Origin of the sequence: Epilithonimonas tenax DSM 16811 (genome assembly GCF_000428485.1) — a bacterium.
GTDB classification, from domain to species: Bacteria; Bacteroidota; Bacteroidia; order Flavobacteriales; family Weeksellaceae; genus Epilithonimonas; species Epilithonimonas tenax.
Genome location: NZ_AUAA01000017.1, coordinates 1 through 57671, shown reverse-complemented (window position 1 = coordinate 57671; position 57671 = coordinate 1). Strand labels below are relative to the sequence as shown.

Genomic DNA, 57671 nt, shown 5'->3' with positions numbered 1-57671 from the left:
AAAACATATTGTCTTCTTGTGTTTAAAGTCGCCAGTGATTTGCGTGTTACAAACATTAGGATCATCAAAATCTTTGTGCCATTGCGTTAAAAATTTTTATTTAACGAGAAGGATACTCGCGATTTGATTCGCCAGTTCAGTTCCAATTCTGTCCTGCGCTTCCTCAGTAGCAGCACCTGTGTGGGGCGTTAGGGAGATTTTCGGATGCGTCAGTATTTTTTCAGAAGGCGTTGGCTCGTTTTCGAAAACATCCAGACCTGCGAAAGCTAATTTTCCGCTGTCAAGAGCTTCTAACAGAGCATCTTCGTCTATCACTCCACCTCTAGCACAGTTCACGATGGCTGCACCAGTTTTCATTTTATCCAGCTCCGCTTTTCCAATAATGGGTCCATTCTGAGCAGGAACGTGAAGTGTGATGAAGTCCGAATGCTGGATCAATTGCTCCAAAGGTTCAGTTTCAATTTCGACGTTGATATATTGTTGGTTGTAGAAGTCTACTCTTACGCTGGCTTTTCCAATTCTTGTATCAGAAGCAATGACTTTCATTCCCAGTCCCAGAGCTATTCTCGCCACTTCCTGTCCTATTCTTCCGATACCTACGATCCCGATGGTTTTCCCTCTCAGCTCGATTCCGGCTTCGTATTTTTTCTTCAGTTTTGCAAACTCGGTGTTTCCGTTCACTGGCATTTGTCTGTTGGCATCCTGCAAGAATCTGCATCCTGAGAAAAGGTGTGCAAAAACCAATTCTGCCACAGATTCTGATGATGCGGCAGGCGTGTTGATCACGTGTTTGCCTTTCTCTCTAGCGTAAGCCACCTCGATGTTGTCCATCCCGACGCCACCTCTACCGATGATCTGCATCGTTGGACAGTGGTCCACCATTTCTTTGGTGACTTTCGTCGCACTTCTGACCAGCAGCACCGTTACTTGATTTTCATTGATATAAGTAATCAGATTTTCCTGAGCCACTTTATCAGTGATCACCTCGAATCCGTTTTCTTTTAGAGCATCTATTCCAGACTGTGTCAATCCGTCATTTGCAAGTACTTTCATTCTGTATAATTGATAGTTGATAAATGATGAATGATAAAAGAATAGTAATAAAAAAATTGATTTACAATCCTTTATCACTCATCAATTATCATTTATATAATTAGTCACGGAAAACTTCTATGGTCACTTGTTTCTCAACCATATCAGTGAATTTCCCTTTGTATCTTGTTGCTTTTACAAGGTGGTTATCTATCCAGTGATAGTTTCCGCCTCTTGGTTTCCCCAGCAATACACTGTGGTATTTGAAACCGTGTTTGTCTAGCCAAGTTTCTGTTACTTCTCTCAAATCCTCTGTTCTGGAAGTGAAAAAACAAATCTGATGACCTTCATCATACCATTTGTTGATTGTTTCCAAAGCATCGGGAAAAGGCTCGCAAGTCACCATTCTTTCCGGCTCTTCATTGGGAACATCTTCTGTGATTGTTCCATCGATATCAATCAGATAATTCTTGATATCGCCTTTCAGCATTGGGCTCAGATGTTCTATGTATTCTAGTTCCATATTGTGTGCAAAATTGAAGTTGCAAAATTAGGCTTTTCTCTGTAAACTAACAAACTATTATCAAATGCTTAATAAAATCTTAATTTTATAGAATATTTTTAAGAAAATTTTCCTTTTGGTTTTATCCAAAACAAAGCATAGGATCATATTTTTCGCAATCTCTTTAAAAAAAAAGAAAAAATTTGGATTGTATTTGGTCTCATTGGACAAATAAAAGATTCAGTTACGATCCGAGCTTCATCCTGGCAAGCTGCTTGTAAAAATCAGATAACGCTAGATATTCTTGATTCGTAAGGATCACCTTTTTGAGGGAAGATGCATCATTTTGCTTACAAATCAATAAGTTACAAGCGTGGCGAATTGTACGTGTTTTAAGGAATCTGATAAAAAATAGATCATTGAAACAAAGTTGAGTTTGAAATGCCGAAATCTCAATCTTTGCAACGCTGCAGCCCGACTTGAGTGGAGCTCTTTTTTGTGATTGCGATTGTGGAAAGCTGAACTGATTGTCTTACGCCATTCGCAATGACAAAAAAAGCGGGAACGGAAGGCGGATAAAGCTGCCCAAATTATTTCAATCACTTTTTAATTCGTTCACGGTCATCAAAATACCAAAGATGTTTTTATATTTGGTGAAGAATAAACAACTATGGAAAAGAAACTCAAACTTTGGGATGCTGTGATGATCGTAATGGGATCTATGATCGGAAGCGGCATTTTTATTGTGAGCGCAGACATTATGCGGAATCTCGGTTCCGGCTATTGGCTGATTGTGGTTTGGTTGATCACAACTGTGATGACCGTTGCAGCGGCGATAAGCTACGGCGAACTCTCGGCAATGTTTCCAAAAGCGGGCGGACAATACACTTACATCACAGAAATCTTTGGGAAACCAATGGGATTTCTCTATGGTTGGGGCATGTTTACAGTGATCCAAACCGGAACGATTGCCGCGGTGGCAGTGGCTTTCGGGAAGTTTACGGCGTATCTTGTTCCTTCGTTAAATGACGCAGCACCGATTTTCCAAAGTGGCGAATTTAAAATCACGTGGATCCAGATTCTGGCGATTGTCGTGATCGTTTTCCTAACCTATGTGAATACGAAAGGCGTTCAGTTCGGGAAAATCTTGCAGAATGTTTTCACGTCGTCTAAAATTATCGCGCTCCTTGGATTGATTATTTTAGGTTTTATTTTGATTGATAAATCCCATTGGAGTTCTAATATGAGTTTCGGTTGGGATGCTTTCCAAAACCTGAAACAAACGGAATGGACGGGGATTTCCGGCGCAACAATCCTTGGCGGCATTGCGGCGGCGATGGTTGGATCGGTGTTCAGTTCTGTGGCTTGGGAGAATGTGACCTTCATTTCCGGCGAGATCGAGAATCCGAAAAAGAATGTGGTGAAAGCAATGATCCTGGGAACTTCCGCAGTGATGATCCTTTATCTTCTGGTGAATTTCGTTTACCTGAATGCGCTTGACAGAGATTCTATCGCTTTTGCAGCGAATGACCGAGTGGCGGTTTCTGCAGCTGAGAAAATGTTCGGAAATGCAGGAACAATCATCATCGCGATTCTTGTGATGATCTCGACATTTGGTTGCGTGAACGGCATTGTTTTGGCTGGTGCAAGGGTTTTTCAGACGATGGCAAAAGATGGTTTGTTCCTGAAATCTGCCGTTGAAAATAATAAAAATGGCGTTCCCGAAAAATCTCTTTGGATGCAGGGAATCTGGGCAAGTTTGCTTTGCCTGAGCGGACAATACGGGAATCTTCTGGATATGGTTTCCTTCGTGATTGTTCTGTTTTATATGCTGACCGTTTTTGGTGTGATCTACCTGCGAATCAAAAAGCCGGAAATGGAAAGAGGTTATAAAACCTTTCTTTATCCGTTCACACCAGTGCTTTACCTTTTGATTGGAACGGCGTTTTGTATTCTGCTTTTGATCTACAAACCAGATTATACTTTGCCAGGTTTGGGATTGATCTTGCTTGGGTTGCCTGTTTACTTTTTTATTAATAAGAAAAATAAAGTGGAAAATGAAATTTACAAATAAAATAGTATCGAGTTTTATCGCGACAGTTTGGCTATTAAATGGAATGTTTTGTAAAGTTTTAAATTTTGTTCCAAGGCACGAAGAAATTGTTTCTAGAATATTAGGTAATGAGTATTCACGTCTAATAACGATTCTAATTGGAGTTTCAGAAATTGTTATAGCAATTTGGTTTTTGACAAAATTCAAATCAAAGTTAAATGCCATCGTCCAAATGATAGTTGTCGCAATGATGAACATTATCGAGTTTATTATAACCCCAGATTTATTACTTTGGGGCAGACTGAATATTATTTTTGCTTTTATCTTTATCGGAATTATTTACCATAATGAATTTGTATTAAATAAAAAATCAAATCAGCAAACCATAATATGAATTTTCTTAAAAACCATCCTTTTGAAGTCGAAGCTTTTTTTGAGAGTTCACTGGTACTGACATTTGCTGTTCCAAAAGAACAACTTCAAAATTTGATTCCGGAATGTTTAGAACTAGATATTTTTCAAGATAAATGGGCTTTTATTGCTATCGCAATGGTTCAGACCTCGGGACTTCGTCCTAAAGGCTTTCCGAAGTTTTTGGGCAACAATTTTTTTCTAATCGGTTATCGGATTTTTGTCCGTTACAAAAATAATGCAGGAAAAAGATTAAGAGGTTTGTATATCATCAAATCAGAAACAGACAAAAAGAAAATGGAATTTTTTGGTAATATTTTCACTCATTATAATTATACAACAACCGATATTCAACAAACAACTAACGGAAATTCTAGGATAATCGAATCACAACGGTCAAAATTTAATGTTATAATCGAGAAAACTGATAACGAGATACAAATTCCTGAACACTCACCATTTTCTGATTGGAAAGATGCACGGAAATTTGCAGGACCATTACCATTTACTTTCACATTCGATAATATTGAAAAAACTGTTCTTATTATTGAAGGTATCCGCCAAAATTGGAAACCTGAACCTTTAAAAATCACGCATTACAATTTTGAATTTTTGAACAGCCTCAAACTTCAAAATATAGTTTTAGCAAATGCTTTTGAAATTAGAAATATTCCATACCATTGGAAAAAAGGAAAGATTGAAAAATGGAATTAAAAAGAAAATCAACACAAGGTGTGTTAAACATCATCCGTTTTAACTGGCACTTTTACCTTATTGCATTTATAATTTTAGTTATTCTGTTTCTATTCAAAAATCAGTTTTCTTTACAAATTCAAACATCATTTAATATTGTAGTTTTAGTCGCCATTTATATAATATCAACATCATTGTTAGTGTCATTTTACATATATGATCTATCTGATTTATATCAACTTAAATGGATCGAAAACGCAGATAATAAAAAAATACTTAACATCAACGCAGGATTTGATGAAACTAGCGAAATTATCATCAATAAGTTTCCAAAAGCAGATTTAACAATTTGCGATTTTTACAATCCCGAAAAACACACTGAAGTTTCTATAAAAAGAGCAAGGCGAGCGTATCCTCCAAATCCAAACACAATATCGGTTGTAACCGGAAGACTTCCTTTTTTGGATAATACTTTTGATCAAACATTTGCAATTTTATCGGCTCACGAAATTAGAAATCAAGCCGAAAGAGTACAATTTTTTAAAGAATTGAATAGAATAACAAAATCATCAGGGCAAATTTTTGTAACAGAACATTTGCGGGATTTTAATAATTTTTGGGCTTATAGCATTGGTTTTTTTCATTTTCATTCACATCACATCTGGACGAAAACTTTTATACAGGCGAATCTGACTGTAGCAAATGAAATAAAAACAACACCTTTCATTACAACTTTTGTATTAGAAAAAAATGGAATTACAAATTAAGATAATCGGGCTTTTATTGACAATTTTAGCAATAATACACGCTATTTTTCCAAAATATTTTAACTGGAAAGAAGAATTAAAACAATTGAGTCTGATAAACAGACAACTCATTATGGTTCATACATTTTTCATTGCATTGGTTGTTTTGCTCATCGGTTTGCTTTGTATGACGTCAGCGACAGAACTTATTCAGACAAAACTTGGCAAAACAATATCTCTTGGTCTGGGCATATTTTGGACGATCCGTTTATTTTTTCAATTTTTCATTTATTCATCTTTACTATGGAAAGGAAAAATATTTGAAACAGCTGTCCATATTTTATTTTCATTGTTTTGGATCTATATGAGTACTGTGTTTTTATGGAATGCTTTAGGTTAAACCCACTTTATCCTTCCAACAAAAACTCCTTATAATTCCCCAAAAACTTCACATCTGCGCCAATCGCTTTGAGTTCGTCCACAGAATTGATATAAAGCACATCATCCCAACCGCCAACTACGGTGACGAAGAAGAAATAATTTCCCAATTTGGTTTTCAGCGTTCGGGATTCTATCTTGCTAAGGTTCATATTTCGCCACGCAAAAACAGATAAAACCTGATGCAATCCTCCGGCGTGATCTTGTGGCAACGTGATGAGCATTGCCGTTTTCTTGCCGATATTTTCCATCTGATTCTCGTAAGAATTCTCCGTTTTGGAAATGATGATGAATCTGGTGTGATTCTCCTCAACATCGTGGATGTTTTCATTAAGGATTTTCAAACCGTATAACTCGGCCGCAAATTTATTCGCAACAGCCGCAATTTTCCGGTCTGGATTTTCGGAAACCCGTTTTGCAGCAGCCGCTGTGGAAGCAAATTCCTGCTTTAGGACGTCGGGGTAATTTTTATTCAATGAATGAAAACTCTGGGCTAAAGCCTGCGGATGAGAATATATTTTTTCAATTGAATCTTCATTCTCCTGACTTGGATGAATCATCAAATGATGTGCAATGGGCATCACAGCTTCTGCTTCAATTTTGATCTCTGGTGTTTGATAAAGGTAATCCAAAGTCATAGAAACCGTGCCTTCTATCGAGTTTTCCAATGGGACAACCGCTTTATCCACCTCGTTATTCTGAACTGCTAAAAAGCAATCCAAAATATTAGTTTTCGCAATCAGCTCGTCATTTGGGAATAACTGCGTTGCGGTCAACTGCGTAAAAGAAGCTTCTGGTCCTAGGAATGCTATTTTCATTTTGCGAAATTAAATTATTCTTTTGATTTTTTGGAAAGATCGAAAGTAAAATTGGCGCTGACGATAAATCCATTGTTGTACTGGAACACATTTTTGCCTTCCATTTCCCTTCCCAACTGCACAATTTGATTCAGATAACCGCCTTCTACCCTTACCAAATTATTGAATTTGTAACCTACCAAAACTCCAATTCGGTTTTGGTCAAAGATATTTTCCCCGACATTCTTCCCAAAGCCGATCATCAATTCATCATAAACTGCAACATACGGCGTTTTGTCCGCAATCGAATTTCCTTTCAACGGCATTTGCAGACGGATCATATACCGCGCTCGGTTCAGAAATGGATATTGGTCTTCGGAAGTCAGATCGGCATTAGAATATCGCCCAACCCAACGCTGTTCCAGCATAAAACGATGAGACAAATCTATCTTTCCAATCTTGTCAGTCACGGTTGCCATCTCGTAAATCCTGTGTTCTGTGAAATCTTTCCCCATCCCGTTGATCGGGATTTCGCCATAAGGAAAAGTCTCTGCCCAAGCGTAACCAAGCCTCAATTGCAAATTCGGATTTGCCTGATAATTGATTCCCAAACGCAGAAGACTTTGTTGCCAGGTTTCGATGTAATCATTTCTTCGCCACTGATATTCTGTATGAATGGAAAATTTGGAATCAAGTTTGAAAGTTCCGTTGTAAGCGTACCAGCCGATATTGTTGTGATTGCTGATTCGGTTTTGACAGAAAACTGATTGGGAAATCAAAACCAGGAAAATTGAACTGAAAAGTAATTTCGTTTTGCTAAAAAACATATTTTTAAAATATCGATTTCAGCAAAAATAGAGATTCAGAAAAGGAAAAACAACTCTAATCCGTTTTTATATTTAAAACAGGCGCTGTAAAATTGTTAGATTTTTTATCGGGATTGATGACGCTGGAAGTTTTCAGAAGATCTTCAGCAATCAGAATATTTTCATCATGAACCTGAATATCATTCAGAAAAACCAAAGCATTAGAAGGTAACTTAAATCTCTTTTTAGCTTCGGAAATGGTCACACTTTCTATCGCCATATTTTCTTTGAGCGTAATATTGATCAAACCATTTTTTATCAGATCATCAAATTTCGCAGTTTCTGTTGAAGGTGTTTTGTAAACATGTACCTGTTCGATTTTATTCGGATCCAAACTATTTAGGGTCAGATTTCCCATTACCACATTTTGAACGATCACGATTGGTTTCGGAGCTTTCGTCTGTGCAGAATTGAAGATAAAACTAAGGGAAAATATGAAGCTAAAAATGATATTTTTCATAATTAATAAATTTAATTTTCAAGATACAACATTTAATTCGCATCGCCTTTTTCGATTCCTTCTTCTATTTTTTCTATAACTTCCTGCTTTTCTTCGCGTGTGATTTCCAGTTGATCTTGTGTATCTTCATTCCTGATCACAAGAGAGATCCAGATCGGAAAATGGTCAGAATCAACAGACTTTGTCACTTTCATATCAACCAATCTGAAATGCGAACTCACGAAAAAATGATCCAAAGGCCAACGCAGAAACCAATATTTGGCATGAAAAGTATTGAACATTCCTCTTCCTCGTCGAGGATCCAACATTCCGCTGGATTTCAGGAACAATTTGGTAGTCTTTGACCATGCCACGTCATTCAGATCACCGAAAACGATCGCGGGTTTTCCATATTCTTCGGCTTTTTTTCCGACCAAAAGAATCTCCGCATCGCGTTGTGTACTTTCCGGATTTTCCTGAGGAACGGGCGGCGTTGGATGAATGCCATACAAACGGACGACATGATCATTGTATTCCAGATCTGCCACAATAGACGGGATCTCTTCATCAATCAGATAATTGACTTCGTAATTTTTAACCGGAAAATGACTGTAAAATAAAAGGCCATAAGTGTTCGCAAGTGGAACCTCTATTTTATACTGGTAATTTTTCGTAACGACTTCCAGAGCGTTTTTCCATTCTTCATCGGTTTCCAGAAAGAATAAAACGGAAGGATCATTTTCCTGGATGAGATTAATTAATTTCTGGTAATTCCGGTTGTGCTGATAAACATTACAAACCAAAATATCCAGCGTCTGTTCGCCATCATCAGGCTTGATCTTATCAATCATCGCCTTGCCCAATCTGGTATAAGGAATGATGATATAGAAAAGATACAGGGCGAGAAAGGCTTCACCAACCACCAGAATCTTGTCGTAAATTGTAGGCTCATCCACAGCAAAATTCCATAAAACAATAAGGATGATCAGGATTACAAATTTCTGAAAACGAGGATAATCAAACACCCTGAAAGTCCAGAATGTATTTTTTATAGAAGGAATCAGAACCGACAAAACCGCTACTACGGAAATGAGCCAATACAAACAATACGTGTAGTTTTCCATAGGTAAATCTAGTCTTTGATGGTCTTTCCTAAGATAATAAGGCTTTGTTTTTCGCCGTCCAGGTCAGCAATATTTTTGAGATTGGCCCAAAGTTCGAAACCGAATTTTTCAAATAAGGTCAAACTCGCAAGGTTATGAGCAAAGATAAATGCCAGAAGATTCTCAATCCCCAACGCGGGACATTTCCCCAGAGATAATTGTAAAATCTGCCTTCCAAAACCTTGACCTCGGTATTTTTCATCAATGTAAATACTGATCTCCGCCGTTTGCTGATAAGCCGGACGACCATAGAAATCCTGAAAACTAACCCAGCCAATTGTATTTTTCTGAACATCCTCTACCATCCAAAGCGGACGTGTTTCAGAATTATGATCGTGAAACCAATCGATTTTACTTTCGACAGAAACGGGCTCCAGATCAGCTGTAACCAATCGTGACGCCACCGTAGAATTATAAATTTCTACAATCTTTGGAAGATCATCTAAAGTAGCGTCTCGAAAAGTCATATTTATTAATTTTTAAATTGAGAGATTCAGAGATTGAGAAATTACTAAATCTCTCAATTTTTAATTTCTTAATTCAATGTATTAAACGCTTGTTCCAGATCAGCAATCAGATCTTCTGCATCTTCGATTCCGACGCTTAATCTTACCAAATCGTCCGTAATTCCAAGTTCTGCTCTTTTGTGCTCTGGAATTGATGCGTGCGTCATCAACGCAGGAAGGTTTGCCAACGATTCTACGCCACCCAAAGATTCTGCCAAAGTGAAAACTTTGATATTTTCTAAGAATTTAACAGCATCTTCTTTTTTCCCGGATTTGAAAGTGAAAGAAACCATCCCTCCGAATTCCGTCATTTGTCTCGTTGCCAAATCATATTGCGGATGAGAAGATAATCCCGGATAAAAGATTTTATCTACCAAAGAATGTGTTTCCAGATATTTCGCTACTTCAAAACCATTGTCCGAATGTCTTTGCATTCTGAGTGCCAAAGTTTTGATTCCTCTCAGGACCAAATAAGAATCGTGAGGACCTAAAATTCCACCGCTTGCAAACTGGATGAAATGTAATTTTTCTCCCAATTCTGCATCTTTTGCAATCAAAGCTCCAGCGATAACATCAGAATGTCCGCCCAGATATTTGGTTGCAGAATGCATCACGATATCCGCGCCAAGATCCAACGGTTTTTGAATATAAGGCGTTGCAAATGTGTTATCTACGGCAACAAGGATATCTTTCCCTTTCACAACATCAGCAACCATTTTGATGTCTACCAATTTCATTAATGGATTGGTTGGTGTTTCCAGCCAGATCAGTCTTGTTTTATCGGTGATGACATTTTCCAATTGTTCCACATTATCAAAACCGATGAAAGTGAATTTGAGCTGGTACTTTTCGAATAATCTGGTGAACATTCTGTAAGAGCCACCATAAAGATCATCAACTGCAATGACTTCATCACCAGGATTCAGCAGTTTCAAAACACAATCGATTGCTGCCAGACCGGAACCGAAGGCCAAACCTCTTGCGCCATTTTCTATGCTTGCTAAAGAATCTTCCAAAGCCTGTCTTGTTGGGTTTGCACCTCTGGAGTATTCGTAGCCGGAGATCAGTTGTCCCGGACTTTTCTGTGCGAATGTTGAGGTTAAAAATACAGGAACGTTGACTGCGCCGGTTGCTGGCTCGTGCTGTTGTCCTCCGTGAATTACTTTTGTATTGAATTTCATAAAATTAAATTTACCAATCTAAAAATTTAACAATGTAACAATTGAATCTATTGATAAACTGTTACACTGGTATATTGTTACATTATTTTTTACATTTTGATAGCCGACTTCACTGCAAATTCTTCTGCCACTTCTTCCAGCCATCCTGCAACATCCTCTTCGCCAGTTGCACGCAGGTAAGTCTGTCCCAAAGAAACGATAATCTGGTGATAAAAACGTTTCATATGATCTACAGGCATTTCTTTCGTCCAAAGATCGATTCTGAGCGCTTCGGAGGTCTTTTCGTCCCAAACGGAGATCATTACCGCCTTAGTTTCTTGGTTCTGCACGCCGCCATCTTCCGCATTCCAGGTCATTTTTTCCGGAATATGATTCTCGTCCAGTTCGATATCTATTGTAATTTTTGTTTTACGCATTGTTTATATTAATTAAAAAATTTAAAGTTAAGAAACAGATTCAATTCTACTCTATTGTGTTTTTCTATTTTTAAATATGATTGAATTGATATTTATTATACAAAATAAAGCCAATCCTAAACTTACTAAGTTGTATCTATCTACTTCGAAAATTAAAACCTTAGTCATCCAATAAATAGAATAAGCGGAGGCTAATAAACAAAGTGAAAATAAAGTGTTATTTGTTTTAATTGATTTAAAATATACAATAATATGATAAATTAAAATGAATACTATCGTTAAGATTAACGGAATTAAATAATTGAATGTAGTGAGTTTTACGTCACTATTAGGATTTTGATTTCCATATCCAAAAGCTAAATATGCAAAAAGAATGTAGCAAATTGAAAAGATTGAAAATAATACAATTATCAATCTGAAAAGTATCTTTTTAAGTAAAGCCTCATTCATCCCACTTACACTCAAATTCTCCCACTTTACTTAGGTCTGTAATCTGAGCCGTTGAAAATTTCCGTTGCATTTCTCTTCAAAAACACAGGTAATTTTTCTTCTGGATGAGCTTTCAGATAATGTTTGCAGATTTGCCAACCTGTCCAGATCGCAATCTGAGGCGAACTTTCACGATCGACCTCGGTGTAGAATTTTGAGAACGGACCAGGCGTGATAAAACGTTCGGAAAGATCCGGATCTGCACTGAAAAGCAAATCGTTTTCTACAAAATAATTCCAGATATTAGCTTCATTGGCAACAGCCCAATCGTATTGCGGCTGAGAGTAATTCATTTTCAGATGATCGGCAACAGTTGGCAAAAAAGCGTCCTGAAGAATCTGAATTTTCCCTTGATAGACAATCTGATCTAGAAACTTCTGCTGTTCCAATTGGGCAGGAACCAACCTTGCCGCAAAAAAAGCAGAGATCTTTGGAACTAGATTTTCGGGATTCATGGATTTTTGAAAATACAGATCAAGGCCTTTGTAATTCTTGTTTCCATCTCCCATAAAGCCTGTAATATCCACGAAAAGCATATTTTCATCTTCTCTTAGAAAGATAGGATCTGTCACATTTCGAGGATCCACAACCGATGAGTATAGATAAATATGAGGCGGCTGAAATTTCGGGAAATAATTTTTGATATGCGAGAAAAGACCTACCAACTCTTTATCAAGTTTGGCTTTATCAACTTTAGAAATCGCTTCTTTGTAAACACGAATTTCCATTGTGTCTTTTCTACGGTTGCCGTAATCGGCATCGGGCACAGAGCCCTGAAACCATGGATATTTCTTTTTAAAATCTACCAAACTGACCGATGGATGGTAAAATTCTCCGGAGAGATCTGTGACGTTTACTTTTTTGACAGGATTCTTGATCTCGACATCCCATTTGCTTTCGTTTTCCTTTTTGCAAGCCGATAAACTAAAAACAATTATGGCCGAAAAAGAGATATATCGGAAAAACTTCATTATTTTTACATTAAGATTTTCGAAAAGCAAAAATAAGAATTTTAAAGGATGAAGCTTCCAATTATTACCGAAAGATTGATTTTAAGAAAAGTAACGCCCGATGATGTGGACGATTTATTTCTGTTAGACAGCAATCCCGATGTTATGAAGTATGTTGGAATGAAACCTTTAACAAAGAAAGAAGAAACATTGAAAATGATTGAAAACCTTATCAATCAGTACAAAAATAATAAAACAGCCAGACTTGCGGTTATTGAAAAAAACTCTAATAGATTAATTGGCTGGAGCGGTATCAAACTTTTGACTGATGAAGTCAACGGTTATAAAAACGTACACGAACTGGGTTACAGATTTCTCCCCGAATTCTGGGGAAAAGGTTATGCAACAGAATCTGCGCGGGCCTCTTTGGATTTTGGTTTTAATCAACTGAATGCCAATACCATCTACGCTTACGCTGATGTAGAAAACCATTCTTCCAACTATATTCTGACACAATTAGGTTTTGAAAACAAAGGCACTTTCCACGACAAAGATGATCTTTGCAACTGGTACGAATTAGAAAAAATTAACACAAAATAAAGATTATGCAGACAATAAAAGTGATTGATCACATCGTCAACTGGCTAAAAGATTATGCGACCAATGCGAACTCAAAAGGTTTTGTAGTGGGCGTTTCTGGAGGTATTGACTCTGCCGTAGTTTCAGTTTTGGCGGCAAAAACCGGACTGAAAACTTTGGTTTTGGAAATGCCAATCCGTCAAAAAGCAGATCAGGTAGACAGAGCTCAGGATCACATCGATTTTTTGAAAGCCAATTTTCCAAATGTTGAAGGTTTTCGCGTTGACCTCACGCCGACTTTTGAAAGTTTTGAAAAAACAACGGACGGTTACAAAGATGACTCACCCAACAAAAATCTTGCAGAAGCCAATACAAGATCCAGATTCCGCATGATAACGCTTTATTATTACGGACAGATCAATGGGCTTCTGATAACAGGAACAGGAAACAAAGTAGAAGATTTTGGCGTTGGATTTTTTACAAAATACGGCGATGGCGGCGTGGACATATCTCCTATTGCGGATCTTTATAAAACTCAGGTTTATGACATCGCAAAAGAATTGGGAATCCTTGAAAGCATCCAAGTTGCAAAACCAACAGATGGACTTTGGGAAGTGGAAAGAACAGATGAAGACCAGATTGGTGCCACTTATCCTGAATTGGAATGGGCGATGGAACAGCAACAAAATGGAAAAACCGAAACTGATTTTGAAGGCAGAGATAAAGAAGTTATGGAAATCTTTTTGAGATTCAACAGAGCGACGCAGCACAAGATGAATCCAATTCCTGTATGCGAGATTCCGCAGGAGTTCATGTAAAAACCAGACACCAATTAAGAAACAGAAACATATGAAAATCACAAATCTACTTGCTATTTCGCTCGGTTTAGCTTTTACATCCACGTTGTATTCACAAGATATAAAAACTGCAGAAGCCGTTACAGCTCCCGTTGAAGTCATTGACCGGCTGAACATCCCCGGACCATTAACTTTCAATGAAAATGAATTTTTGCTGGCAATGAGCAAACAAAACTCAGCAACGTGGGCGCAACAACAATATATAATGAGGGATGATGTCCTTACAAATTATAAGGAATTGATCAACATTTCATATTTTGATAAGGAAATTGAAATGGAAACCGCCATCAAACAAAAAGTAGAATTTGTTGAAAAAAGAAGATCCAAAGACAAATATTCTTTCGTCAATGTAACAGAAAGTCCGGACGGGAAAGAGATCATCGTGGATTATCTTACGACTGAAACTCCTGCCGAAGGAGAACCTTATGCTGAGTACAACTTGGACAGATTCAAAAATATGGATATTGGCGGCAAGAAATCATTCATCATTTTTTCTTATTCCAAAAGAATAGCAGGCGATCTGAAATACGCTGCCAAATCTCTATCAAAAGAAAGAAACAGACTCATGGAAGCCGCAATTACCACTGCAATCCCGCCAGTGACTTACAAACCAACAGAGGTTGAGAAAAAGAAAAAATAATTTTAAAGGTCAGAAATCCAATCAATGAATGACGAAGTTTACATCAGACGGTGTATAGAATTAGCCCAAAAGGCTCTTGGCAAAACATATCCGAATCCTTTGGTAGGATCTGTCATTGTTCACCATGGTAAAATCATTGGGGAAGGATTTCATCAAAAAGCGGGTGAACCGCACGCAGAAATCAATGCCATCAATTCTGTAAAAAAAGACGATAAAAACCTGATTCCAGAATCAACAATCTATGTTTCTTTGGAGCCTTGCGCTCATTTTGGAAAAACGCCACCCTGTGCTTTGAAAGTTGTAGAGCTTGGTTTCAAAAAAGTCGTGATTGGTGCAATGGACAGCCACGACAAAGTGAATGGAAAAGGTAAAAAAATCATTACCGAGGCAGGAATTGAAGTAGTCTCCAGCGTTCTGGAAAACGAATCCAGACAACTCAACAAACGTTTTTTTACGTTTCATGAGAAAAAACGGCCTTTTATCATTCTAAAATGGGCGCAATCTGCAGACGGTTTTATGGATAAGGATCATCAACCTACGCAAATCAGCAATTCACTTTCCAAACAACTGGTTCATCAGATGAGAAGTGAAGAGCACTCGATTTTGGTTGGAAAAAACACGGCACTCCACGACAACCCAAGTTTGACAGTACGGGAAATAGAAGGCCGTAATCCTGTCAGAATTTTGATTGATTTTAATCTGGAAGTTCCTGATACTTTTAACATTTATAATGATGAAGCGGAAACGATCATCTTCAATTCGGTAAAAGATTCTGAAGCTAAACATTTGCAATTCATCAAAATAGAAAAAGAAAATCCAGTTCAGCAGATCTTAGACAAATTATACGAATTGCAAATCCAGTCTGTGATTATCGAAGGCGGCAGATTTACCTTGCAGCAATTTATCGACCAGAATCTCTGGGATGAAACACTGATCTTCAAAAATCCAAATTTGAATCTGAAAAGCGGAACCAAAGCACCAGATTTCCATCGGAATCCAGAAAAAAGCGAACAGTTGAAGGAATGCGAAGTTTTATATTTTACCAATCAAAGTGTTGATTAATATCAGAATTATAAAAATCAGCGCTCGGAAAAAAATCCGTAAATTCGCATCCATCATAATAATTTTCATTCAATAAAATGATTATTATAATTTAACTAAAAAGGCTGGCGTTTGCGAGGCCTTTTTAAAAACAATAAAATCGACGTATGAAAAATCTGAGCGCCTCTACAAAAGGTTTGATTTTTTCTTTGCTGGCAATGGGATTTGCATTTGCTATTTACTTTTTGCTTTTGGCGAAAAAGAATTATTATTTGGTTGATAATCCTACGCCGGAGACTTTTTATTTCAAGATCAACAATGGTGCAGAAAATATCCTGTCTGCCGGTCAGTATCTGAAAGTTGACCTTAACAAAGGCAGTAATAAAATCCAGGTTTTTGATAAAAACAAGAGACTGATCTACGATTCTGCTTTCACAGTCAACAAAGTCAGAGGATTACTAAACATTACGAATAAAGACTATTACGTCAACAATCAGTACTATGGATATGGTCTCAACAAAGACTCATTGATCACTGCAAAACCGGGAATAGAAATCGATAAAAAGCATTATCTTGGTGATGTCAAAAAGATCAATCAACTTTATACCGAGGATTTCTATTATAATCTGGACGAAGAATATGACCGCGTTGTAAAGAATGTAGCGAAAGTAGAAAGCAGAACCAAAATCTTCAGAAAGCAGGATTTTATTAATTATTACAACAACTATTACCAGCTAAAGTAGATTTAAAAATTAAAGCAATCATTGATTAAAAAATTAATTAATCATCGATTATCATTTATCACTCATCAATTATAAAAATGGAACACAACAACGTCACACCATACAACTCAGAATACAGCAAAAAAAGTCAGGTAGAAGATATGTTTGACAATATCGCACCAAAATATGATCTTCTGAATCACGTTTTATCTATGAAAATAGATGTACTTTGGCGAAACAAATTGGTGAATATGCTGAAAAAAGACGATCCAAAATTGGTTTTGGACGTTGCTACTGGCACCGGTGATCTGGCAATTACGGTACAAAAAGGAACCAATGCAGATGTGGTGGGTCTGGATCTATCGCAGCAAATGTTGAACGTTGGGATCGATAAAATCAGGAAGCAAAATCTGGATGGAAAAATCTCTATGCAGAAAGGCGATGCGGAACAACTTCCTTTCGAGGACAATAAATTCGATGGCGTTACCGTTGCATTTGGAGTGAGAAATTTTGAAAATCTGGAAAAAGGATTGGCAGAATTACGAAGAGTGGTAAAAGAGAACAAAAGTATTTATATCTTAGAATTCTCAAAAGTCGAAGGATTTCTGGGACCATTTTATATGTTTTATTTTAAAAACATTTTGCCTGCAATTGGGCGTCTGGTTTCCAAAGATAACCGTGCTTACACCTATCTTCCGGATTCTGTAAACGCTTTTCCTTTTGGAGAAAAAATGAAAACCATTCTTCTGAACACAGGTTTCAAAAAAGTAGAATACACCAAATTGAGTTTTGGAATAGCCACCATTTATAAAGCTACGAAATAGCATGAAGCAGCGATTTATCAAGATTTTATCATTTGCAGTACTGTTGAGCAGTAATTTTCACGCTCAGACTTTCAATAATCTTTTCAGAACCAAGGACAGACCAGACAATCTGGAAGACTTTGATTTGAAGAAATTCAGCTACGGATTTTATCTTGCTGCTAACAATTTTGATTATAAGATGGTTTTAAGCCCTGTTTTTGGAATGGATGGCAATCAGAATCTGGTAGAATCAAAAACGGCCTATAGTTTCGGCGCAGGCTTGATTGGAAAAATGAGACTCAACGAGTATCTTGATCTAAGGATAGAACCAGGCTTGCATTTCGTACAAAGAGACTTGACCTTCAATACCTTTGACCACAACAGCCAATATGCTGGCGGAACCACCTACAATCTTCCCTTCACCCCGATTTTAGAACCAGGTGAAGAGCAAATCAAGAAAATCGTAAAATCTACTTACGTTGACATTCCGGTGATGCTGGAAGTACACGGTGAGCGCTGGTACAACTCGCGCCCATACGCCGCAGCAGGAATTAATTATTTGGTGAATCTCCAGTCAAACCAAACATCAACGGATGATAATCAGCAGAATATTTTCCGTACAACGACCCATAACTTCGGATGGAGTGCAGAGATTGGAATTCAGTTTTACTTCAGTCGTTTTAAGTTCACACCAGGTATTCGCGGTACATTCTTTACGAACAACGAGTTGGTACAGGACAATGCCACAACCCCGCCCTATTGGACACCCGCCATTTCTACAATGCAGACCCGCGCATTTATGCTGGTCCTGAAATTTGAATAAAACATAAAACTGAGCTTTTTTAAAGCTCTTTTTTTTGGACCACCGAGACAGCGATAAGTTACAGTTCTACTACCTTTTGAATGATTTTGCTAAAGTTAATTCGTTATAAATCAAACAGAAGCAACTCATATCTCACAAAAGACAAATATCGTGTTAAATCATCATTAATTTTTCCTATTTTTGTAAAAGTTAGAATTTAATTCTGGTTATGTTAAGCGAATTAGAAAGCAACTTTTCTGTTTTAGAAAAAAAGATCCTCAATCTGTATAAAAAGTTTAAGAATCTTTCGGACAAACATGCAGAAACGTCTGAGGAGCTACAAAAGGTGAAGGAGGAATACATGGAAGAGAAACGAAGAAACCAGATCTTAGCAGAAGAAAACAAGGAATTAAAACTTTATTCAGCAATATCCGGAAACGCAGAACACAACCGACTGATGAAAAATCACATCAACAGATTGGTAAAAGAAATAGATATGTGCGTTTCTGAATTACAAAACACCGGCTTATAACTATGGATTTCAGAAGAATAACTATAAATATTGCCGGGCGGAATTATCCGCTGAACGTACCAGCAGCCGAAGAAGAAACCCTTCGGAAAGTGGGTAAGCAGATAGAAAGTATGATAAAGGACTTCGAAGCTAGTTTCGATGTGAGAGACAAACAGGATGCACTCGCCATGTGTGTTTTAAAACTCGGGACCAACGCAGAAGTTTATTCTTTAAACAATGAGAAAAATATTAAAAATACAAACGAGCGCGTGATGAAAATCAATGCACTCCTAGAGCAATTGGAAAAATAAAATTTTTCAAATTACAAGCTGCCTACAATAGTTCTAACACAAAGAAGTAAACTCAACAATTAAAAATTACCGGACGAAAGTTCATTTGATGGCGTGCTGCCTTGCGCAGATTACAGAGAATGAAAATCAGTTCAAATCGTGTTTTTATGGAGTTTACTCTATAACTGAACTGTTGTAGGTTTTTTTCATGGACTTAGCACAACGTAAGATGTAAAAAGTGTGTGAGTAAAAATTATAATTATTAAAATTAAAAAGACCTGAGAAGTCTTTGTACACTGTACTGTTTACATTGTACTGTAAAACAAATAAACTCAACATATATATAAATTTATGGACACAATTACCATTATTATCGGTGTCGTTGCACTTATCGTAGGAGCGGTTTCTGGACTTTTATTCGGAAAAAGTTCCCTCAATACAAAAGCACAGTTCGTCATAGAAGATGCAAAAAAAACAGCCGAAAACATTATAGAAAAAGCCAATGTACAATCAGAAGCTGTAAGAAAAGAAAAGCACCTCCAGGCAAAAGAAAAGTTTATGGAGCTGAAATCACAGCACGATGCAGACATCCAATCGCGTGAGAGAAAAATGCAGGAATCTGAGAAACGTACCAAAGACAAAGAAAACAAACTGAATGACGAGCTTAGTAAAGCTGGAAAATTGGAAAAAGACCTGGAAAGACAAATTGCAGATTATCAAAAAAAATTAGAAGTTGTTCAGAAAAAACAACAGGATCTGGAAGTTGCAACGGCTCAAAAAGTAGAAATGCTGGAAAAAATATCCAATTATTCTGCAGAAGAAGCGAAAAACGAATTGGTAGAATCTTTGAAAGCAGAAGCTAAAACCAAAGCATCTGCACACGTTCAAAGTATTATGGAGGAAGCGCAACTCAATGCGAAAAGTGAAGCCAGAAAGATCGTGATCCAGACCATCCAGAGAATTGGAACAGAGCAGGCAGTAGAAAACTCGGTTTCTGTATTTAATATAGAATCTGATGAGATCAAAGGTAGAATCATCGGCCGTGAAGGTAGAAACATCCGTGCTTTGGAAGCTGCAACAGGTGTAGAAATCATTGTAGATGATACACCAGAAGCCATTCTTCTTTCCTGTTTCGATCCTGTGAGAAGAGAAATCGCCAGGTTGTCCCTACACAGATTGGTAACAGATGGTAGAATACATCCTGCGAGAATCGAAGAAGTGGTGGAGAAAACCAGAAAACAAATCGAGGAAGAAATCATCGAAGTTGGTAAAAGAACCATCATTGATCTTGGAATCCACGGTCTGCACCCAGAATTGGTAAAAGTGGTAGGTAGAATGAAATTCCGTTCTTCTTACGGACAAAATTTACTCCAGCACTCCAGAGAAGTAGCCAACATCGCAGCAACAATGGCAGCGGAACTGGGACTGAATGTAAAACTAGCGAAACGAGCCGGTTTACTACACGATATCGGAAAAGTACCAGAGCAGGAATCCGAATTGCCACACGCACTTCTGGGAATGCAGTGGGCAGAGAAATATGGTGAGAATGCCGAAGTGATCAACGCTATTGGTGCTCACCACGACGAAATTGAAATGACCTCTCTCCTATCACCGATCATCCAGGTGGCCGATGCCATCTCAGGCGCAAGACCAGGTGCAAGAAGACAAGTTTTGGAATCTTACATCCAAAGACTGAAAGATCTTGAAGCAGCCGCGCTAAGTTTTGACGGTGTTTCCAGCGCTTATGCTATCCAGGCGGGAAGAGAACTAAGAGTAATGGTAGAAAGCGGAAAAGTGAATGACGAAAATGCGCACCAACTATCTTACGACATCTCTGAGAAGATTCAGAACGAATTGACTTATCCAGGACAAGTAAGAGTGACTGTGATCAGAGAAACAAGATCTGTGAATATCGCAAGATAAGATTGATTTTAATATAAATAATGAAAGGCTTCCAGATTTTGGAAGCCTTTTGTTTTTCACTTCGACTACGCTCAGGGACCGGAACGGTTGTCAATTTAATTTATTAATTGTCCTTATTTGGATATATGCCTGGCAATCACAAAATAAAAGGAGGAAGCCTTAACTTTTTAGTGGGTATTTTTTATTTTGTTTTCGGTTTTTACAGGAAACACTAGCAGAACGCTGGCGCTAGCGAGATTTATTAATTTCTAAAATCTCAGCATCATCAAAAAAAATGATGTGAATAGATGATACAAAATTTTCATAATTAAGGAGTCCGTCTAAAAACAATTAAAAAATAAAATTTTCAAGACATTTTTCTGTTTCCCAAGTCGAAAGGGCCAAAAAATGCCTTGAAAATTTCGTCAAATCAAGTCCTTTCGGATTGCGGAAAATCATTTTGACCAAATTGATACATTCTCATCAATTCTATTTCCTTCTTTTTTTACTCCACTCCCACAGAATCATCACCTCTCCCGTCCGCAACAGCGTGAACCGTTTTATTATCATCTATCACAATCATTTCTGTTCTTCCGATTTGCTTGATCTTTTCGAATTTGTAATTCTTCTGCTCCAGCGCTTTGATTGTTGTTTCAGGGAAATTACTTTCCACTTTTATAGTTTCCGGCAACCACTGATGGTGGAATTTTGGAGCATTGACAGAGAAGTTCGCATTTTGTTTAAAATCAATAACACCAACAATTGCCTGAAAAACGGAGGTCGGAATCGTGGTTCCACCTGGCGTGCCAACAACGATTTTAATTTTGTTATCTTTCAAAACCAAAGTGGGCGTCATAGAAGACAACATTCTTTTGCCAGGTTCTATCTTGTTCGCTTCTCCTCCTACTGCACCAAACATATTGGGAACGCCTGGTTTTATGGAAAAATCGTCCATTTCGTTATTAAGGAAAAATCCTGCGCCAGAAACGACGGTCTTGCTTCCGTAATAGCCGTTGAGCGTGGTGGTTACAGAAATGGCATTTCCAAATTTGTCCAAAATTGAAATCTGTGTTGTTTGCATACTTTCTTTTGGATTGGGATTGATGATATTGCCGACATCTTTACTTGGTGTTGCTTGTTTTGGGTTGAAGGATTTCCAACGGCTTTTCAGATATTCGTCTGAGATTAGCAGCTGTGTTTTATCCTGGATAAACTCCGGATCACCCATATATTCTGCTCTGTCAGCAAAAGCTCTCCGCTCCGCTTCTACCATAATCTGGACGGCTTCGGCTGAGTTTTGCTGGTATTTGGAAAGATCTTCGAAGGCTGACATTTTCAGCATTTGAGCGAGCAATGTTCCGCCACTTGACGGCAAAGGCATTGCGACGATCTGATGACCTTTGTAATCAAAAACCAATGGGCTTCTTTCTTTTGTTTTATAGTTTTTAAGATCCTGGGATTGAACGATTCCATTGCCCAGTTTCATTTCAGCAAGAATTAAATCGGCGGTTTTACCTTGGTAGAACTCTTTTTCGCCACCCTTCTGGATTCTTCTCAAAGTCTCTGCCAGTTCTTTCTGGATGAGCAGATCTCCTATTTTCCAATCCTGATCTTTGACAAAAACAGTTTTGTTCTTGTTGTTCTTCAAGAAATCTGCTTTGTGAGCATTAAGCAGCGCGGCTTCTTGTTCCGTAATCGCAAAACCTTTTTCTGCCAGATCTATTGCCGGTTCTATCAATTTTGCAAAAGGCAGTTTGGCATATTTCAAAGTCACGAACATGCCAGAGATACTGCCCGGAACACCAACTGCCAACCGACCGTATTGGGAAAGATCTGTGTTGGCATTTCCCTGTTTGTCCCAATACATATCGAAAGAAGCTTTTGACGGTGCGGTTTCGCGGTAATCCAAGGCTAGTTTTTTCCCTTCTGCGGTCGTTGCGACCAGAAATCCGCCGCCGCCGATGTTCCCGGCCTGAGGGTAAACGACAGCCAAAGCCAACTGCGTTGCAATGACCGCATCGAAAGCGTTTCCGCCTTGTTTCAGCATTTTTGCTCCCGCTTCACTTGCCAAAGGATGCGCAGAAATCACCACACCTTTATCTTTTACTTTCACTTCTTTAACGATATTGATATCTGTGTATTGTGCTCTAACCGTTATGGATAAAAGCAAAGCTACGTATAGAACTTTTTTCATATGGATGTTTTTTATTTTGTTGTTTTTTTAATTGTCCTTCTTTTGTCAACCAACCTATCTTTGTACTCATTCAATAATATTGTTATGTTGGTGTTATTTTGATGTTGTAACTGCAGCCCGACTTGAGCAAAAATCCTTTTTGGCCAAAAAAAGATGGGGCGCGGAAGACGGATCAAGCTGCCAAAATCTGGACTAGGTCAATCGATAATAATTTGTAACGTGTCCAATAATCCTACGAGATTATCTTTTGCAAATTTGGTTTTTTTGAGTTGATTTTTTGCTGGATTAATGGAAAAATTGATGGCTTTTTTGAGATTAGCGTTGTCCAGGATGGTTCTGTCAAAAACAGCGTCCGCCAAATTGGACTGATCGAAAAATGAATTTGAAAGGTTGGCTTCTGTAAAATCCGTTGCTTTCATACTGCAATTTTTGAAGTTTGTTTTCCTGATATCCAATTGATAAAATGAGGAATGATCCAGAATACAGTCTTCAAAACTGAAAGCGATATTGAAGGAATGCGCCTCATCAAAACTGAGTCCTATCATTTTGCAATTTTTGAAAACAACATCCCGAAAAGCCGTCTGATGGATCTTTGCATTACTGAGATCACAATCTTTGAAATCGCAGTCTGAGAATTTGAAACCTGACAGATCCTGGCCGGAAAAATTGATAGCTGTAAATACACAATGTTCATAATCAGCTTTTTCCAGTTTTTCGGAATCGGTTTTTGTAAAATTTTGTTCTGAAAAATAATTCATTTAGTCTATAAAATAAGATTTTGAAACGACAAGTTTTGGCTGAGGAATCTCCGCTTGTTCAAAGATCGAGAACTGGATTGTTCTGCAAAGCGTATTGAGCGCGAGGTCATTTTCCTCTTCACCAAAAGGCTCGCCTATCTCCTGAATGATCGCATCCAAAGCGATAAAGGTATAGCTGATAAACAGAACGATGATTGGCATCATAAACCCTACTACATCTACCAGACCGAACGGAAGCCAGAAGCAGTAAAGATAAACAGTACGATGCAGCAAAATGCTGTATGCAAAAGGCAAAGGCGTCCCTGCAATCCTCTCACAACCGCCAACGATACTCGATAATTGATTGAGCTGGTGATCCAGAGAAGTCAATACAATAGTGTCTATATTCTGCTGCTGGTTCTGAGTATTGATCCATTCTCCCATAAAGTCCAGTAAGATAATCGGTTTGAACTGTTTGTCTTTTATCCTTTCAAAATTCTCTGTTGAAAGCAAGTCGTGAAGCTTGCTGTGATCGTCTTTTTTTCTCAATTGAAAATTGAGCGTCCAGCAAAAAGCAGCAATCATTTTCACAAACTCTTCCTTCTTGATTTTGGCGTCCGGCGCATCACCATTGATCAAAGTTAGAACCTGCCTTGTCAAAGATCTGGTTTCTATGATCAGCAACCCCCAAAGCTTGCGCCCTTCCCAATAACGATCGTAGCTGGCAGAGTTGCAAAAGCCCATAAAGATAGCCAGAGACAACCCCAGCAAAGTGAAGATCGCGGGATTCAGGTGCACCTTGTAATCATAAATAGTACCTTTGAGATACAGGACGACCACAGAAAAAAGCGTGATGATCAATAGTTGTGGGATGATCTTGAGCAGCACAGAACCCCTCCAGATAAAAAGCATTTTCAACCAGTTGGTTCTTTCTCTTATGATCATGATAAAATAAATTATAAAAAGTCCTATTTTAGACCTTTCAAAAAAGCAGATAAATTTACTGAATAGTTTGATGAAGCCGAAATTCTTACATGGAAAATTCTAAAAAAGTTTTAATTCTTACCTATTACTGGCCACCAGCTGGCGGACCTGGCGTACAGCGATGGCTGAAGTTTGCAAAATACCTTCCGGAATTTGGTTGGGAACCCATCATTTACACGCCAGAAAACCCAAGTTATCCTTTGGTGGATGAGACCTTGCTCAAAGAAGTCCCAAAAAACCTGAAGATCATAAAAACCCCTATTTGGGAGCCTTATCAGATTGCAGAAAAATTCAGTAAGAGTAACAAGAAATTCAAAGGTGGACAGTTTGATGTGGGGAAGAATCAGTCTTTTGTTTCTAAGCTTTCGATTTTCATCCGAGGTAATTTTTTTATTCCGGATGCAAGGAAATTCTGGGTGAAACCATCGATCAAATTTTTGAAGCAATATTTGAAAGAAAATGAGATTGATACCATTGTCACCACTGGTCCTCCACATAGTTTGCATTTGATAGGTCTTGGGTTGAAAAAGGAATTACCAAACTTAAAGTGGGTCGCAGATTTCCGTGATCCTTGGACAGAAATTTCCTATTATAAACATTTGAAACTGACGTCTGGTTCTGATAAAAAACACAGACAACAGGAAAAATCTGTTTTCACAAATGCAGATTTGACGTTAGCAACCAGTTACACGGATGCTGAAAATTTCAGGAAAAATGGAGCGAATGCTTTCTGTGTAACGAATGGGTTTGATCAAAATGTTGAATCGTTAAATGATGAAATTGTAAAAACTGATACTGACCATTCAACGATTTTACAAATGAACGATTCTGCAAAATTCATTTTGAGTTATGTGGGCGTTTTGGAGCAGTTGAGAAATCCGGAGCATCTTTGGAAGGCGTTGATTACACTTTGTGAGAAACATCAGAATTTTGCTAAGGATTTTGAACTGAAATTTGTTGGACGCGTGGATGATAAAATCCTGACCGCCATCGAGAATTCTGTTCTGAAAAACAACATGGCGAATCTTGGTTATCTGGCGCACGATGCATCTGTCAAAGAGATGGAAACTTCTGATCTTCTGTTGATCACCAATTTCCCGAACGATAGTTCAATAGGCATCATCCCAGGTAAGCTGTTTGAATATCTAGCAACTGGGAAGAAAATCATTTCTTTTGGACCGAAAGCTGCGGATGTAGAAAAGATTCTTGAAAAAACCAAAGCTGGGAGACATTTTGATTATTCGGAGAGTTTGGAGATTCAGAAATTTGTTTTTTCGCTTTATGAGGAATGGAAAAGTGGGAAAGCGATTGGGAATCCTGCCAATATTAATGAATTCAGTCGAAGAGAATTGACTAAAAAATTGGCTGAACTTTTTTCGGATTTGAAATGATGTAATGATGTCTAAAGGTGCAACTCTGCGAAGCGCGTGAGCGATGGTAGTGGTTATCCTTTTTATTTTTTTTGCGGAAACGAACCTCATGGATAACCCAAGCCTCTGAAAAAATAAAAAGATAGGAACGGACAGCGCGGTCCCAGCCCTGGCCAAAGCTCTGGCAAGGACACGCCAAAAAATATCTGAAAATTAAATTGTTGGCACAAATTTTTCTTGTAACTTGAGTAATTAATATTAACAATAAAAAAATCATATCATGGGAAATAAAACAAACGGCCTGTTGGCGTTGTTAGGTGTAGGAGCTTTGGCTTGGTGGAAATACAAAAAATCTTCTCCGGAAGATCAGCAAAAAGTAAAAGACACCATCAATACAGCGAAAGATAATCTTACGAAATTCGGAAACGACCTGAAAGATAAGGCAAGCCAGACCGCAGAACAGTTGAAAGACAAAGCCAATGACACGGCAGAACAGTTCAAGAATAAAGCTGAAGAAGTGAAGACAGATGTGCAGAACGCTGCACAATAATATATATAAAAAAAAAAAACGTCTCCGAAATGAGACGTTTTTTTATGCCAATATGTCAAATCAATGATAAGATTTGGTTGGCTGATTGTCATTTTTGGATGGCAAATTCATCAAGACGATTGCGAATAGTATTAGTACAATTCCAAGCCATTGGATCATAATGACTTCTTCTTTTAACAATACAAAAGCCATCGTTACAGAAACCGGAAGTTCCAAAGATGAGATGATACTTCCCAATCCCAAACCTGCTTTCGGGAATCCTACATTAAATAAAATCGGTGGAATGATGGTTCCAAACAATGCCAGAACAAATCCGTAAGTCCAAAAAATAGAATAATCGAATGGGCGAATGTGCTGTGTGTTTTCTGTGAAATTAAGATAAAAAGATCTCAGTCCTTCGAAATGCAAAGGTCCAATTTGAGCGAAGAATAAAAATATAAGTACCACAATCAAACCGCCAGTCAGCATCGTCATACTTTTTCTCAAAACTGGAAGATGCGTTGCTAAAGTATTGGATGTGAACATCGTCATCGTGAAAGATGCGGCCGCCAAAACGCCCCAGAAGATGCCGTGCCAGTCGATCTCGACTTTCATATTGATCAGGTTGGTGGCTAGAACGGTTCCTGTCAAAACGATGATGACAGCAATGACTTTTCTGGCATTCGGGAATTTTTTGGCGATGAAACTTTCTACAACTACGCTAAACCAAACAGATTGCATCAACAAAACGATAGCGATTGAAACATTGATATATTGAACAGCGATGTAATAGAACAAACTGGTGAAACCCATAGAAGTTCCTGCCAGCATCAGCATTCTGATTTCTTTTGAATTGGGCCTTGATAATTCTTTTTTTGAGGTTTTGGTTTGTATGACATTCAATATAAAAAGGCCTAAGAATCCCAAGACAAACTGCGCTGTAGTGACCTCGGATGTTGTGAAACCATCCTTGTAAGATAACTTCACAAATGTTGCCAACATCCCGTAAATACTGGCACCAATGCCGACAAACAAGACGCCTTTTAATATATCTTTCTTCTCCATAACTATTTTTTTTGAGCCGGCGAATTTACGACATAATATTTAAAGCAGAATATGTAGACAATCTATCTAAAAAGGAAAATCCATAATTGATCTGTATCGAAATATCGATTTTAAAATTTAAAACAAAATACTATCTGTAAATCATTGATATTAAAACATTTTTCGGTAGTCAAGTATGATTTAAAGACAAAATAAAACCGCCTCGTTAAAAACAAGGCGGTTTCTCTTATTTGAAAAAGAATTTTGGATTAGTTTCCTTCTTCCATTTTTCTTTTCAATTCTGCTAATACATCGATATCACCAAGTGTTGATTTTTCTTCGTTGTTAGAAGAAGATGATGTATTGTTATTATTGTTAGATCTGTTGTTGTTAGATTCTCTCACATTCTTTTTCTCCTCGTCTCTGAAGATACCTGTGTGAGAAACAACTACTCTTTTGAATTCTTTGTTGAATTCGATCACTTTGAATTGCGCATCATCACCTTTTTTGATTTTAGATCCGTCTTCCTTCTCTAATAATCTAGATGGGCAAAATGCTTCAACTTCTACATCTTCGAACTGGATAGATGCACCTTTGTCGTGTACTTCCGTTGCTTTTCCAGCGTGTACAGTTCCTTCAGCGTATTTAGTTTCGAATTTATCCCAAGGATTCTCAGTCAATTGTTTGTGACCTAGAGACAATCTTCTTGCTTGCGTATCAAGTTCTAATACGATCACGTCTAATTTATCTCCAACTGCACAGAACTCAGATGGGTGTTTGATTTTCTTGGTCCAAGAAAGGTCTGAGATATAGATCAATCCATCAATTCCTTCTTCCAATTCTACGAATACTCCGAAGTTGGTAAAGTTTCTTACAGTTCCAACGTGAGTTGAACCTACTGGATATTTAGCTTCGATATTTTCCCAAGGATCTTTGTTCAATTGCTTGATACCTAGAGAGATTTTTCTGTCTTCTCTATCCAAAGTTAATACTTCTGCTTCTACCTCATCACCTACTTTTACGAAATCTCCTGCGCTTCTCAAGTGAGTAGACCAAGACATTTCAGAAACGTGGATCAATCCTTCTACACCTGGAGCGATCTCTACGAATGCACCATAGTCAGCAAGAACAACCACTTTTCCTTTTACTTTGTCACCAACTTTCATGTCAGCAGAAAGAGCATCCCAAGGATGAGCTTCTAATTGCTTCATACCCAATTGGATTCTTGTTTTCTCGTCATCAAAATCAAGGATAACCACTTTCACAGTTTGTCCGTCTTCTAAGATTTCAGATGGATGGTTCACTCTAGACCAAGAAAGGTCTGTAATGTGGATCAATCCGTCAACACCTCCAAGATCTACGAATACACCGTAAGAAGTAATATTTTTAACAGTTCCTTCAAGAACCTGTCCTTTTTCTAATTGACCGATGATCTCTCTCTTCTGTCCTTCAAGATCCGCTTCGATCAACGCTTTGTGAGATACCACTACGTTTTTGAACTCAGGGTTGATTTTCACCACTTTGAACTCCATAGTTTTACCTACGAACTGATCGTAATCTTTAATTGGCTTAACGTCGATTTGAGAACCTGGTAAGAATGCTTCGATACCGTGAACGTCAACGATCATACCTCCTTTAGTTCTAGATTTTACAAAACCGTTTACGATCTCTCCAGTTTCGTGAAGTTCGTTTACTCTATCCCAAGCTTTAAGCGTTCTTGCTTTTCTGTGAGACAACTGTAATTGTCCTGTTTTGTCCTCTCTTCTGTCCACCATTACTTCAACTTCATCGCCTACTTTAAGACCTTGGTTGTAACGGAATTCGTTTAGAGAGATCACACCTTCAGATTTGAAGTTGATGTCTACGATGGCTTCTTTATCTGTCAATCTTACCACTTTCCCGATGATTACATCGTTGTCTGCAAGATTGTTAAGAGAACCGTTGTAGATTTCTTCCAATTCTTTTTTTTCGCTTCTGTCTTCTGCGTTAAGACCAGACTCGAAAGAATCCCAATCAAATTGTTCTGGTGCTACGTTTTGGTTTAATAAAACCTCTGCTGAATTTGTCTCTTTTGACATTTTCTAATAAAATTTGTATTCCTATTCTTACAGACCTCGGCTTTGCTGTGAATCCTGAAAAATATGGAAGTTGTTAATTGCTAATGTTTTACTTCGCCGAAAGTACGTTCACAAAAGTGAGTGCAAAAGTACAAAAATTTTTAATATTGAGAACAATAATATTAATTTTCGAATGTGTTTTCTAAAACACAATTTTCACATCTTCTTTATAATGTTGTAAAGTGGTATTAATTCCTGCAGACCAGCCATCAACAAACACTTTTCCATTTTTTATAGCATTGGTAATATCTTCATTTTTTGCATCAGCAGAATTGGTAATATAATAATTGTTGCCAATTTTGTAGATGCAATTTTCCACCACACATTCTAATCTAGAAACTGGAGAATCTATCCCAACCGAAAAAATCATATTATAAATGCGAGACAAAGCATCTTCTTCCAGACTCGGAAAAATAATTTGTCCACCTTCTTTTAATTCTAATTCTGGTGCTTCTGTGGTGTCAAAAACTTTGTAGCCAATATCGGGAATTTGTTTTTTGTTTTCATCAAACATTCCGGTTTTGGTATTTTCGGTTTCTAATTCGGTTTTTATTTTTTCTCCTGCTCGGTTGAGACGTTCTATGGTAACGCTTGAAATAACGGGTGGTAAATTATGATCAATACAAAATTGATTCGCCGGTTTGTCTTTTTTAATAGGTTCATCTATCTGACAAAGAATAAATTTTCGATTGCCACCATCTTCTGCATTAAGTTGCATTACGGCTTGACCTGTTGTTCCGGAACCGGCGAAGAAGTCTAGGACGATGTCGTTAGAATTTGTGGAAATTTCAAAAAAATCTTTGATTAAATTAAGAGGTTTAGGATTAGTGAATAATTTATCTCCAAATAAATCTTTAATTTGTTGTGTTCCATTTCCACTACTATATTCGGGCTTGTAAAAAATAGTTTTAGGCTTTTTCGAAGGAATATCTCCTAGATTAGGTCTTTGTTTCTTATATATAGAAAAGCTATTACCATCATTAATTACAATAATATTATGCTTTTCATTAATAAACTTATTCTTACTCCAACGCCAAGACATTTCTTCGTTATTTGTAATTGGAAAAACCTCTAAATCATTTTCATCAGTTCTGTATGTAAAACAATCATTATCTGATGTCAAATAAATTGGAAAGTACAAATTTGGTCTTTTATTTCTAGGTGCATTAGTTCCAGTCGCCTTTAAATTAGCTCCTTTTTTATAATAACCTAATTCATCAGTTTTCCATTCTTCAATTTCATCTTCATTAATTCTAAACTCACTAAATTTAGATTTATCTTTATTTTTACTATAAACTACAGTGAACTCGTGTGTACCAGCAAAAGCAAACTCGTCATTGTTCCCTTTTAAATTCATAATTGTTGGCAAAATTGCAACAAAATTCTCCTCCCCAAAAATCTCATCACAAAGCAATTTCAAATTCGCCTGCTCATTATCATCAATCGAAATAAAAATAACACCATCTTTCGCCAACAAATCTCTCGCAAGAAGCAAACGCGGATACATAAAAGATAACCAACCATTGTGAGATTGCTTGGTTTTAAAACTAAATTCCATCCGCTCCATATCATTTTCACTTAGATTTGCCAAGCCCAAAACTTCTGCTTCTTCTTTGTCAAATTTATCGGGATACACAAACTCGTCGTTTTTGGTATTGTAAGGCGGGTCGATATAAATACACTTTATTGCTCCGCTATAATGTGATTTCAAAATTTTCAAGCTTTCAAGATTATCACCTTTTAGAACAAGATTTTGGGTGGTGTCAAAATTTTTAGATTGGTTATAATTTACCTTGACTTCTTTTGTAGTTTTGGTGGCATATTTTGCTCGTGCCACGTTTCTGCCGATGAAATTAAGACCATAACCATTTACTTTTTCGTCAACAGGTAAACCCGATAAAGCCTTTAATTCGTTTACATTGATTTCGTTATCACGTATGATAGACGGATAATTTTCTTTTAAAAAATCAAGCAATTTATTATCTTGATTTTCGGTTTCCAAAATTTGAAATCCTGAATGCATCAATTGTTCTTTTTGATTCATTTTTACTATTTTTTGTTTAAATCTTGAAGGCTTTTAGAAACTAGAAAGATTTAGTTTGGAGTTTTAATTATTAATTAAACTTGCTAATTGTGTGGAACTGATTCTTTCTTTAAATGAAATTTTCACGTTTTCATTTCTGTAAAAATCATTGAGAGCTTGGAAGTATTTTTCTGCAAAAGCCATTTTTCCTTTTTCATTTTCTGGGATTGCTGTAGAAGTTTCGTAGCCTTTTGATTCTACAATTAGGAAAATTTTATTTCCGTTGTTGCCTTTTATTGCGTAACAAAAATCTGGGTTATATTCTCCCAAAGGCGTTTTTATTTTTAGTTTGGGGAGTTTTCCGAATATTTCTATTTCATCCATTTCAGCATCTTTTTCGATGATTTCTATTTCAAAATTGCTGTCGTATTCTATTACGTTTTCAAAAACCCATTTCGTTTTCAAAGAAAAATCTTGTTCTATATCTTTTTGAAATTTCCCTACACTTCCTGTATCGAGGTACGTTTCTCCATTCTCAGTTTTGAAAACATTGGGCAAAACAGAATTTTCTATGCCGTCGTATCGTACTTTGGATTTCAATAGATTGACCAAATTTTTACGAATAATTTCCTTTATTTCTTTAAGGGTTTGAGCTGGATTTTTAGCCAGTGTATTTTCTTTAAAATCGTTTGATAAAGCATTGAAAATTTTCACACTAAACAAAAGTGGAATCTTGGTACTGATAGAAAGACTTCTCACAAATTCCAGATAATCAACTTTGCTTTTATACGATTCTATATTTACTATTTTTCCGTAAACAGCATCGCTTTCTCCAATTTTATCGACTTTAATTTCTTCTCGCGTTGTTTGCAATACAATTGCATCAATATTCAACTTTTCGACTTCGTTTTTTATATTGATGATTAATTGTTCTTCATTTTCTTTATTCAAATTCTCAATCAAAAAATCTGCATTTTTGCTGATGGTTTCCCACAGTTTTTTAAATTCTGGTAAATGAGAAGCCTTAATAATCAATTTCTTCTTCGGACGAATTTTGCTTTTTTCCTGTATGAAATTTTTATAATCGGTTGCAAAAAGACTTTCCAATGCGCTGAAATGTTCTTGAGGTAAATCTTGGTTTTTTAGAATCGCAGAAAATTCCGCCGATTTTTCATAAATATCTTGTCCGTCAACGGTTTGTTTAAAGACAATCATTTCTTTACTATCAAGCAGTTTAAAAAGACTACGAACCATGATGTCATCAAAATTGTTTTTCTCTTTTAATACTTTTTTCAATTCCTGCTCGGTAAAAGTATCGGCGATAAAAAATGAGTTATTTAAAATTTCATTCTGAATGGCTTCTACAAAACCCTGTTCTTTATTGGAAACCACAACATCCAGATTATTAATTTTCCAAAATTCTTCTTGGTTTGCGTCTAATTCCTGAATAGTTTGACGTTTCAAATCCTGATTCACACAAATACGTAAACCACGACCGATTTGTTGCAATTTTGAAATTTCGCTTCCTTGATTAGAAAGTTTACAGATGGTAAAAACATTCGGATTATCCCACCCTTCCTGCAAAGCCCAGATTGAAAAAATAAATCGTGTTGGGCTCTCAAAAGACAATAGTTTCTTTTTGTCCTTTAAGATTTCATCAACCCCGGTTTTTATTTTTTCGTCGGCATTCCCTTTATCGCCAGAAAAATAGCCTTTGTGTACAACCAAATCCCCTTCGGTATCAAAAGCGTTTTGCAGATAATTCAAATATTCTGAATCATTTACTTTATCAAGATTTTGAATAATTTCTTTTTGTTGGATTAAAAACTCTTCTTCAAAAAAGTTTTTGATTTTAGGATTTTCGCCCCGAAATAAAGAAGTATCGCTTTCTATAAAAAACAAAGTCAAGGCTTTTATTCTTTTTTCAAATAAAGATTTTTCCTTTTCAAAATGAATTTTCACAGTTTCCCGAATCATTGACTTCAAAGCATCGTCCGACAAGGAATAATCTACTTTTATAATATTGTCATCATTTAAAACGAGGCTGTCTTTATTTATTTTTTTGATATTTTTACCATTGAAAATTCCGCCAACACCGAGTATTTTTTTAGTAATCACTCCATTGGTTAAAGTATTTACAATTGCTTTTTTGTTATCAATTGCCATCAATGTATCCATATTCTCAGCAACGTCTTGTGTATAAACCACAATTTTTTTTACAAGATTTTGACGGAAAGACGAAATTGAATCCAGCACATAAGCAACATTAGAAAGCTCAATACTATCTTTTTTCTTAGGAAAAGTAGCTCCAAAACGCAGATAATAATTATTAAAACCGTCAAAATATTTTTTGAAAGCATCACCATCAAAACGGTGCGGTTCATCCATAATTACAATCGGATTCAGCCTTTTCAAACATTCCAAATAACTTTTTGGTGGTTCTGTTTTTTCAGAAAATAAATTGGGAGCGTACAATTCTCTTTCCAGCGGACGGTTCAAGATATTGTCTTTATTACTAAAAGAGCTCGGCGTAAGAATTAAAGCCGACAAGTGTTCTGTTCCGATAAAGCTTTTTACACTAGAAATATTTCCACCTTCATAAACAAAAGTTTCTATTTCTTTTTCCTTTTCGTTGGCATAAAGTGTTTTGAAATAGTTTTTTGTGTCTTCCAGATTGGTTTTCGTTCCTTCACGAATCGGAACTGTAGGAATAAGAACGATGAATTTTTTGTAACCGAAATTTTTATTGAGTTCAAAAATGGTTTGGATGAAAGTGAATGTTTTTCCTGTTCCTGTTTCCATCATCACATCAATATTCTTGTTATGATTTACAGAAAATGGATATTTATTTTTTTGATGATGAGCCGAAAGTGTTTCACTTAGTAGTTCGCCTTGATTAATCTTATCAAAAATCTGAATGATGTTATTGACACAATCTTCTTGATGTTGCTGTATTTCGTATTGGAATTGTTTGGTCATTTTATCTGCAACGAAAAAAACGTGTCACTCTGCAACATTTTATTCTTTTCAGGAAAGGTACTTCGACGAACCCACGCAGAATTGAAAAAACAGCAGAGGACACGCCTTTGCAGACGCATCCCTAAACTGTTTCTCTCTGTGTAATAAAATTGTCGAAGTTTTATCCCAAAAGAAACTTTTAGTAACGCTAAAGTTTATATGTCTTTTTCTTTTTTTAGATCATTAAAATTTTGTTTGGTCAAATATATAAAAAGAAGTCGTTTAAAGTAAATTAAAATTTAAAATTCACTTTGTTGCAAACTCCTTTGAAGTTTTATCTGTGTAGAAATAATGTCCAAAACCAATCTGCGTTCCATAGGAACGCTATCTGTAGTATTGAATCTAGGTGGTTTTATTGCAATCCTAAGGATTGCGCTTAGCTTAATTTCTATTATCTCTACACAGATTCTGCTCCTAAAGGAGCATTTATGATTTTTTGTGATAATTATTTTTACTTTAAACAAGTTCAAAGAAAAACAACCAATAATTGAATTCCAAAAAATTATCTTTGCAAAATGGAATTACAACCAATATTCGAAAAACTGCAGATTCAGGATATGAATCAAATGCAGAAATCGACATACACCGCTTCCGAAAACGAAACCGACATCGTTCTCCTATCGCCGACTGGTTCCGGGAAAACTTTGGCTTTTCTGTTTCCAGTTCTTAGAAATTTAAAATCTGATGTGAAAGGCATTCAGGCTCTGATATTAGTACCCGCAAGAGAATTGGCTTTGCAGATCGAGCAGGTTTTTAAATCGATGGGAACAGATTTCAAAGTTTCTATTGCTTACGGTGGTCACGACAAAAAAATCGAGGTCAATAATTTGATTGAAGCGCCTGCCGTTTTAATAGGAACGCCTGGAAGGATCGCTTACCATTTGAAAAACGAAAACTTTGATCCGGAAACGATCCAGACTTTGGTTTTAGACGAGTTCGACAAAGCTTTGGAACTCGGCTTCCAAGAAGATATGGAGTACATCATCGGGGCTCTCACGGGGCTTTCTCAGCGCATCCTGACGTCTGCAACCGTGATGGACAATATCCCACGCTTTGTAGAACTTAATCAAGAAAAGAAAATCAATTTCCTCAAAGAAAGCGAGTCAAAACCAAACATTCAGCTTCGAAAAGTGATGACCACTTCCGAAGATAAGTTGAATACATTATTCCAATTGATCTGTAAAATCGGAAACAAAAGAACATTGATCTTCTGCAACCACAGAGATGCGGTTGACAGGATCTCAGAACTGCTGAGAGAAAAAGGAATCCAGCGAGAAACCTTCCACGGCGGTATGGAACAGGACGAGCGTGAACGTGCTTTGCTTAAATTCCGAAATGACTCGGCAAGAATCCTTATCACAACAGATCTGGCTTCCAGAGGTTTGGATGTTCCGGAAGTGGAATCTATCGTTCATTACCAATTGCCTCCGAAAGAAGATGCCTTCATCCACAGAAACGGGCGAACTGCGAGAATGAATGCCAAAGGTTTTGCTTATCTCATCATGACGGAGGATGAGATTTTCCCATTCATCAAAAGCAACACGCCGGAAGAAAACGTTTCGGAAAGCAACCGGGTTCCGGAAAGAACGCCGAACCAGACGATTTATATTAGCGCAGGGAAAAAAGATAAAGTTAACAAGGTTGACATTGTTGGTTATCTCATCAAAAAAGGAGAACTCGAAAAAGACGACATTGGTCTGATCGAAGTCAAAGATACGACTTCTTACGTCGCTGTCAACCGAAAGAAAACCATCGAACTTCTGAAAAAATTAGCCAACGAAAAACTGAAAGGCAAAAAGATAAAAATAGAAATCGCTTATTAATAAGCGATTTTTTTATTTGATTCCGGAGACACGCATTTCCACAGTATAGACCGATTGAGAAGCGGTAATAAACAAAGTGGAATGATTCTTTCCTCCAAAAGTGACGTTGGAAGTCCACGCTTCTTCGATTGAAATATGGCTGATCTTCTCTCCTTTGTTATTGAAAACCGTCACACCTTTTCCTGTTAGATAAAGATTTCCCTCGCTATCAAGCGTCATTCCGTCTGATCCCATTTCGCAGAACAATTTTTTAGCGGAAAGCTTGCCTTCTCCTAAAATCTGATAGACATAAGTTTTTCCGGCATTGATATCAGAAACATATAGTTTTTTTAGTTTCTCGCTGCCGATGATACCATTGGGCTGGACAAAGGTTTCCAGTTTTGTGATCGTTCCGTTTTGACTTCTGTAATACAGGTTTTTCTCCGGAATTTCTACTGTGAAATCTTTCCAATACGCTCTTTCGTACAAAGGATCTGTGAAATAGATACCGCCAGATTTATCGGCCCATAAGTCATTGGGACCATTCAGTCTTTTACCTTCAAAACCTTTTGATAAAACCTGGATCTCTCTATTTTTATTGATCTTCCAAATCTCACCATTGTCATCAGAGCAGGTTATCAGGTTATCATTTTTATCGAAGTAAGTGCCGTTGGCTCTTCCGGTCTTATAGAGGAATAATTCGACAGTATTGGTTTTCCAATTCCAGAAATAGATTTTATCATTCGGTTGATCTGTGAAATAGACATTGCCCGCTTTATCAGCAGCCGGACCTTCTGTAAAAGTAAATTGACTGGAAACCAACGTCGGTGGAACTTCAAATAGTCTTACAGTGGTATTCTGAACTTTACAGTTAAGCAACGTCAGCAACATTGCTACATAACCAAAGTTATAAAAAATTTTCATGAGGTAAATTCTAAAGTTGCAAGGTACAATTTGTGTGAAAGAATTAAAAATAATTATCTTTGAAAATTCGATTCAAACAATGAAACTCAATCTTCCGGACAAACTCTATTATTCTATTGGCGAAGTCGCGAAAGCCTTCGATGTGAATACTTCCCTGATCCGCTACTGGGAGCAGGAATTCCCTATCATCAAACCTAAGAAAAACAAAAAAGGAAACCGCTACTTCACCCCTTCTGATATAGAGAATCTAAAGATCATCTATCACCTTGTCAAAGAGAAAGGTTATACCTTGGACGGCGCCAGAGTTGCCTTGACGACCAATACAAAAATCTCCGAAACCATCACGATTATCGACAGATTAGAATTCATAAAAGCAGAACTTCTGAAGCTTAAAAATTCACTAAACGAATAGTCATAAGTTTTTTTTATTCATTTAACAAGTATTTGATTCATTTTATTTAACTTTGGGTTAAAACACAAAAGATGAATCAGAAATTACCTTTCCAGATCCGGAGAAGGCAGCTTCTCGGCCTTGCCATATTCGGCATTCTCATTATCCTGGCACAAGTTGGGTTTTCATTTTACAAGAAGAATCAACATTACGAAAAGCCTGTCATCAATTTCATTTCGGAAAGCAAGCCAGAAATCATCCTAACAGATTTTAACCCAAACGAATTGGATGAAAGTCAATGGAAAAATCTCGGTTTCACGGAAAAACAGATCAAAACTATTTTAAAATATAAAGAAATGGTTGGTGGAAATTTTGGTTCCAAAGCGCAATTTGAAAAATGTTACGCAGTTTCTCCAGAAAAATATGAACAGCTGAAACACTACATTCTGCTTCCGGAAACAACATCTGAGGCTAAAAAAGAGAAGTTTACTTATCAAGCTTTTGAAAAGAAAAAGCTCCATCTCGGAGCGAAATTCAATCCTGATGTGTATGCTCAGAAAGACTGGGAAAATCTTGGTTTTTCTGAGCGACAGGCGGCGGCTATTTTAAAATACAAAAACTATCTCGGCGGAAGTTTTATCAGCAAAGAAAAACTGAAAGAATGCTTTATTATTAATGATGAACAATTCTCACAAATGTCGCCCTATCTGATTCTACCCAACAAAACGCCCGAATACCTGGTGACCAAATTCGGAAAAAAGAAAGAAAAAGAAGTGGTGAAAATCAATCATTACTTTGATCCAAACGATATGACTGTCGAACAATGGAAAGCTTTGGGCTTTTCTGAAAAGCAAGCTAATGTCATCGCCAACTACAGAGATCGAAACCTGAAGGGTGCTTTCAAATCTTTGGAAGACATCCAGAAATGTTTTGTTATTTCAGAAGAAAAGTTCCAGGAAATGAAACCGTGGATCAGATTAACCATTCCAGACAAAGGGAAACCTATGGATGAGAAACAGCTCATCACGGAGAAGACAGATTTCGGTAAAGTCAATCTTAACGACATCAGCTTCAAACAATTGCGAGAATTCGGTTTTACAGAAAAAGACGCAGCAGGCATCTTGGCTTTCAGGAAAAAACTGGGCGGATTTATTCATAAAAACCAATTATTAGAGACTTATGAGATTGACAGAGCTTTGGGCGAAAGATTAATTTATGCTGTTCAACTTGACCATTCTAAAGTTGCAAAATATACCTTAGCGAATGCGCCAGAAGATTGGCTGAAAAAACATCCTTACTTCCGGTACTCCGCAGACAGAATCATCTTCTACAGAATCACCAGCCCAGAAGATAAGAAAATATGGAAATTTCTAAAACTGAAACCAGAGATAGAGGAAAAAATGAAGTTATACCTTAATCCGTAGTTTGAATAACATCCCGCAATAATTTTGTAACTATTTTTTTTTCATTTTTCATGAATATGGCAAAACATTTGATAGTGTATTTATATACTAATATTATCTTATTGGTATATTATTGTACTAAAATAAACTTTTAAAATTTGTTACTTATGAAAAATTATTTAAGATTAATCTTCGGATTATTTGCATTATCATTCGCTACAATGTCTTGCAATGACAATGATGATGAGGAAATGTCTGCGGACAACAGCAAAACTATTGCGACCCTTGTCATAGAAAATCCTAATCTGTCTCTGCTGAAAACAGCTGTAGTAAGGGCAGGATTAGTAGAAACACTTTCCGGAAATGGAACCTTTACGGTTTTTGCACCAACGAATGAAGCGTTCCAAGCTGCAGGCTTATCTACTGAAGCTGTCATAAACGCCGTTCCTGTGGAAACATTGAAAAACATTTTACTCTTCCATGTTTTCTCACAAAAATATCCTGCGGCCAGTATCCCCAATGGTACAACAGAACTTACGACTGCCAGTAGCCAAAAGTCTTACGTTACAAAAAACAGTGCTGGTGTTTTTGTAAACGGTGCAAAAGTAACGGCGGCAGATGTAAATGCCAGCAACGGCGTAGTTCATGTGATAGGAAAAGTCCTAATGCCTCCAACGGGAAATATTGTACAAGTGGCACAGGGCAATTCTAACCTTACTTATCTGGTGGCAGCTGTTCTACGGGCAAGTGAAGGAAGTACAAACGTAGCATCAGTCCTGTCTACAACCAACGGACTGACGGTATTTGCACCCAGCAATCAAGCGTTCATTAATGCAGGTTTCCCAACGATTGCATCTATCCAAGCCGCTAATCCCAATACGTTGGCAAATATTCTGACATATCACGTTATTGCTGCGAGAGTTTTTTCTTCTGACCTTACAGAAGGCGCCATGCCAACTACAGTGAATGGGGGAAAAGTGACCGTGACACTTTCTGGAGGTGCTAAGGTAAAGGGCAATTCCAATACAACTGCTTCCAATATTACAGCTACAGACATTTTAGCAACAAATGGCATAGTCCATCTCATTGATCAAGTTTTATTACCATAATCATAGTTTGTTTATATTTTAAAAAAAAGAAGCCTTATCATATTTTGAAAAGGCTTCTTTTATGTTTTAAAATTGAGTTTCGCTACTCCAAAGTTTTGCTTGAATCTTCCAGCAGATCATTAAGCTCTCTCATTTCGTTTGCCGTAAGATCACGCCACTTTCCAACAGGAAGATCGAGTTTGATATTCATGATACGAACTCTTCTCAGTTTTTTCACCTCATAATCCAGATGCTCACACATTCTCCGAATTTGACGGTTGAGACCTTGCGTGAGAACGATTCGGAAATTCATCGTATCAATTTTTTCTACTTCACACTTCTTGGTAACAGTATCCAGAATAGGAACGCCATTTCTCATTTTTTCAAGAAATTTTTCTGTGATCGGCTTATTAACTCGCACAAGATATTCTTTCTCGTGATTGTTACGCGCTCGCAGGATTTTGTTGACAATATCACCGTCTGAGGTCAAAAGAATAAGACCTTCACTCGGTTTATCCAACCTACCAATGGGAAAAATCCGTTTTGGATGATTGATATACTCAATAATATTATCATTTTCCCGTTTTGTATCCGTGGTGCAAACAATCCCAACTGGCTTGTTGAAAGCAATGTAAACAAATTCTTCCTGCTCTTTTTTGATCGTTTTTCCGTCGACCAAAATTTTGTCGTCATCAGAAACTTTTGTTCCCATTTCTGGGACAACACCATTGACGGTGATTTTGCCTTCTTCCAGCAGTTTGTCCGCTGCCCTTCTGGAACAAAATCCTACTTCTGACAAATATTTATTGATTCTTATTTTTTCCACGATTACATATTTTTGTTTTATGACTTTCCGTTTTGTCACCTAAAATTAGTTAACATACAGCGGATCGCAAAGATTTTTTAGTTACTAAATGTTTTGACGGTTCGCAAATGTGCGAGACTTAACACAGGGTACAAAGCTTTTCAATACTAAATTGGCTTAGGTTGAAAACCAGATATTCAATTTTTGTTTGGTCCAAATTTAAAATCATCATTGATGAAGTCAGTCGTTGCATCATCCACAGAATACGCACCAATCTTCGTTCTTCTCAATTGCGTAAGATAAGCACCAACAGCTAGTTCTTGTCCAATATCGTGGGCCAGACTTCTAATGTAAGTTCCTTTGCTACAACCAACCGTAAAAGAAACAAAAGGCAACTTAACTTCTATATTATTGAGGTAATGAATCGTTGTTTTTCTTGATTTCATTTCTACTTCTGTGCCAGCTCTAGCAAGATCATAAGCACGTTTTCCATCGATTTTAAGCGCAGAAAAAACGGGTGGTTTCTGATCTATTTCGCCAATGAATTTTACTAAAGTTTCGTGAATCCGTTCTTCCGTAATGTGAGAAAAATCGGTGTGTAGAATTTCAGGTTTCTCGGTGTCGTAAGAGTCTGTCTGGACTCCGATTTTAATTTCTGTCCAGTATTCTTTTGCCGCATCTTGGATTTCGGGAATTCTCTTTGTGAATTTTCCGGTGCAGACAATCAATAATCCTGTTGCTCTTGGATCTAAAGTGCCGGCGTGACCTATTTTGAATTGCTTTGGTAATTCCTGAAACTCTCTTTTGAGTTTGTATTTCAATTTATTAACAGCCTGAAATGAGGTCCAATCCAAAGGCTTGTCCAATAAAAATATGTATCCAGATTGTAATTCTTCTGCTGTCATGATGCTAAAAGGGTATTTTGAGTTGAAGACTGTGAACGTTTTAGAAAGGCGTTTTATTTAAAATAGAATAATAAACCGCCCGGGCTTGATTGCAAATCCTTTATTTTGCAACTGCACAAACTAGGGCAAAAAAAAGATTGACTTTGTAGAACCAATTCATTAGGTTTGGAAATAGAACGCTGCTAAGCTCACCCGATTGCCCTATTTATTTAAAATAATAAAAATACACCAACAAGGCAATGCCAACCACAATCCTGTACCAACCCCAAGGTTTGAAACCGTATTTATTTAATAGATTGATAAATGATTTGATCGCAATCCAAGCGACTACAAAAGCCACTATATTTCCAACTATGAAAATCAAAATATGATCTTGAGACTGTAAGATCATCTCGTAACCTTTCTGCGGATTTGGCGTTTCTTTGCCCCAGGTTTTTACAAAAACAGAATATAGCGTGACAGCCAACATCGTAGGAACTGCAAGGAAAAATGAAAATTCTGCTGCTGCTTTTCTGGACAAACCCTGTGTCATACCTCCAATAATGGATGCAGCACTCCTACTCGTCCCGGGCATCATCGCCAGACATTGCCAAAAGCCAATGGTAATTGCTTTTTTGATCGTGATCTCCTTCTCATCCTGTATGACAGGATTTTTGAACCAACTGTCCGCAAATAATAAGACAACACCGCCCAAAACCAAAACTGAAGATATGGCGATTTGATTTCCTAAAACCGATTCAATCGCATCATCCAGGAAAAAACCAATGACCAGTGCAGGCATTACTGCCAATGCTAACTTGTAATAAAATTGAAGATTTGTAAAATCAAAGAACTTTCTACCATACGCCACCACTACAGAAAGTATGGCTCCGAACTGAATAGAAACCTGGAACATCTTGAGAAATTCGGTTTCTTCCAACCCCATAATACTGGCTGCAAATCCCATATGAGCGGTTGAGGAAATCGGAAGATATTCTGTAAGACCTTCTATGATCGCAATGATAATTGCTTTTACTAAATCCATTGTTTACGTTAGTTTTATTAAAAAAAACTTTGTCTCAGTTCCTAACCAAGACAAAGTTTTTATTTGTATTTGTAATTAAATTTTAATCTTTATTTCTTTTAAGTATGGCAACAATCTGTATCACAAATCCTGCTATCACCAACAATGGTGCTAGTCGGATTCTTCTGAAAGAGAAGATGTCCTCATTCCAATAGTTAGGATCAAATTTCCCGTCTGGTGTTGTATTCGCATCTGAGCCCATCATTAGAATGAAACCCAAGAATATCAATCCCAATCCAATCAGCATCAGTTTGAAATGTTTGCTTCCAAAATAGAACGGTTTTTTTTCCACCGCTTCAGTGGTTTTACCGTACTGATCTGCAGCATATTTATTTGTTTTTTTTGCCATTGTTATGAGTAATAAAGGTCATCTACGTTGGTTCGTAAAAATCTCCAGGTTGCAAAGATAGTACTTGCAACGGTAATGAAAATACCTATGAACAAAATGATGATCACAAGAAAGACATATTGGTTTGTATCCTGTACGAATGGTGTTCCAATCTGGCTTGTAAAGTAGTACCACAATCCACCCAGAGCCACTAGTCCTATGAAAGAACCTATTAATCCAAGAATCAGCGCTTCTTTTATGAAAGGCATCAAAATGAATCTTCTCTTCGCACCCACCAACTGCATCGTCTTGATAATGAATCTTTTAGAAAATATCTTCAGTCTGATAGAATTATTAATTAGAACAATTGCAACAATCAAAAATAAAATTGAAAATGCCAGAATCCAAGTCAGGATCCTGTTCAGATTATTATATACATCTATCGTGAGCTGGTTATCGTTTGCGACATCCTTTATTCCTTGTATGGCTTTCAGCTGGGTAACCACGCCATCAATCTTCGCAGGATCTACAAATTCCGGTTTCAGGGTCACCTCCACAGAAGCAGGGAAAATATCTTCTTCAAAAAGCGCATCAGCATCTATTCCCAATTGTTTTTTGGCTAACACAGTCGCCTGTTGTTTGGAAATATAGCGTGCCTGCTTGACATAATTCTGCTGTTTGATTTTCGCAAAAGTCTCCTCCTGGAATTTGAGTGTTTTGGCAGAGTCGCGAGGATCAAGATACTCATCAAAGTAAGCCTCTACAACCAATTGTTCTTTGATATAATCAGAATATTTCTGAGCATTGATCAGTATTAATCCAAATAATCCTACCAGGAATAAAACCAGTGAAATACTGATGACCACAGTAATATTACTGGATCTGAGTCTGCTTTTATTAAAATCGTCAACTGTCTTTGGCATCAATAAAATTTTTGCTAAAATAGAAATTTTCGTTTAATAATAGGCCTTCCTCTCTGTTAATAAAATCATAAAAGCCCGATATAATCTTTATTTTAAGGAACATTCATCGGCATTTTTAAAATCGGCATTTTAATTGTTTAAGGAGAATGATCAAATTAAGCTCATGAAATTAACACGACAGGCTTCCGGAAAGAATTTTTCTTACATTACCAGCACACAGGAAAAATTGAAAGATCAAGAAAAGATCAATTATATCAAATCACTGGCCATCCCGCCAGCGTGGACAGAGGTAGAAATCACCACAAACAAAAGTGCCAAAATACTAGCAATCGGGAGAGATCAAAAAGGCAGAAAACAATACATCTACAATCCGAAATTCCGGGCAAAGAAAAACGCCGATAAGTTTGACAGAATCTTACATTTTGCCGAAAATCTGGAACATATGAGACGCGTAACAGGACAGCATCTCAGACAGAAAAAAATGACCCGGGAAAAAGTTTTGGCAGCGATGGTAAGACTTCTGGATTCTGCCTATTTCCGACCTGGAAGTCCGAAGTATACGAAGCAAAACCAAAGCTATGGATTGACGACGATCCGCAAAAAACACCTGACGATCGAAGGTGATGAGATGGTCTTTTCTTATAAGGGAAAATCAGGAAAATTCCAGGAAAAACACATTATCAATTCGAAATTGACAAAGGTAATTTCTGATTTGGAAGAATTGCCAGGTTACCGCCTGTTCAAATATTACGACAAAGACAACCACTTGATCACCGTAGAAAGTCAGGATCTTAATGAGTACATCAGAGAAATTATGGGTTCCGAGTTTTCCGCAAAAGATTTCCGAACGTGGGCGGGAACCATGATCGCAGCAGGAATCCTGGACGAATTGGGAATCTGCGAAAAGAAGCAACAAAATGAACTCAAAAAACGGATCCGAAATGCCATCGTAGGAGTGTCCGAAAAATTAGGAAATACACCGTCTGTGGCAAGAGATTCTTACATTGATCCCAGAATTTTTGAACATTACAAGAATGGACACACTGTTCAGTATTTTCAAAAGGAAATTAAGAAACTTTTGAAGAAAAATGAGAATCTGTCGGAAACAGAGGTAGGCGTGTTGTACATGTTGAAATCAAAAATGAACACACCTAAGAGATCTTTGAACCGAATGCCCACCGTCTCAGCTTGACAAATATCTGAAAACCTCTCCTATTTTTTCCGTCAAATCAGTGGGCAACATTGACTCTTTGGAAAATTCTTCAGCTGCAAAATCGCCTGCTTTTCCGTGAAGCCAAACTCCGAAAATGCAGGCTTTTTCGATGTCATACTTTTGAGAGATGAGTGAAGTCAGTATGCCCGTCAAAACATCACCGCTGCCGCCTTTTGCCATTCCGGAATTGCCTGTGATGTTATAGAATACTTTCTTCTGGGGCGTGATCACAGCAGTGTGATGATCTTTCAGAACAATGAATATTTGCAATTCTGCTGCTTTTAGCCTCGCCAATTCTATTCTTTCAAAAGAATGAATGGTTTTGCCAAACAACCTTTCAAACTCCAAAGGATGTGGCGTGATGATCGAATGTTTGGGAATCATATTGGTCTTATTATTTTCAGCAAGGATATTCAAAGCATCTGCATCCAGGACAATTGGTTTTTTATAGTTTTTTAGAAAATCAAATAGGCCGTTTTGCGTCTGTTTTTCTTTCCCCAAACCAGGTCCTATACCGTAAACTGCCTTTTCAACAACCTCGATTTTTTCCAGATATTTTGCACCAGAACCTATGAACATCGCCTCCGGAACCCGAGACTGAAGAACAAAGTTTCCACATTCTGGCGCGATTGTAAGCGTCAATCCGCTCCCAGTTCTCAGCGCAGACAAAGTGGACATCACCACTGCGCCGATCTTTCCATCACTTCCGCCCACCAGAATGCTCTTACCAAAACTTCCTTTATTACTGAAGGATTCACGGGGTTTGTAGATTTCTTTTACAACATCGTCATCTATAACAAAATAATCAGTTTCTGTATTTTCGACAAAACCTTCATCTAGACCAATATCTAGAACAACAATTTTCCCACAAAATTTTCCGCTTTCCGCGTGCAGAAAACTTCTTTTGTAGAATTGAAATGTGAGTGTAAAATCAGCGTTGAAAACCGTCGAATCTGCCGCAATCAATTGATCTGCAAATAATCCTGAAGGTATATCTATAGCGACTTTTGGAATCTCAATCTGATTCAATTGATCAATTAATCCTTTTATATTTCCGGACAGTTCTCTGTTCAGTCCATAACCAAAGACCGCATCTATAATACAAAAGTTATCATTTTTGATTATTGAAAAATCAGAAAAACACTTGATCTTGATTGCGCTGATCTGTTTTATTTTATTGAAATTAATTGTAGCGTCTGGTGAATAGTCTTTTTTTTGATCATCTGTAAAAACCGTGACATCAAAACCTTTTTCGTAAAGCATTCTCGCCATTGCAAAACCATCACCACCATTATTTCCGTTTCCGCAAAAAATCAGAAATTCATGGGTAGTTCTGAAGCGATTAGAAATCCAGTCAGCACAGGATTTTGAAGCCCTTTCCATGAGATTGATGGAAGAAATACCATTTTCCACGGTTGCAGCGTCGCATTGTTTCGTTTGATTTGCGGTGAGAATTTTCATTACTCTAAAAGTACAAAAACAAAATTTAATAAAAACATTGATACTTCAGCATAAAAATCTCTTATTGACGACTATTTAACGAAAAAAAATTAATAATATTGCCATAAGTTTAATCAAAAAAAACATAAATATGGGATTTGTAAAAGAATTTAAAGAATTCGCCTTCAAAGGAAATGTGGTAGATCTTGCAGTCGGCGTAATAATAGGAGGTGCCTTTGGAGCCATTATAAAATCGATGGTAGATGATGTAATCACACCACTACTTCTCAACCCTGCTCTCAAGGCTGCCGGCGCAGAAAACATAAAACAGCTCACATGGAATGGGGTTTCGTACGGTAACTTCCTTTCATCGGTCATTAGTTTTGTTCTCATTGCTTTTGTTCTGTTCTGGATGATCAAGATTCTGAATCAATCTAAAAAAGAGGAAAAAACAACAGCCGCACCGTCATCAACCGATAGTTTACTGATGGAGATACGCGATCAGTTAAAAAAATAATTCCAAAGTTCAGTTATTATTCATAAGGTCAATTTAAATTCTATTTATACGCAAGTCTCTCACTTTATACCGATTAGTGATTTTAGCAAGAATAATGGCTTATTTTTATAAATAAAATTATATTTTTGTGTTAACTAACTACAAAAAAAATAAAACTATGGGATTTGTAAAAGAATTTAAAGAATTTGCCTTCAAAGGCAATGTGATTGATCTTGCAGTAGGCGTGATCATTGGTGCTGCATTTGGAGCAATCATAAAATCTTTGGTAGACGACGTGATGACACCTCTACTTTTAACCCCTGCATTGAAAGCCGCAGGAGCCGAAAATATCAAAGAATTAACCTGGAACGGCGTCACTTACGGAAACTTCTTATCATCCATTATCAGTTTCTTAGTGATTGCTCTGGTTCTATTCTGGCTGATCAAAATAGCCAATAAAATCAACAAAAAAGACGAAGTTGCACCAGCAGGACCATCATCTACGGATATTTTGCTCGCGGAAATCCGTGATGAGCTGAAGAAAAAATAACATGACTTTTTTCTAAAATTAAAATGCCACTTTTCTGTGGCATTTTTTATTTCAACCAATCGATTTCCAGAGTGTTATTGTTCTTTTTCATCCTGCCCAGTATCAGTTTCTCCTGAAATTTGATATAATTCTGACCTTTTATTTCTTTTCCAGAATCATCAATCATATAAGTCTCTCCAGCCAGGACGGCTTTTCGGAAGTCAGCCAGTGGATCTCTGCGGTGATTCTTATTAGTAGTTTGATATTTTTTACCGTCAGGAGGAATTGCATTTTCAAATACAAAGGCCAAAACATCTCTTTTAGTAACATTATTTTCAATACCTTTTAGTTCCATTTTACGGAAACCTGATCGATCTTCAATTTTAACAATCAGCCCGGGCAATCCGTAGAATTTAAACATTCCATCCTGAATCAGAATCTCAGGCGCGAACCAGGCAACCCAACGTCTACCAGCAAAATCCGCTTCCGTTTTTTGGGCGTTCCATTCACCAATCATATTTGTATCTGGTGTGATCTTCCAATTAATCTTTACGTGCTGACTGGCATTATAAAACGCCATATCCAACATTACCAGATGATTGATTTTGAAATCAGGATAAGACCCGGGCTACTGGACCATATCCAGCTCAATCCTGTTATTATCTTTCCTGATTTGAGCCTTCAGCCGCTCTTCCTGCTCCTTTGCAAATTTTGTACTGTTCGCATCTTTTCCCGTCATTACGATGGTGGCGCCGCCCATCTGCATTTGTTTGATTCCTTTTGTAGGGTCGTTCTCGTACTCTTTCATCACCTTTTGAAATTGTTTTGAATTGATAGCTATTTCTTTGGCTTCAAAAACATTGATATCAAGATCGCCTTTAATATTCTTGATTCCTTTAAGTTCCATTTTATGTGAACCTGTTTTGTCTTCGATTTTAACGATCAATCCTGGCAAACCCTGGAATTTGTACGGTCCGTCCTGGATAGGAATTTCTGTAGAAAACCAGGCTATCCAATGTCTTCCGGCAAAATCGGCTTCTGCTTTTTGAGCGTTCCATTCTCCTATTTTTTCTTTTTCTGATGAGATTTTCCAATTGATCTTTCGGTCTTCGGCAACTTTGTAAGCATCCATAGAAAGTCGTCTGTGAATACAGATCTGATAATCTGGATAAGTTTTGGTCACAGAATACCTCACATCGCCCTTCTTCATGTCGGATCTTATATTGATAGATCCTGTGGCCGCCAATTGCTTTTCAAGATCCACTTTCATTGCAGAATCTGAGTTGAAAACTGTGTAGCTGTAATATTTGGAGCCCTCTTTTTTGGTATCAAGAAACATCATTTCTGTCTTGACATCCGAAACGTTTGTAGAATCCGGAATGAACTTATATTCGTAGATAAAACGTTTGTTTTGTGAAAATACGACTCCAAACGCTAATGATAATAAAATGGTTAAAATTGGTTTCATTTTGACTGGTATTTAAATTAAAATAAGAAATTATGATTTAAAATTACTTAAGAATATCCAATTCAATTTGGTCATCATTTATTTTGATTTGATTGTTCTGTCGGCTTCCCTGATCTTTTACTAATTTTTGAAACTTCTTTGAATTAATCGCTATTTCCTTAGGTTGAACAATACTGACATTGATTTTTTCATCTATATTTTTGATACCTTTCAGTTCAAGTTTATGAGAACCTGACTTGTCTTCTATCTTTACAATTAACCCTGGTAAACTGTGGAATTTGTACGGTCCATCCTGGATTGGAATATCTGTAGAAAACCAGGCCATCCACTGTCTTCCTGCGAAATCGGTTTCAGCCTTCTGAGCGCTCCACTCGCCTATTTTTTCTTTTTCCGATGTGACCTTCCAATGAATCTTTCGGTCTTCAGAGATCTTATAAGCGTACATCCCAAACGTCCGATGAATATTGGTTTTGTGGTCAGGATAAGTTTTCGTGACAGAGTACCTCACTATTCCTCTTTGTTTAGCAGGATCAATATAGGCAGAATCACTGACTTTCAGCTGCTTTTCCGTGTCTACTTTTGTCAAAGAATCAGAATAGTAAACCGTGTAACTATAATATTTGGAACCGTCTTTTGAAGTATCCAGAAACATCATTTCAGTTTTCACATCGGAAACATTTTTGGAGTCCGGAATAAATATGTATTCATAGATGAACCGTTTGTTCTGCGCCATCAAAAAAACCTGGATAAGAACAGCAATAATTACGAGTGATTTTTTCATATTTCGAGTCATAAAAAAGCCGGCGGACCGGCTAAAGTGTTATGAATGTAAGTTGTTTATTTTGTAATGATTTCAATTTTACCAGCATCATTTGTGCTAAAAATATTAACTGATGCAACCATATTGGGGTCTATTTTGTCAACCTCTTTTATATCAGTAAGTTTCCCATTAATATAAACTTTTGCTTTATTAGGATTAAATGAACCTTTAGCATCAGATGTATTAGTTATTTTAATCGCATCTGCTTTAAAAACACGCTGTGGATTGCCATCTGTAGTTTTATCAAAAATAATAACTTGGTTTGATTTACTGATTCTTTGTGGTGGAGTAATATTTTTAGGCACCTACATACAATTTGACACTAAGTTAAGAAATATAATTAGTTAATTTGAAGACCTGAACTGTCATATATTTTTATTGTATTTGTAGATGTGTAATAATCAATCCAGCCTACGTTTTGACTATCCCAAACAGTTGACGGCGCGGAATAATTTCCAACAACTGCAGGAACAGAGCATAATTTTTTATATTGCATAGCCACTTCAAATTGATTAGTATTTGTATTGATCGTTGGAATCGAACCTTTGCAGCCAAACACTTGGATGGTGAAATTAGTATTTCCTATCGGGAGATTTCTGAAATATACGGCCAAGTGTAATCTTGGAACGCCACTCAGATTTCTGTAATCTTTGAATCTTTTAAGATTAAAGTAATGTGATTCAATAGTTTGAACTTTACTCATCCCTGCGAAAGCATAATAAACATCACTATTATTGAAATTTTTACTGCTACCCGCCAAACTAAAGGATTCCGGATGAGCAGCATCGTTTCTTGTGTAAGCAGCCAAATAATCGCCTGTCCCTGTAAAATATAACCTAGCCTCAAATTTATCCGGGATTAGGGCTCCTGTTGTTGGATGAGGAGCTCTACCATTATCAGGTAATATATAATCTACAATAATATAATCATAAGGTTCTTGAATCAAATAAACTCCAGAAAATTTATTTCTTGGAATTAATTGATTATCTTGATAAGACGATAGAATATTAATATCTGCGCTCAGATATTCATTTATCTCTGCCTTTGTCATACACTTTAAACTATCTGGAATATCTTTTCTTTTGTAAACATCCCAATTATTCCTTGCGTATTGAAATGTTATCATTCTGTTTTCATCTGCCATTTTAATCTATAATTTTAATATTTATAATAATATCCGTAAATTATTATCTGAATAAGGAATCATATATCTTAAGCTGTTAGTTGTTTGTAAGTTAAATTTGGACCTTCAATATGTGTTATTAAATGAATAAATCTTTCTTTAGTTTGCATTTTGCACGTGTTATGTCTGAAAACAAATTCATCAACATATTTTTGTAAATGCTTGTTTGATACGAATCTATGTGGATTTACTATTGCTCTTTTCAATTGACTCCAAAAATTTTCAATTGTATTTGTATGAGTATTACCAACAACATATTGCTTATCTCCGTGATTAACTTTTGAATGGTCATAATATTTACCTAAGTCAGTATATGCCAGCCATTCATCAGTATATGTAGTATCTCCTATTTCAATAGTTCTTAATATAATTGGCAATAATTCCTTTGCAGTTGTTGATTTTACAACGATAGCATTAACCTTACCACCTCTCTCAATCATTCCAAAGACAGGGATTTTACTTTTTAAACTTCTTCCTTGTGAATTTTTAAATTTCTTATTTGAGTGACGATTTTTATTTTTACCACCTACATAAGTTTCATCAATCTCAACTTCATTTGCTAATATATGACCATTTTCAAATGCAGAAGATTTTCTTAATTTATTAAGTAAAAGCCAAGTTGTTTTTTGTGTTAGTTCTAAGTCTCTATGCAACTGCATTGATGATAAGCCACATTTGTGTGATGTATAATACCAAATGGCTAAGAACCAATCCTGAAGCAAAACATTTGAGTTTTTGAATATCGTAATACTTTTTACTGTAAAATATTTCTTTGTTTTACTGCATTTGTATCTGTTATTTTTACATTTATAAACCTTGGCTGTTTTATCAAAAGGTGAAACTGGTTCGCCATTCCAAAGAATTTTTTCAAGATAATTAATACACGTTTGTTCATCTGGAAAGGTTTTGATTAGTGTTTTAACTGAGTTAAATTTAAAGTCGTCGAAAATATTCATATCATTTATTTTAGATATGATTTATATCCGTTTTCGGACGTATTTATAAGATAATTGAGTGCTAATAAAAGCTAAAGTTTGACTGGGATTAATTAATAGTCATCAAATTACTTATATTTGTTTCAAATTATGGATATGGAATATCCATAATAAACATCAACGAAAACATAGGAAGTGTTTAACTTTTCTCTCTAACGAAATCTGGTAAATTTTAGGACGAGAATAAGTGAACTGACCTACGCTATATATCTATGGCGTGGGCTGTTACTTATTTTAGTCCAAGGTCTTACCAGAGCCTGTTAGATAAGATTCGTCAACAGTACCCACGCTTTCTTCTTATCTAATAATCATCCTTCTTCGGGTCTGGGAAGAAACTAAAAATCATTTTTATGTATCAGATTACGGATTTCCGTACGGAAATTAAAACTCTTCAAAATACTTTTGTGGAGTTTGACTTTATGAGCAAAGAATTCTTAACAATCAACTTTTAATAACTATGAAAAAAATCATTTACACATGTTTAGTGTTTTCCTGTGGAATGCTGTCTGCGCAAAAGACATACAAACAGTACAAACAGGAACGAGAATATTCTAAAAGATATAATAATGAACAAAAACAATTATTTAATGTTCGATGTAATAAAGCTTTAAAAGAATGGGATAAGTTAGTCGCCGATTATGAAGCATTGATTTATAAAAATAAAAGCAAAAAATACGTGGATGAAACTTATCCTAAAGCTGTTGAAAGCCTTAACGATTTATGGACAAGTTTATTAGCATCTACAAATCTTATGAATAATCAACAACTTGAGCATTTCAATAAAGTTAAGAATAGATTAAATCAACTTTGGGACAGTCCATATTATTATCAATAAAAATTTAAAAACGATGAGAAAACTTACTTACACATTATTGATTGCAGGACTATTTAGTTCTTGCAGTAAGCTTAAAAAAGATGCTCAAACTGTAGCAGATTTAAAATGTCTTGCACTTGATGCTCACGGTGACAAACGAGACCGTTATGAGCAACAAATTGAGATTATCGGTATAAGTTATACTGGTTCTGATTTGGTAGAATTAGAAAAACAAGTAGCTGAAAATTTTAAAAAATGTCCGGCTAAAATACTTAAAGATAAAGAAGATTTAGAACTCGAAAAAGCAATTAAAGAAACATCTTCAAATAATAATGTTGATGAGATATTGAATGATTATGAGAAGGTTATGAATGAATATACTGATTTGTATCAAAAAACAATAAATGGAGATATTCACGCTATGAATACATACCCGGACGTTTTAGATAAAGCTCAAGAATTGGACGAAAAGATTTCAAAAATACATCGAGGTGAACATTTATCAAGTTCTCAAATAAAAAGAATGAACAAATTGAATATGAAATTATATGATGCAATGTCTAAAGAATAAATTATGAAAAAAATATTAATCACTATGTTATTGAGTATATTCTCAATAGGGTTTGCACAAACATCAATAAATATTAAAGCAACCGATTTTAAGTATACGCATAGAACAAATAATGATAAATGGTCTGAATGGAGTCCTGTTTTAAAAATTTCTTATAAGATCAACATTGATTTGGAAAATAAAAAAATAGTTTTTATTAATCAAGATAATGATGAAAAAACAACTTATACCATTAAAGGTGAAGATTTTTCTAAAGAAAATAAAATTATGTTTATGGTTTTAGATTCAAAACAAACATCATTTATGATGTTAATAGTATCCTCAAAAGATAGTGATGAGAAAAAATTACATTTAATTTCCGAAAATATTAATCGAATTTATACAATCACTTTTTAGTAAAAGAAATCAGCTTATAAGTGGATTTGTAAACGGATATATAATATGTATAAAAATTAAGAATTGGAGAAAAATAAAATTCTCCAATTCTAATGTAATTATTTGTTTTGTAACTCAAATAGTTTAGGTATAAAATCAGAAGAAGCTCTAACTAATCCTGTTTTAAAATACTTAACTCTAATTAGTTCATTTGAATTAACATTTACAACATACATTTTAACTTTTGGGTTGGAGTTTAGATAAGCAATGTCTCCAACCTTAAATACAGATTGATCCATATTTAGAATTTTTTGAGATTAAATAAACGTTATTGGAGACTGTATTAGTCTAAGTTATTAGAATGTTATAAGTTCTTGATTGTGTAAGAGACAATTCAAGAGAATTTCAAACAAATATATTACTTTTTTAATACAAACAAAAAGAACCGACATATTTTATGTCGGTTCTTTTAATAAAATAATTGGTGTCAAATTGTATGTAGATGCCTATTTTTATTATAAACAAATGCTTTCGGAGAATCCAAGCTAGAATTAAAACTGATTTTCAGCGGATTATTCTGGCGCGCTTCTTTATTCAATTCCTGTTGTTTTTTCTGAAGCTTTTTTTGCTCCTCCAATAATTCCTTTTGCTTTTTTTGAAGCTCTGCTCTTTTTTTTTCCAATTTTTTCAACTCTTTTGGAGTAAGCGTAGTTTTTTCTGTCTTATAGAATATATCATTAGAAAAATTATAATTGAAATTGGAAGAAAAATCTTTAAAATCTGGTAAATCAGAAGCATCAAAACCAAAAGCTACAGTTCCATTAGTAAAAGCATCTTTCCCATATTGGTCTGTTATCATTTTCTCAAAATCTGCTTCATTGTAAATCTTTCCAAAATTATCAGAAGTTGATTGTGCTAATTTCTCTGCAAACTCGAGTCTTTTTTTAAATTCAGGAGAATCATAAACTTTTGCTACAGCTTGTTCTGCACGTTTCTCAGCATCAGCAATTCTCTTTTTAAATTCTGGAGAATTAACCATTTTTTCAGCTTCAGCGGCTTTTTTGGCTGCATCGGCTATTTTCTTTTTGAATTCGGGAGAATCACAAAGTTTTCCAATGGCTGCTGAACTTTCTTGCAGGCCTTTCAGATTTTTTCTGTAATTTTCGGAACTCACGATGCTTTCCATTTGGCTGGCAAGCGCTTGCATCTCATTCTCCAAAGCTTTGTATTCTGGTGTTTCCTCCTTTTTGGCTTTTGTAAGCGCTGATAATGCTTTGCTTTTATCAGCCATTTTTGTACTGATCGCGGACATTTTCAAATGATCTTCCTGCAAAGCATCAGAATACATATTGCTTTGTCTTTGATGGTTTGCAGTAAGACTATCAAGCTCAGAAGCTTTGGGTTTTATCGTGTCATTTTTAAGTTCTTTTACTGCGAGGTCTATCGCTTTGTTCGTTTCCGTGATTTCTTTATTTTTGGCATTCACCATGTAGGCAAACACCATCAGGAATAAAATTGGTAGCGCAAAAAGTTTGCGTGCATAGCTGTACTTGGTTTGGTTTTTCGTAAGCATTTTAAGTCTTTTTTTGAGGTTAGAGGATAAAAAAGGACTCGTAACAGGGATGACCGACCCAGAGAAATGACTCCCCAGAAGCATCTGCGCAAATGCTCTGGTATCGGATTTTTTCACTGCCTTGTTGTCCGCCAAGTATTCATGAATAAGATTGATTTCTTTGTTGATAAAATAAAACAAGGGATTGAACCAGAACACCGATTTTACGGTCTGCATCAGAAGTTTGTCCCAACTATGTTTTTGCTGGATATGAACCATCTCGTGTTTCAAAATCTGCTGTCCTACAGGAGAATCCAATTGAATAGACTCTTTCCAGAACAGATTTCGGAAGAATGAAAAAGGTGCGTTGTCTAAATTGGTCTGATAAAACCTGATCCCTTCTATTATCTCGTTCGGAAACCGTTTCCTGATCGATTGGATCTTTACAATTCCCAGTAGCAATCTGATTAAAAGAATGATTGAAACCACTCCAATAATCGCATAAAAAACTGAATAATTAGTGATGTCATGAGCTGAGTTTTGAAATTGTTTTTGATTGAGTTGGCTTAGCAACAAATAAAAATTCTGATTGGTTTCTATGGTGAAATAAGACACCTTTATCAGTGGGAGAACCAGGCTGATAATGACCATCAATAAAAGGTAAAAACGATTGTAATGATGAAATGTCTTATCCTTTAAGAACAATAAGTAGTAAGCAAACATTACCGCTGAACACAGGATCATCTTGCCCAAATAAAACATAAAAGCTTCCATCAGTCCTTGTTTTTAAGTTCATCCAACAACAGCTCCAGATCTTTGACACTGATCTCATTTTTTTCTACCAAAAACGAAACAGCGTTTGTGTAAGATCCTTCGAAATAATTCTTCACCAGACTTCTGATGGATTTGCCGCTGTAGTTTTCTTTACTGATCACAGGAAAATATTCGTGCTGCCTGCCAAAGGTTTTGAAATTAACGAATCCTTTCTCCATCAGAATCTTAAGGATTGTAGAAATGGTGTTGGTGTGCGGCTTTGGCTCCGGGAATAATTCTAAAACGTCTTTTAAAAATCCTTTCTCTATCTGCCAAAGATATTGCATCACCTGCCCTTCCGCCTTCGTTAACTTATTCATAATCTTACTTTTAAAAACAATCAATCTTATATCACTAAAAACTTAGTAATACAAATTTAGAATTAAATTTCAATCTTACAACTATTTTTATAGTTAAAACATAATCTGAGCTATAATCAACTGAATATCAGTGCGTAGAAATTAAATTAATATAAAATGACTCATAAACTTGTATGATATAATAAAAGTTGTATCTTTGCATCGCGAGGTAGAGCAGTAGGTAGCTCGTCGGGCTCATAACCCGGAGGTCGCACGTTCGAGTCGTGTCCTCGCAACCAGTAAGGAGAATCATTTTTTTGATTCTCCTTTTTTTTGTTAATTTACGACTGTTTTTTGCGCATTTTTTGGATCAATTCCAAAACTTGGGGAGAAAGATAAAAATTAATAATTTTGAAGGATGTTAAATGATGTCGAACTCCTTAAATTATTTTTACCGGAACTTCTCATTGAGTATTTTGAGATTGTAAAATTTGAAGAAGAAAACCAAATCCTGCACATCTATTTTGAAGAGAAAAATACTGCTCCGAAAGAGTTTTCTTCTCTGCTATTACAGTCAAAAGGTTTTGTTCCGGAAATAACCGTTGATGATTTTCCTCTGCGTGGAA

Annotated in this window: 61 protein-coding genes and 1 tRNA gene; 29 read left to right on the top strand and 33 right to left on the bottom strand. The window is 36.4% G+C overall.

Going from position 1 to position 57671, the window contains the following annotated elements; translation table 11 throughout:
- Positions 1 to 96: 96 nt before the first annotated feature.
- Together F564_RS0110095 and F564_RS0110090 are read right to left on the bottom strand one after the other, a co-directional pair.
- On the bottom strand, positions 97 to 1053 hold the full coding sequence (locus tag F564_RS0110095) for a D-2-hydroxyacid dehydrogenase (protein WP_028122543.1): 957 nt from the start codon (positions 1051 to 1053) through the stop codon (positions 97 to 99).
- Positions 1054 to 1153: 100 nt separating this feature from the next.
- The gene (locus F564_RS0110090) at positions 1154 to 1555 is read right to left on the bottom strand and encodes an LNS2 domain-containing protein (protein WP_028122542.1); all 402 of its coding nucleotides are present in this window, start codon (positions 1553 to 1555) and stop codon (positions 1154 to 1156) included.
- Between the two features lie 649 nt (positions 1556 to 2204).
- Here F564_RS0110090 and F564_RS0110085 point away from each other — a divergent pair.
- Genes F564_RS0110085 through F564_RS0110065 form a run of 5 tightly spaced genes read left to right on the top strand, consistent with a single transcriptional unit; the run spans position 2205 to position 5837 of the window.
- Positions 2205 to 3608, top strand: coding sequence for an APC family permease (locus tag F564_RS0110085; RefSeq protein ID WP_028122541.1), 1404 nt, complete (start codon positions 2205 to 2207; stop codon positions 3606 to 3608).
- The gene (locus F564_RS0110080; protein ID WP_028122540.1) at positions 3592 to 3981 is read left to right on the top strand and encodes a DoxX-like family protein; all 390 of its coding nucleotides are present in this window, start codon (positions 3592 to 3594) and stop codon (positions 3979 to 3981) included. The genes F564_RS0110085 and F564_RS0110080 overlap by 17 nt, the downstream gene beginning before the upstream one ends.
- Positions 3978 to 4712, top strand: a complete 735-nt coding sequence (locus tag F564_RS0110075; protein WP_028122539.1) for a DUF2071 domain-containing protein — start codon at positions 3978 to 3980, stop codon at positions 4710 to 4712. The genes F564_RS0110080 and F564_RS0110075 overlap by 4 nt, the downstream gene beginning before the upstream one ends.
- Positions 4703 to 5458 (top strand): class I SAM-dependent methyltransferase, encoded by a 756-nt coding sequence (locus tag F564_RS0110070; RefSeq protein ID WP_028122538.1) that lies wholly within the window; start codon positions 4703 to 4705, stop codon positions 5456 to 5458. Before F564_RS0110075 ends, F564_RS0110070 begins: the two co-directional genes overlap by 10 nt.
- Positions 5442 to 5837, top strand: coding sequence for a hypothetical protein (locus tag F564_RS0110065; protein ID WP_028122537.1), 396 nt, complete (start codon positions 5442 to 5444; stop codon positions 5835 to 5837). The genes F564_RS0110070 and F564_RS0110065 overlap by 17 nt, the downstream gene beginning before the upstream one ends.
- A 7-nt stretch (positions 5838 to 5844) precedes the next feature.
- Here F564_RS0110065 and pheA read toward each other — a convergent pair whose 3' ends face one another.
- The 8 genes from pheA to gldB form a co-directional block, all read right to left on the bottom strand.
- On the bottom strand, positions 5845 to 6693 hold the full coding sequence (gene pheA / locus F564_RS0110060) for a prephenate dehydratase (RefSeq protein WP_028122536.1): 849 nt from the start codon (positions 6691 to 6693) through the stop codon (positions 5845 to 5847).
- 14 nt (positions 6694 to 6707) lie between these two features.
- Positions 6708 to 7499, bottom strand: coding sequence for a DUF2490 domain-containing protein (locus F564_RS0110055; protein ID WP_028122535.1), 792 nt, complete (start codon positions 7497 to 7499; stop codon positions 6708 to 6710).
- Positions 7500 to 7554: 55 nt separating this feature from the next.
- Positions 7555 to 7998 (bottom strand): hypothetical protein, encoded by a 444-nt coding sequence (locus F564_RS0110050; RefSeq protein WP_028122534.1) that lies wholly within the window; start codon positions 7996 to 7998, stop codon positions 7555 to 7557.
- Between the two features lie 32 nt (positions 7999 to 8030).
- Positions 8031 to 9101 (bottom strand): endonuclease/exonuclease/phosphatase family protein, encoded by a 1071-nt coding sequence (locus F564_RS0110045; RefSeq protein ID WP_028122533.1) that lies wholly within the window; start codon positions 9099 to 9101, stop codon positions 8031 to 8033.
- Positions 9102 to 9109: 8 nt separating this feature from the next.
- Complete coding sequence (locus F564_RS0110040) at positions 9110 to 9607, bottom strand: GNAT family N-acetyltransferase (protein ID WP_034981295.1); 498 nt, start codon at positions 9605 to 9607, stop codon at positions 9110 to 9112.
- 68 nt (positions 9608 to 9675) lie between these two features.
- A complete protein-coding gene (locus F564_RS0110035; RefSeq protein WP_028122531.1) occupies positions 9676 to 10827 on the bottom strand; it encodes a cystathionine gamma-synthase in 1152 nt (383 codons plus the stop codon).
- Positions 10828 to 10916: 89 nt separating this feature from the next.
- A complete protein-coding gene (gldC, locus tag F564_RS0110030) occupies positions 10917 to 11243 on the bottom strand; it encodes a gliding motility protein GldC (protein ID WP_028122530.1) in 327 nt (108 codons plus the stop codon).
- Positions 11244 to 11719: 476 nt separating this feature from the next.
- Positions 11720 to 12703, bottom strand: a complete 984-nt coding sequence (gene gldB, locus F564_RS0110025; RefSeq protein ID WP_028122529.1) for a gliding motility lipoprotein GldB — start codon at positions 12701 to 12703, stop codon at positions 11720 to 11722.
- A gap of 48 nt (positions 12704 to 12751) precedes the next feature.
- Here gldB and F564_RS0110020 point away from each other — a divergent pair, with 48 nt between their 5' ends.
- The 10 genes from F564_RS0110020 (at position 12752) to rny (ending at position 20850) form a co-directional block, all read left to right on the top strand.
- Positions 12752 to 13282, top strand: coding sequence for a GNAT family N-acetyltransferase (locus F564_RS0110020; RefSeq protein ID WP_051259636.1), 531 nt, complete (start codon positions 12752 to 12754; stop codon positions 13280 to 13282).
- A gap of 5 nt (positions 13283 to 13287) precedes the next feature.
- Complete coding sequence (gene nadE, locus F564_RS0110015; RefSeq protein ID WP_028122527.1) at positions 13288 to 14079, top strand: NAD(+) synthase; 792 nt, start codon at positions 13288 to 13290, stop codon at positions 14077 to 14079.
- A gap of 31 nt (positions 14080 to 14110) precedes the next feature.
- Entirely contained in the window at positions 14111 to 14758 is a 648-nt protein-coding gene (locus F564_RS0110010) for a hypothetical protein (RefSeq protein ID WP_028122526.1), read from the top strand.
- Positions 14759 to 14782: 24 nt separating this feature from the next.
- A complete protein-coding gene (gene ribD, locus F564_RS0110005; RefSeq protein ID WP_028122525.1) occupies positions 14783 to 15820 on the top strand; it encodes a bifunctional diaminohydroxyphosphoribosylaminopyrimidine deaminase/5-amino-6-(5-phosphoribosylamino)uracil reductase RibD in 1038 nt (345 codons plus the stop codon).
- A 146-nt stretch (positions 15821 to 15966) separates the two neighbouring features.
- A complete protein-coding gene (locus tag F564_RS0110000) occupies positions 15967 to 16542 on the top strand; it encodes a hypothetical protein (RefSeq protein WP_028122524.1) in 576 nt (191 codons plus the stop codon).
- 77 nt (positions 16543 to 16619) lie between these two features.
- Positions 16620 to 17345 carry a bifunctional demethylmenaquinone methyltransferase/2-methoxy-6-polyprenyl-1,4-benzoquinol methylase UbiE gene (ubiE, locus tag F564_RS0109995; protein WP_028122523.1) on the top strand — a complete coding sequence of 242 codons (726 nt, stop codon included), beginning with the start codon at positions 16620 to 16622 and terminating at the stop codon, positions 17343 to 17345.
- Between the two features lies 1 nt (position 17346).
- Positions 17347 to 18147, top strand: a complete 801-nt coding sequence (porT, locus tag F564_RS0109990; protein WP_034981291.1) for a type IX secretion/gliding motility protein PorT/SprT — start codon at positions 17347 to 17349, stop codon at positions 18145 to 18147.
- A gap of 208 nt (positions 18148 to 18355) precedes the next feature.
- Positions 18356 to 18658, top strand: coding sequence for a hypothetical protein (locus tag F564_RS0109985; RefSeq protein ID WP_028122521.1), 303 nt, complete (start codon positions 18356 to 18358; stop codon positions 18656 to 18658).
- Positions 18659 to 18660: 2 nt separating this feature from the next.
- On the top strand, positions 18661 to 18948 hold the full coding sequence (locus tag F564_RS0109980) for a cell division protein ZapA (protein ID WP_028122520.1): 288 nt from the start codon (positions 18661 to 18663) through the stop codon (positions 18946 to 18948).
- A 330-nt stretch (positions 18949 to 19278) separates the two neighbouring features.
- Positions 19279 to 20850, top strand: a complete 1572-nt coding sequence (gene rny / locus F564_RS0109975; RefSeq protein WP_028122519.1) for a ribonuclease Y — start codon at positions 19279 to 19281, stop codon at positions 20848 to 20850.
- A 484-nt stretch (positions 20851 to 21334) separates the two neighbouring features.
- On the opposite strand, the gene ggt is transcribed toward rny, so the two are convergent.
- From ggt to F564_RS0109955, 3 genes are all read right to left on the bottom strand, one after another.
- Complete coding sequence (ggt, locus tag F564_RS0109965; protein WP_028122518.1) at positions 21335 to 23023, bottom strand: gamma-glutamyltransferase; 1689 nt, start codon at positions 23021 to 23023, stop codon at positions 21335 to 21337.
- A gap of 197 nt (positions 23024 to 23220) precedes the next feature.
- Positions 23221 to 23781 carry a pentapeptide repeat-containing protein gene (locus tag F564_RS0109960; RefSeq protein WP_028122517.1) on the bottom strand — a complete coding sequence of 187 codons (561 nt, stop codon included), beginning with the start codon at positions 23779 to 23781 and terminating at the stop codon, positions 23221 to 23223.
- A complete protein-coding gene (locus tag F564_RS0109955) occupies positions 23782 to 24705 on the bottom strand; it encodes a bestrophin family protein (RefSeq protein WP_028122516.1) in 924 nt (307 codons plus the stop codon).
- Positions 24706 to 24794: 89 nt separating this feature from the next.
- Between F564_RS0109955 and F564_RS0109950 the strand changes: the two genes are divergently transcribed.
- A complete protein-coding gene (locus F564_RS0109950; RefSeq protein ID WP_028122515.1) occupies positions 24795 to 26135 on the top strand; it encodes a glycosyltransferase family protein in 1341 nt (446 codons plus the stop codon).
- A gap of 259 nt (positions 26136 to 26394) precedes the next feature.
- A complete protein-coding gene (locus F564_RS0109945; protein WP_028122514.1) occupies positions 26395 to 26664 on the top strand; it encodes a YtxH domain-containing protein in 270 nt (89 codons plus the stop codon).
- A 60-nt stretch (positions 26665 to 26724) separates the two neighbouring features.
- On the opposite strand, the gene F564_RS0109940 is transcribed toward F564_RS0109945, so the two are convergent.
- The 4 genes from F564_RS0109940 to F564_RS0109925 all read right to left on the bottom strand — a co-directional run bounded on the left by F564_RS0109940 (position 26725) and on the right by F564_RS0109925 (position 34806).
- Positions 26725 to 27708: an EamA family transporter gene (locus F564_RS0109940; RefSeq protein ID WP_028122513.1), complete on the bottom strand. Its 984-nt coding sequence runs from the start codon at positions 27706 to 27708 to the stop codon at positions 26725 to 26727.
- Between the two features lie 248 nt (positions 27709 to 27956).
- Positions 27957 to 29765 (bottom strand): 30S ribosomal protein S1, encoded by a 1809-nt coding sequence (gene rpsA, locus F564_RS0109935; protein ID WP_028122512.1) that lies wholly within the window; start codon positions 29763 to 29765, stop codon positions 27957 to 27959.
- A gap of 181 nt (positions 29766 to 29946) precedes the next feature.
- Positions 29947 to 31848, bottom strand: coding sequence for a site-specific DNA-methyltransferase (locus F564_RS0109930; protein ID WP_034981288.1), 1902 nt, complete (start codon positions 31846 to 31848; stop codon positions 29947 to 29949).
- Positions 31849 to 31911: 63 nt separating this feature from the next.
- Positions 31912 to 34806 (bottom strand): restriction endonuclease, encoded by a 2895-nt coding sequence (locus F564_RS0109925; RefSeq protein WP_028122510.1) that lies wholly within the window; start codon positions 34804 to 34806, stop codon positions 31912 to 31914.
- A gap of 554 nt (positions 34807 to 35360) precedes the next feature.
- Here F564_RS0109925 and F564_RS0109920 point away from each other — a divergent pair.
- Entirely contained in the window at positions 35361 to 36668 is a 1308-nt protein-coding gene (locus tag F564_RS0109920) for a DEAD/DEAH box helicase (RefSeq protein ID WP_028122509.1), read from the top strand.
- A 12-nt stretch (positions 36669 to 36680) separates the two neighbouring features.
- On the opposite strand, the gene F564_RS0109915 is transcribed toward F564_RS0109920, so the two are convergent.
- Positions 36681 to 37571 (bottom strand): SMP-30/gluconolactonase/LRE family protein, encoded by an 891-nt coding sequence (locus F564_RS0109915; protein ID WP_028122508.1) that lies wholly within the window; start codon positions 37569 to 37571, stop codon positions 36681 to 36683.
- Between the two features lie 79 nt (positions 37572 to 37650).
- Here F564_RS0109915 and F564_RS0109910 point away from each other — a divergent pair, with 79 nt between their 5' ends.
- The 3 genes from F564_RS0109910 to F564_RS0109900 all read left to right on the top strand — a co-directional run bounded on the left by F564_RS0109910 (position 37651) and on the right by F564_RS0109900 (position 40474).
- The gene (locus F564_RS0109910; protein WP_028122507.1) at positions 37651 to 37983 is read left to right on the top strand and encodes a MerR family transcriptional regulator; all 333 of its coding nucleotides are present in this window, start codon (positions 37651 to 37653) and stop codon (positions 37981 to 37983) included.
- 71 nt (positions 37984 to 38054) lie between these two features.
- A complete protein-coding gene (locus F564_RS0109905; RefSeq protein ID WP_034981286.1) occupies positions 38055 to 39386 on the top strand; it encodes a helix-hairpin-helix domain-containing protein in 1332 nt (443 codons plus the stop codon).
- 146 nt (positions 39387 to 39532) lie between these two features.
- Entirely contained in the window at positions 39533 to 40474 is a 942-nt protein-coding gene (locus tag F564_RS0109900) for a fasciclin domain-containing protein (protein WP_034981284.1), read from the top strand.
- 82 nt (positions 40475 to 40556) lie between these two features.
- Here the strand turns inward: F564_RS0109900 and rluF are convergent, their stop codons facing one another.
- The 5 genes from rluF to F564_RS0109875 all read right to left on the bottom strand — a co-directional run bounded on the left by rluF (position 40557) and on the right by F564_RS0109875 (position 44477).
- Positions 40557 to 41279 carry a 23S rRNA pseudouridine(2604) synthase RluF gene (gene rluF / locus F564_RS0109895; RefSeq protein ID WP_028122504.1) on the bottom strand — a complete coding sequence of 241 codons (723 nt, stop codon included), beginning with the start codon at positions 41277 to 41279 and terminating at the stop codon, positions 40557 to 40559.
- Between the two features lie 176 nt (positions 41280 to 41455).
- Positions 41456 to 42163, bottom strand: a complete 708-nt coding sequence (gene truB, locus F564_RS0109890; protein ID WP_028122503.1) for a tRNA pseudouridine(55) synthase TruB — start codon at positions 42161 to 42163, stop codon at positions 41456 to 41458.
- A gap of 205 nt (positions 42164 to 42368) precedes the next feature.
- Entirely contained in the window at positions 42369 to 43187 is an 819-nt protein-coding gene (locus F564_RS0109885) for an undecaprenyl-diphosphate phosphatase (protein WP_028122502.1), read from the bottom strand.
- A gap of 82 nt (positions 43188 to 43269) precedes the next feature.
- Entirely contained in the window at positions 43270 to 43575 is a 306-nt protein-coding gene (locus tag F564_RS0109880) for a DUF3098 domain-containing protein (RefSeq protein ID WP_028122501.1), read from the bottom strand.
- A gap of 2 nt (positions 43576 to 43577) precedes the next feature.
- Positions 43578 to 44477, bottom strand: a complete 900-nt coding sequence (locus tag F564_RS0109875) for a cell division protein FtsX (protein WP_028122500.1) — start codon at positions 44475 to 44477, stop codon at positions 43578 to 43580.
- Between the two features lie 163 nt (positions 44478 to 44640).
- Here F564_RS0109875 and F564_RS19085 point away from each other — a divergent pair, with 163 nt between their 5' ends.
- Complete coding sequence (locus tag F564_RS19085) at positions 44641 to 45669, top strand: DNA topoisomerase IB (RefSeq protein WP_051259635.1); 1029 nt, start codon at positions 44641 to 44643, stop codon at positions 45667 to 45669.
- On the opposite strand, the gene F564_RS0109865 is transcribed toward F564_RS19085, so the two are convergent.
- Positions 45661 to 47151: a bifunctional ADP-dependent NAD(P)H-hydrate dehydratase/NAD(P)H-hydrate epimerase gene (locus tag F564_RS0109865; protein ID WP_028122499.1), complete on the bottom strand. Its 1491-nt coding sequence runs from the start codon at positions 47149 to 47151 to the stop codon at positions 45661 to 45663. The genes F564_RS19085 and F564_RS0109865 overlap by 9 nt on opposite strands.
- A 130-nt stretch (positions 47152 to 47281) precedes the next feature.
- Here F564_RS0109865 and mscL (F564_RS0109860) point away from each other — a divergent pair, with 130 nt between their 5' ends.
- Both mscL (F564_RS0109860) and mscL (F564_RS0109855) read left to right on the top strand, forming a co-directional pair.
- The gene (mscL, locus tag F564_RS0109860; protein WP_028122498.1) at positions 47282 to 47647 is read left to right on the top strand and encodes a large conductance mechanosensitive channel protein MscL; all 366 of its coding nucleotides are present in this window, start codon (positions 47282 to 47284) and stop codon (positions 47645 to 47647) included.
- A 157-nt stretch (positions 47648 to 47804) separates the two neighbouring features.
- Positions 47805 to 48176 (top strand): large conductance mechanosensitive channel protein MscL, encoded by a 372-nt coding sequence (gene mscL / locus F564_RS0109855; RefSeq protein ID WP_028122497.1) that lies wholly within the window; start codon positions 47805 to 47807, stop codon positions 48174 to 48176.
- Between the two features lie 46 nt (positions 48177 to 48222).
- On the opposite strand, the gene F564_RS19080 is transcribed toward mscL (F564_RS0109855), so the two are convergent.
- From F564_RS19080 to F564_RS0109825, 6 genes are all read right to left on the bottom strand, one after another.
- Entirely contained in the window at positions 48223 to 48735 is a 513-nt protein-coding gene (locus tag F564_RS19080) for a GLPGLI family protein (protein ID WP_228373888.1), read from the bottom strand.
- A 48-nt stretch (positions 48736 to 48783) separates the two neighbouring features.
- Positions 48784 to 49623, bottom strand: coding sequence for a GLPGLI family protein (locus F564_RS0109845; RefSeq protein ID WP_028122496.1), 840 nt, complete (start codon positions 49621 to 49623; stop codon positions 48784 to 48786).
- A gap of 43 nt (positions 49624 to 49666) precedes the next feature.
- Entirely contained in the window at positions 49667 to 50404 is a 738-nt protein-coding gene (locus tag F564_RS19075) for a GLPGLI family protein (RefSeq protein WP_051259633.1), read from the bottom strand.
- A 56-nt stretch (positions 50405 to 50460) separates the two neighbouring features.
- Positions 50461 to 50748 carry a hypothetical protein gene (locus F564_RS0109835; RefSeq protein ID WP_028122495.1) on the bottom strand — a complete coding sequence of 96 codons (288 nt, stop codon included), beginning with the start codon at positions 50746 to 50748 and terminating at the stop codon, positions 50461 to 50463.
- A gap of 35 nt (positions 50749 to 50783) precedes the next feature.
- Positions 50784 to 51587: a hypothetical protein gene (locus tag F564_RS0109830; RefSeq protein ID WP_028122494.1), complete on the bottom strand. Its 804-nt coding sequence runs from the start codon at positions 51585 to 51587 to the stop codon at positions 50784 to 50786.
- A gap of 68 nt (positions 51588 to 51655) precedes the next feature.
- Positions 51656 to 52582, bottom strand: a complete 927-nt coding sequence (locus tag F564_RS0109825; RefSeq protein ID WP_028122493.1) for an IS1595 family transposase — start codon at positions 52580 to 52582, stop codon at positions 51656 to 51658.
- 496 nt (positions 52583 to 53078) lie between these two features.
- Here F564_RS0109825 and F564_RS0109820 point away from each other — a divergent pair, with 496 nt between their 5' ends.
- The 3 genes from F564_RS0109820 to F564_RS0109810 are packed head-to-tail and all read left to right on the top strand — an operon-like array spanning position 53079 to position 54402.
- Positions 53079 to 53456 (top strand): hypothetical protein, encoded by a 378-nt coding sequence (locus tag F564_RS0109820; protein WP_154656846.1) that lies wholly within the window; start codon positions 53079 to 53081, stop codon positions 53454 to 53456.
- A gap of 13 nt (positions 53457 to 53469) precedes the next feature.
- A complete protein-coding gene (locus F564_RS0109815) occupies positions 53470 to 54006 on the top strand; it encodes a hypothetical protein (RefSeq protein ID WP_028122491.1) in 537 nt (178 codons plus the stop codon).
- A gap of 3 nt (positions 54007 to 54009) precedes the next feature.
- Positions 54010 to 54402, top strand: a complete 393-nt coding sequence (locus F564_RS0109810; RefSeq protein WP_028122490.1) for a hypothetical protein — start codon at positions 54010 to 54012, stop codon at positions 54400 to 54402.
- 98 nt (positions 54403 to 54500) lie between these two features.
- Here the strand turns inward: F564_RS0109810 and F564_RS0109805 are convergent, their stop codons facing one another.
- The 3 genes from F564_RS0109805 to F564_RS0109795 form a co-directional block, all read right to left on the bottom strand.
- Positions 54501 to 54680, bottom strand: a complete 180-nt coding sequence (locus F564_RS0109805; RefSeq protein WP_028122489.1) for a hypothetical protein — start codon at positions 54678 to 54680, stop codon at positions 54501 to 54503.
- 188 nt (positions 54681 to 54868) lie between these two features.
- A complete protein-coding gene (locus F564_RS19935; RefSeq protein ID WP_051259632.1) occupies positions 54869 to 56707 on the bottom strand; it encodes a M56 family metallopeptidase in 1839 nt (612 codons plus the stop codon).
- Positions 56707 to 57066: a BlaI/MecI/CopY family transcriptional regulator gene (locus tag F564_RS0109795; RefSeq protein WP_028122488.1), complete on the bottom strand. Its 360-nt coding sequence runs from the start codon at positions 57064 to 57066 to the stop codon at positions 56707 to 56709. The genes F564_RS19935 and F564_RS0109795 overlap by 1 nt, the downstream gene beginning before the upstream one ends.
- 202 nt (positions 57067 to 57268) lie before the next feature.
- On the opposite strand from F564_RS0109795, the gene F564_RS0109790 reads away from it, so the two are divergent.
- Both F564_RS0109790 and F564_RS0109785 read left to right on the top strand, forming a co-directional pair.
- Positions 57269 to 57344 (top strand) — tRNA-Met (locus tag F564_RS0109790).
- Positions 57345 to 57463: 119 nt separating this feature from the next.
- On the top strand, positions 57464 to 57671 hold a 208-nt coding region (locus F564_RS0109785; RefSeq protein ID WP_028122023.1), incomplete at its 3' end, for an ISAon1 family transposase N-terminal region protein.

Bases quoted from the DNA above. Each gene is read 5' to 3' on its own strand.
- F564_RS0109980 (WP_028122520.1), top strand. From the start codon at position 18,661: ATGGATTTCAGAAGAATAACTATAAATATTGCCGGGCGGAATTATCCG.
- mscL (WP_028122498.1), top strand. From the start codon at position 47,282: ATGGGATTTGTAAAAGAATTTAAAGAATTCGCCTTCAAAGGAAATGTG.
- ribD (WP_028122525.1), top strand. From the start codon at position 14,783: ATGAATGACGAAGTTTACATCAGACGGTGTATAGAATTAGCCCAAAAG.
- F564_RS0109820 (WP_154656846.1), top strand. From the start codon at position 53,079: ATGAAAAAAATCATTTACACATGTTTAGTGTTTTCCTGTGGAATGCTG.
- F564_RS0109810 (WP_028122490.1), top strand. From the start codon at position 54,010: ATGAAAAAAATATTAATCACTATGTTATTGAGTATATTCTCAATAGGG.
- F564_RS0110045 (WP_028122533.1), bottom strand. From the start codon at position 9,101: ATGGAAAACTACACGTATTGTTTGTATTGGCTCATTTCCGTAGTAGCG.
- nadE (WP_028122527.1), top strand. From the start codon at position 13,288: ATGCAGACAATAAAAGTGATTGATCACATCGTCAACTGGCTAAAAGAT.
- F564_RS0109830 (WP_028122494.1), bottom strand. From the start codon at position 51,587: ATGGCAGATGAAAACAGAATGATAACATTTCAATACGCAAGGAATAAT.
- F564_RS19935 (WP_051259632.1), bottom strand. From the start codon at position 56,707: ATGGAAGCTTTTATGTTTTATTTGGGCAAGATGATCCTGTGTTCAGCG.
- porT (WP_034981291.1), top strand. From the start codon at position 17,347: ATGAAGCAGCGATTTATCAAGATTTTATCATTTGCAGTACTGTTGAGC.
- F564_RS0109985 (WP_028122521.1), top strand. From the start codon at position 18,356: ATGTTAAGCGAATTAGAAAGCAACTTTTCTGTTTTAGAAAAAAAGATC.
- truB (WP_028122503.1), bottom strand. From the start codon at position 42,163: ATGACAGCAGAAGAATTACAATCTGGATACATATTTTTATTGGACAAG.
- F564_RS0109940 (WP_028122513.1), bottom strand. From the start codon at position 27,708: ATGGAGAAGAAAGATATATTAAAAGGCGTCTTGTTTGTCGGCATTGGT.
- ggt (WP_028122518.1), bottom strand. From the start codon at position 23,023: ATGAAAAAAGTTCTATACGTAGCTTTGCTTTTATCCATAACGGTTAGA.
- pheA (WP_028122536.1), bottom strand. From the start codon at position 6,693: ATGAAAATAGCATTCCTAGGACCAGAAGCTTCTTTTACGCAGTTGACC.
- F564_RS0109845 (WP_028122496.1), bottom strand. From the start codon at position 49,623: ATGAAACCAATTTTAACCATTTTATTATCATTAGCGTTTGGAGTCGTA.
- F564_RS19080 (WP_228373888.1), bottom strand. From the start codon at position 48,735: ATGGCGTTTTATAATGCCAGTCAGCACGTAAAGATTAATTGGAAGATC.
- F564_RS0109875 (WP_028122500.1), bottom strand. From the start codon at position 44,477: ATGCCAAAGACAGTTGACGATTTTAATAAAAGCAGACTCAGATCCAGT.
- F564_RS0110065 (WP_028122537.1), top strand. From the start codon at position 5,442: ATGGAATTACAAATTAAGATAATCGGGCTTTTATTGACAATTTTAGCA.
- F564_RS0109920 (WP_028122509.1), top strand. From the start codon at position 35,361: ATGGAATTACAACCAATATTCGAAAAACTGCAGATTCAGGATATGAAT.
- F564_RS0110010 (WP_028122526.1), top strand. From the start codon at position 14,111: ATGAAAATCACAAATCTACTTGCTATTTCGCTCGGTTTAGCTTTTACA.
- F564_RS0109865 (WP_028122499.1), bottom strand. From the start codon at position 47,151: ATGAAAATTCTCACCGCAAATCAAACGAAACAATGCGACGCTGCAACC.
- F564_RS0110050 (WP_028122534.1), bottom strand. From the start codon at position 7,998: ATGAAAAATATCATTTTTAGCTTCATATTTTCCCTTAGTTTTATCTTC.
- F564_RS0109815 (WP_028122491.1), top strand. From the start codon at position 53,470: ATGAGAAAACTTACTTACACATTATTGATTGCAGGACTATTTAGTTCT.
- F564_RS0110075 (WP_028122539.1), top strand. From the start codon at position 3,978: ATGAATTTTCTTAAAAACCATCCTTTTGAAGTCGAAGCTTTTTTTGAG.
- F564_RS0109910 (WP_028122507.1), top strand. From the start codon at position 37,651: ATGAAACTCAATCTTCCGGACAAACTCTATTATTCTATTGGCGAAGTC.
- F564_RS0109925 (WP_028122510.1), bottom strand. From the start codon at position 34,806: ATGACCAAACAATTCCAATACGAAATACAGCAACATCAAGAAGATTGT.
- F564_RS0110020 (WP_051259636.1), top strand. From the start codon at position 12,752: ATGAAGCTTCCAATTATTACCGAAAGATTGATTTTAAGAAAAGTAACG.
- mscL (WP_028122497.1), top strand. From the start codon at position 47,805: ATGGGATTTGTAAAAGAATTTAAAGAATTTGCCTTCAAAGGCAATGTG.
- F564_RS0110090 (WP_028122542.1), bottom strand. From the start codon at position 1,555: ATGGAACTAGAATACATAGAACATCTGAGCCCAATGCTGAAAGGCGAT.
- F564_RS0109880 (WP_028122501.1), bottom strand. From the start codon at position 43,575: ATGGCAAAAAAAACAAATAAATATGCTGCAGATCAGTACGGTAAAACC.
- F564_RS0110040 (WP_034981295.1), bottom strand. From the start codon at position 9,607: ATGACTTTTCGAGACGCTACTTTAGATGATCTTCCAAAGATTGTAGAA.
- F564_RS0110055 (WP_028122535.1), bottom strand. From the start codon at position 7,499: ATGTTTTTTAGCAAAACGAAATTACTTTTCAGTTCAATTTTCCTGGTT.
- rpsA (WP_028122512.1), bottom strand. From the start codon at position 29,765: ATGTCAAAAGAGACAAATTCAGCAGAGGTTTTATTAAACCAAAACGTA.
- F564_RS0110085 (WP_028122541.1), top strand. From the start codon at position 2,205: ATGGAAAAGAAACTCAAACTTTGGGATGCTGTGATGATCGTAATGGGA.
- F564_RS0109805 (WP_028122489.1), bottom strand. From the start codon at position 54,680: ATGGATCAATCTGTATTTAAGGTTGGAGACATTGCTTATCTAAACTCC.
- F564_RS0110000 (WP_028122524.1), top strand. From the start codon at position 15,967: ATGAAAAATCTGAGCGCCTCTACAAAAGGTTTGATTTTTTCTTTGCTG.
- F564_RS0109955 (WP_028122516.1), bottom strand. From the start codon at position 24,705: ATGATCATAAGAGAAAGAACCAACTGGTTGAAAATGCTTTTTATCTGG.
- F564_RS0109905 (WP_034981286.1), top strand. From the start codon at position 38,055: ATGAATCAGAAATTACCTTTCCAGATCCGGAGAAGGCAGCTTCTCGGC.
- F564_RS19075 (WP_051259633.1), bottom strand. From the start codon at position 50,404: ATGAAAAAATCACTCGTAATTATTGCTGTTCTTATCCAGGTTTTTTTG.
- F564_RS0109900 (WP_034981284.1), top strand. From the start codon at position 39,533: ATGAAAAATTATTTAAGATTAATCTTCGGATTATTTGCATTATCATTC.
- ubiE (WP_028122523.1), top strand. From the start codon at position 16,620: ATGGAACACAACAACGTCACACCATACAACTCAGAATACAGCAAAAAA.
- F564_RS0110080 (WP_028122540.1), top strand. From the start codon at position 3,592: ATGAAATTTACAAATAAAATAGTATCGAGTTTTATCGCGACAGTTTGG.
- gldC (WP_028122530.1), bottom strand. From the start codon at position 11,243: ATGCGTAAAACAAAAATTACAATAGATATCGAACTGGACGAGAATCAT.
- F564_RS0110070 (WP_028122538.1), top strand. From the start codon at position 4,703: ATGGAATTAAAAAGAAAATCAACACAAGGTGTGTTAAACATCATCCGT.
- F564_RS0109960 (WP_028122517.1), bottom strand. From the start codon at position 23,781: ATGAATTATTTTTCAGAACAAAATTTTACAAAAACCGATTCCGAAAAA.
- rny (WP_028122519.1), top strand. From the start codon at position 19,279: ATGGACACAATTACCATTATTATCGGTGTCGTTGCACTTATCGTAGGA.
- gldB (WP_028122529.1), bottom strand. From the start codon at position 12,703: ATGAAGTTTTTCCGATATATCTCTTTTTCGGCCATAATTGTTTTTAGT.
- F564_RS19085 (WP_051259635.1), top strand. From the start codon at position 44,641: ATGAAATTAACACGACAGGCTTCCGGAAAGAATTTTTCTTACATTACC.
- F564_RS0110035 (WP_028122531.1), bottom strand. From the start codon at position 10,827: ATGAAATTCAATACAAAAGTAATTCACGGAGGACAACAGCACGAGCCA.
- F564_RS0109950 (WP_028122515.1), top strand. From the start codon at position 24,795: ATGGAAAATTCTAAAAAAGTTTTAATTCTTACCTATTACTGGCCACCA.
- F564_RS0109915 (WP_028122508.1), bottom strand. From the start codon at position 37,571: ATGAAAATTTTTTATAACTTTGGTTATGTAGCAATGTTGCTGACGTTG.
- F564_RS0109885 (WP_028122502.1), bottom strand. From the start codon at position 43,187: ATGGATTTAGTAAAAGCAATTATCATTGCGATCATAGAAGGTCTTACA.
- F564_RS0109825 (WP_028122493.1), bottom strand. From the start codon at position 52,582: ATGAATATTTTCGACGACTTTAAATTTAACTCAGTTAAAACACTAATC.
- F564_RS0109945 (WP_028122514.1), top strand. From the start codon at position 26,395: ATGGGAAATAAAACAAACGGCCTGTTGGCGTTGTTAGGTGTAGGAGCT.
- F564_RS0109795 (WP_028122488.1), bottom strand. From the start codon at position 57,066: ATGAATAAGTTAACGAAGGCGGAAGGGCAGGTGATGCAATATCTTTGG.
- F564_RS0110095 (WP_028122543.1), bottom strand. From the start codon at position 1,053: ATGAAAGTACTTGCAAATGACGGATTGACACAGTCTGGAATAGATGCT.
- F564_RS0109930 (WP_034981288.1), bottom strand. From the start codon at position 31,848: ATGAATCAAAAAGAACAATTGATGCATTCAGGATTTCAAATTTTGGAA.